At 48.7% G+C, this 57,671-nt stretch carries 49 protein-coding genes and 1 tRNA gene (1 of these 50 running past the window's edge); 35 read left to right on the plus strand and 15 right to left on the minus strand.

Annotation, left to right across the window (positions count from 1 at the left end; translation table 11 throughout):
- Positions 1 to 405: 405 nt before the first annotated feature.
- Complete coding sequence (locus tag Mcas_RS11060; protein ID WP_040335612.1) at positions 406 to 1,116, minus strand: IS1 family transposase; 711 nt, start codon at positions 1,114 to 1,116, stop codon at positions 406 to 408.
- Positions 1,117 to 1,319: 203 nt separating this feature from the next.
- Between Mcas_RS11060 and Mcas_RS11065 the strand changes: the two genes are divergently transcribed.
- Both Mcas_RS11065 and Mcas_RS11070 read left to right on the plus strand, forming a co-directional pair.
- Positions 1,320 to 1,538, plus strand: a complete 219-nt coding sequence (locus Mcas_RS11065) for a helix-turn-helix domain-containing protein (RefSeq protein ID WP_040335613.1) — start codon at positions 1,320 to 1,322, stop codon at positions 1,536 to 1,538.
- Positions 1,535 to 2,275, plus strand: coding sequence for a tyrosine-type recombinase/integrase (locus tag Mcas_RS11070; protein WP_040335614.1), 741 nt, complete (start codon positions 1,535 to 1,537; stop codon positions 2,273 to 2,275). Before Mcas_RS11065 ends, Mcas_RS11070 begins: the two co-directional genes overlap by 4 nt.
- Before the next feature lie 38 nt (positions 2,276 to 2,313).
- Here the strand turns inward: Mcas_RS11070 and Mcas_RS11075 are convergent.
- A tRNA-Thr gene (locus Mcas_RS11075) sits at positions 2,314 to 2,385 on the minus strand.
- Between the two features lie 359 nt (positions 2,386 to 2,744).
- Here Mcas_RS11075 and yajC point away from each other — a divergent pair.
- The 5 genes from yajC (at position 2,745) to Mcas_RS16840 (ending at position 6,715) form a co-directional block, all read left to right on the plus strand.
- Complete coding sequence (yajC, locus tag Mcas_RS11080) at positions 2,745 to 3,095, plus strand: preprotein translocase subunit YajC (RefSeq protein ID WP_040335615.1); 351 nt, start codon at positions 2,745 to 2,747, stop codon at positions 3,093 to 3,095.
- A gap of 120 nt (positions 3,096 to 3,215) precedes the next feature.
- Positions 3,216 to 4,838 (plus strand): protein translocase subunit SecD, encoded by a 1,623-nt coding sequence (secD, locus tag Mcas_RS11085; protein ID WP_040335616.1) that lies wholly within the window; start codon positions 3,216 to 3,218, stop codon positions 4,836 to 4,838.
- Positions 4,835 to 5,746 (plus strand): protein translocase subunit SecF, encoded by a 912-nt coding sequence (gene secF, locus Mcas_RS11090; RefSeq protein ID WP_156033326.1) that lies wholly within the window; start codon positions 4,835 to 4,837, stop codon positions 5,744 to 5,746. The genes secD and secF overlap by 4 nt, the downstream gene beginning before the upstream one ends.
- Positions 5,747 to 5,957: 211 nt before the next feature.
- Positions 5,958 to 6,242, plus strand: a complete 285-nt coding sequence (locus tag Mcas_RS11095) for a hypothetical protein (RefSeq protein WP_040335617.1) — start codon at positions 5,958 to 5,960, stop codon at positions 6,240 to 6,242.
- A gap of 59 nt (positions 6,243 to 6,301) precedes the next feature.
- A complete protein-coding gene (locus tag Mcas_RS16840; RefSeq protein ID WP_052567228.1) occupies positions 6,302 to 6,715 on the plus strand; it encodes a bacteriohemerythrin in 414 nt (137 codons plus the stop codon).
- 256 nt (positions 6,716 to 6,971) lie between these two features.
- Here Mcas_RS16840 and Mcas_RS11105 read toward each other — a convergent pair whose 3' ends face one another.
- Together Mcas_RS11105 and Mcas_RS11110 are read right to left on the minus strand one after the other, a co-directional pair.
- Positions 6,972 to 7,286, minus strand: a complete 315-nt coding sequence (locus tag Mcas_RS11105) for a hypothetical protein (RefSeq protein WP_040335618.1) — start codon at positions 7,284 to 7,286, stop codon at positions 6,972 to 6,974.
- A gap of 53 nt (positions 7,287 to 7,339) precedes the next feature.
- Positions 7,340 to 7,660 carry a hypothetical protein gene (locus Mcas_RS11110; protein ID WP_156033327.1) on the minus strand — a complete coding sequence of 107 codons (321 nt, stop codon included), beginning with the start codon at positions 7,658 to 7,660 and terminating at the stop codon, positions 7,340 to 7,342.
- 300 nt (positions 7,661 to 7,960) lie between these two features.
- Between Mcas_RS11110 and Mcas_RS11115 the strand changes: the two genes are divergently transcribed.
- From Mcas_RS11115 to Mcas_RS11125, 3 genes are read left to right on the plus strand one after another with little or no spacing between them, the layout of a single operon-like run.
- Positions 7,961 to 8,254 carry a hypothetical protein gene (locus Mcas_RS11115; protein ID WP_040335620.1) on the plus strand — a complete coding sequence of 98 codons (294 nt, stop codon included), beginning with the start codon at positions 7,961 to 7,963 and terminating at the stop codon, positions 8,252 to 8,254.
- Between the two features lie 4 nt (positions 8,255 to 8,258).
- On the plus strand, positions 8,259 to 8,801 hold the full coding sequence (locus Mcas_RS11120; RefSeq protein ID WP_040335621.1) for an HDIG domain-containing metalloprotein: 543 nt from the start codon (positions 8,259 to 8,261) through the stop codon (positions 8,799 to 8,801).
- Entirely contained in the window at positions 8,798 to 9,961 is a 1,164-nt protein-coding gene (locus Mcas_RS11125) for an MFS transporter (RefSeq protein ID WP_040335622.1), read from the plus strand. The genes Mcas_RS11120 and Mcas_RS11125 overlap by 4 nt, the downstream gene beginning before the upstream one ends.
- 134 nt (positions 9,962 to 10,095) lie before the next feature.
- On the opposite strand, the gene Mcas_RS11130 is transcribed toward Mcas_RS11125, so the two are convergent.
- Positions 10,096 to 10,359 (minus strand): hypothetical protein, encoded by a 264-nt coding sequence (locus Mcas_RS11130; RefSeq protein ID WP_040335648.1) that lies wholly within the window; start codon positions 10,357 to 10,359, stop codon positions 10,096 to 10,098.
- A 435-nt stretch (positions 10,360 to 10,794) separates the two neighbouring features.
- Between Mcas_RS11130 and Mcas_RS11135 the strand changes: the two genes are divergently transcribed.
- The 3 genes from Mcas_RS11135 to Mcas_RS11145 all read left to right on the plus strand — a co-directional run bounded on the left by Mcas_RS11135 (position 10,795) and on the right by Mcas_RS11145 (position 14,653).
- Positions 10,795 to 11,598: a c-type cytochrome gene (locus Mcas_RS11135; protein ID WP_052567233.1), complete on the plus strand. Its 804-nt coding sequence runs from the start codon at positions 10,795 to 10,797 to the stop codon at positions 11,596 to 11,598.
- 23 nt (positions 11,599 to 11,621) lie between these two features.
- The gene (gene nosZ / locus Mcas_RS11140; RefSeq protein ID WP_040335623.1) at positions 11,622 to 13,451 is read left to right on the plus strand and encodes a TAT-dependent nitrous-oxide reductase; all 1,830 of its coding nucleotides are present in this window, start codon (positions 11,622 to 11,624) and stop codon (positions 13,449 to 13,451) included.
- Positions 13,452 to 13,543: 92 nt separating this feature from the next.
- Positions 13,544 to 14,653, plus strand: coding sequence for an FMN-binding protein (locus Mcas_RS11145; RefSeq protein ID WP_156033328.1), 1,110 nt, complete (start codon positions 13,544 to 13,546; stop codon positions 14,651 to 14,653).
- A gap of 331 nt (positions 14,654 to 14,984) precedes the next feature.
- Here the strand turns inward: Mcas_RS11145 and Mcas_RS16850 are convergent, their stop codons facing one another.
- Together Mcas_RS16850 and Mcas_RS11155 are read right to left on the minus strand one after the other, a co-directional pair.
- The gene (locus tag Mcas_RS16850) at positions 14,985 to 18,368 is read right to left on the minus strand and encodes a M6 family metalloprotease domain-containing protein (protein ID WP_052567237.1); all 3,384 of its coding nucleotides are present in this window, start codon (positions 18,366 to 18,368) and stop codon (positions 14,985 to 14,987) included.
- 340 nt (positions 18,369 to 18,708) lie between these two features.
- A complete protein-coding gene (locus tag Mcas_RS11155; RefSeq protein ID WP_040335624.1) occupies positions 18,709 to 22,014 on the minus strand; it encodes a M6 family metalloprotease domain-containing protein in 3,306 nt (1,101 codons plus the stop codon).
- Between the two features lie 635 nt (positions 22,015 to 22,649).
- On the opposite strand from Mcas_RS11155, the gene nosD reads away from it, so the two are divergent.
- The 15 genes from nosD (at position 22,650) to Mcas_RS11230 (ending at position 39,042) form a co-directional block, all read left to right on the plus strand.
- Positions 22,650 to 24,929 (plus strand): nitrous oxide reductase family maturation protein NosD, encoded by a 2,280-nt coding sequence (gene nosD / locus Mcas_RS11160; protein ID WP_040335625.1) that lies wholly within the window; start codon positions 22,650 to 22,652, stop codon positions 24,927 to 24,929.
- 1 nt (position 24,930) lies between these two features.
- Positions 24,931 to 25,827, plus strand: a complete 897-nt coding sequence (locus Mcas_RS11165; RefSeq protein ID WP_040335626.1) for an ABC transporter ATP-binding protein — start codon at positions 24,931 to 24,933, stop codon at positions 25,825 to 25,827.
- Positions 25,814 to 26,644 (plus strand): ABC transporter permease, encoded by an 831-nt coding sequence (locus Mcas_RS11170; protein WP_052567239.1) that lies wholly within the window; start codon positions 25,814 to 25,816, stop codon positions 26,642 to 26,644. The genes Mcas_RS11165 and Mcas_RS11170 overlap by 14 nt, the downstream gene beginning before the upstream one ends.
- 329 nt (positions 26,645 to 26,973) lie before the next feature.
- Positions 26,974 to 28,650 carry a methyl-accepting chemotaxis protein gene (locus Mcas_RS16855; RefSeq protein WP_052567241.1) on the plus strand — a complete coding sequence of 559 codons (1,677 nt, stop codon included), beginning with the start codon at positions 26,974 to 26,976 and terminating at the stop codon, positions 28,648 to 28,650.
- A gap of 399 nt (positions 28,651 to 29,049) precedes the next feature.
- On the plus strand, positions 29,050 to 30,018 hold the full coding sequence (locus Mcas_RS19060; RefSeq protein ID WP_337833069.1) for a DUF1573 domain-containing protein: 969 nt from the start codon (positions 29,050 to 29,052) through the stop codon (positions 30,016 to 30,018).
- A gap of 126 nt (positions 30,019 to 30,144) precedes the next feature.
- On the plus strand, positions 30,145 to 31,146 hold the full coding sequence (locus Mcas_RS11185; RefSeq protein WP_040335628.1) for a transglutaminase-like domain-containing protein: 1,002 nt from the start codon (positions 30,145 to 30,147) through the stop codon (positions 31,144 to 31,146).
- Positions 31,147 to 31,162: 16 nt separating this feature from the next.
- Complete coding sequence (locus Mcas_RS11190) at positions 31,163 to 31,666, plus strand: TlpA family protein disulfide reductase (RefSeq protein ID WP_156033330.1); 504 nt, start codon at positions 31,163 to 31,165, stop codon at positions 31,664 to 31,666.
- A gap of 108 nt (positions 31,667 to 31,774) precedes the next feature.
- Entirely contained in the window at positions 31,775 to 32,506 is a 732-nt protein-coding gene (locus tag Mcas_RS16860; RefSeq protein ID WP_052567243.1) for a carboxypeptidase regulatory-like domain-containing protein, read from the plus strand.
- 60 nt (positions 32,507 to 32,566) lie between these two features.
- Positions 32,567 to 34,318 carry a cytochrome ubiquinol oxidase subunit I gene (locus tag Mcas_RS11200; RefSeq protein WP_052567244.1) on the plus strand — a complete coding sequence of 584 codons (1,752 nt, stop codon included), beginning with the start codon at positions 32,567 to 32,569 and terminating at the stop codon, positions 34,316 to 34,318.
- Positions 34,315 to 34,842: a c-type cytochrome gene (locus tag Mcas_RS11205; RefSeq protein ID WP_040335630.1), complete on the plus strand. Its 528-nt coding sequence runs from the start codon at positions 34,315 to 34,317 to the stop codon at positions 34,840 to 34,842. The genes Mcas_RS11200 and Mcas_RS11205 overlap by 4 nt, the downstream gene beginning before the upstream one ends.
- A 5-nt stretch (positions 34,843 to 34,847) precedes the next feature.
- Positions 34,848 to 35,645, plus strand: coding sequence for a c-type cytochrome (locus Mcas_RS11210; protein WP_052567247.1), 798 nt, complete (start codon positions 34,848 to 34,850; stop codon positions 35,643 to 35,645).
- Between the two features lie 18 nt (positions 35,646 to 35,663).
- On the plus strand, positions 35,664 to 37,160 hold the full coding sequence (locus tag Mcas_RS11215) for a c-type cytochrome (protein WP_040335631.1): 1,497 nt from the start codon (positions 35,664 to 35,666) through the stop codon (positions 37,158 to 37,160).
- 289 nt (positions 37,161 to 37,449) lie between these two features.
- A complete protein-coding gene (locus Mcas_RS11220; RefSeq protein WP_040335632.1) occupies positions 37,450 to 37,743 on the plus strand; it encodes a nucleotidyltransferase family protein in 294 nt (97 codons plus the stop codon).
- Positions 37,740 to 38,099, plus strand: a complete 360-nt coding sequence (locus Mcas_RS11225; RefSeq protein WP_040335633.1) for a HepT-like ribonuclease domain-containing protein — start codon at positions 37,740 to 37,742, stop codon at positions 38,097 to 38,099. Before Mcas_RS11220 ends, Mcas_RS11225 begins: the two co-directional genes overlap by 4 nt.
- A 25-nt stretch (positions 38,100 to 38,124) precedes the next feature.
- Positions 38,125 to 39,042 (plus strand): metallophosphoesterase, encoded by a 918-nt coding sequence (locus tag Mcas_RS11230; protein WP_040335634.1) that lies wholly within the window; start codon positions 38,125 to 38,127, stop codon positions 39,040 to 39,042.
- On the opposite strand, the gene Mcas_RS11235 is transcribed toward Mcas_RS11230, so the two are convergent.
- From Mcas_RS11235 to Mcas_RS11250, 4 genes are all read right to left on the minus strand, one after another.
- Positions 39,037 to 39,936 carry a lysophospholipid acyltransferase family protein gene (locus Mcas_RS11235; protein WP_081853804.1) on the minus strand — a complete coding sequence of 300 codons (900 nt, stop codon included), beginning with the start codon at positions 39,934 to 39,936 and terminating at the stop codon, positions 39,037 to 39,039. The two genes, Mcas_RS11230 and Mcas_RS11235, sit on opposite strands and share 6 nt — an antisense overlap.
- A 177-nt stretch (positions 39,937 to 40,113) precedes the next feature.
- Positions 40,114 to 40,455 carry a hypothetical protein gene (locus Mcas_RS11240; RefSeq protein ID WP_040335635.1) on the minus strand — a complete coding sequence of 114 codons (342 nt, stop codon included), beginning with the start codon at positions 40,453 to 40,455 and terminating at the stop codon, positions 40,114 to 40,116.
- A gap of 52 nt (positions 40,456 to 40,507) precedes the next feature.
- On the minus strand, positions 40,508 to 43,633 hold the full coding sequence (locus tag Mcas_RS11245; RefSeq protein ID WP_040335636.1) for a diguanylate cyclase: 3,126 nt from the start codon (positions 43,631 to 43,633) through the stop codon (positions 40,508 to 40,510).
- A 279-nt stretch (positions 43,634 to 43,912) separates the two neighbouring features.
- Positions 43,913 to 45,139, minus strand: coding sequence for an HDOD domain-containing protein (locus tag Mcas_RS11250; RefSeq protein WP_040335637.1), 1,227 nt, complete (start codon positions 45,137 to 45,139; stop codon positions 43,913 to 43,915).
- Between the two features lie 198 nt (positions 45,140 to 45,337).
- On the opposite strand from Mcas_RS11250, the gene Mcas_RS11255 reads away from it, so the two are divergent.
- Positions 45,338 to 46,396, plus strand: coding sequence for a disk-shape morphogenesis protein volactin (locus tag Mcas_RS11255; protein WP_052567251.1), 1,059 nt, complete (start codon positions 45,338 to 45,340; stop codon positions 46,394 to 46,396).
- A 23-nt stretch (positions 46,397 to 46,419) separates the two neighbouring features.
- Positions 46,420 to 48,630 carry a transglycosylase domain-containing protein gene (locus Mcas_RS11260; RefSeq protein WP_052567253.1) on the plus strand — a complete coding sequence of 737 codons (2,211 nt, stop codon included), beginning with the start codon at positions 46,420 to 46,422 and terminating at the stop codon, positions 48,628 to 48,630.
- A gap of 31 nt (positions 48,631 to 48,661) precedes the next feature.
- Here Mcas_RS11260 and Mcas_RS11265 read toward each other — a convergent pair whose 3' ends face one another.
- The 4 genes from Mcas_RS11265 to Mcas_RS11280 all read right to left on the minus strand — a co-directional run bounded on the left by Mcas_RS11265 (position 48,662) and on the right by Mcas_RS11280 (position 53,249).
- Positions 48,662 to 50,089, minus strand: coding sequence for a B12-binding domain-containing radical SAM protein (locus Mcas_RS11265; protein ID WP_040335638.1), 1,428 nt, complete (start codon positions 50,087 to 50,089; stop codon positions 48,662 to 48,664).
- A 65-nt stretch (positions 50,090 to 50,154) separates the two neighbouring features.
- Positions 50,155 to 51,024 (minus strand): Bpu10I family restriction endonuclease, encoded by an 870-nt coding sequence (locus Mcas_RS11270; RefSeq protein ID WP_040335639.1) that lies wholly within the window; start codon positions 51,022 to 51,024, stop codon positions 50,155 to 50,157.
- Positions 51,000 to 52,256, minus strand: a complete 1,257-nt coding sequence (locus Mcas_RS11275; protein WP_200873686.1) for a DNA cytosine methyltransferase — start codon at positions 52,254 to 52,256, stop codon at positions 51,000 to 51,002. The genes Mcas_RS11270 and Mcas_RS11275 overlap by 25 nt, the downstream gene beginning before the upstream one ends.
- Positions 52,257 to 52,304: 48 nt before the next feature.
- A complete protein-coding gene (locus Mcas_RS11280) occupies positions 52,305 to 53,249 on the minus strand; it encodes a glycosyltransferase family 2 protein (RefSeq protein ID WP_040335640.1) in 945 nt (314 codons plus the stop codon).
- A gap of 153 nt (positions 53,250 to 53,402) precedes the next feature.
- On the opposite strand from Mcas_RS11280, the gene Mcas_RS16865 reads away from it, so the two are divergent.
- From Mcas_RS16865 to Mcas_RS11305, 5 genes are all read left to right on the plus strand, one after another.
- Positions 53,403 to 55,082: a carboxypeptidase regulatory-like domain-containing protein gene (locus tag Mcas_RS16865; RefSeq protein ID WP_052567255.1), complete on the plus strand. Its 1,680-nt coding sequence runs from the start codon at positions 53,403 to 53,405 to the stop codon at positions 55,080 to 55,082.
- Between the two features lie 73 nt (positions 55,083 to 55,155).
- The gene (locus Mcas_RS11290) at positions 55,156 to 55,578 is read left to right on the plus strand and encodes a nucleotidyltransferase substrate binding protein (protein WP_040335641.1); all 423 of its coding nucleotides are present in this window, start codon (positions 55,156 to 55,158) and stop codon (positions 55,576 to 55,578) included.
- A complete protein-coding gene (locus tag Mcas_RS11295) occupies positions 55,562 to 55,888 on the plus strand; it encodes a nucleotidyltransferase domain-containing protein (RefSeq protein WP_040335642.1) in 327 nt (108 codons plus the stop codon). The genes Mcas_RS11290 and Mcas_RS11295 overlap by 17 nt, the downstream gene beginning before the upstream one ends.
- A gap of 157 nt (positions 55,889 to 56,045) precedes the next feature.
- Positions 56,046 to 56,438 (plus strand): FixH family protein, encoded by a 393-nt coding sequence (locus tag Mcas_RS11300; protein ID WP_156033331.1) that lies wholly within the window; start codon positions 56,046 to 56,048, stop codon positions 56,436 to 56,438.
- 7 nt (positions 56,439 to 56,445) lie between these two features.
- Positions 56,446 to 57,671, plus strand: partial view of a TolC family protein gene (locus Mcas_RS11305; RefSeq protein ID WP_040335644.1) — the 5' portion only. Its footprint extends 40 nt past the window's final position; 1,226 of the gene's 1,266 nt are visible here — the first part of the coding sequence; its start codon is at positions 56,446 to 56,448; its stop codon lies beyond the right edge, outside the window.

Here is a 57,671-nt window from a genome sequence, read left to right on the forward strand (position 1 = left end):
TGGTAGATTGAAGACCGAATTTGGTGGAAATAATGTTTTGGTAAGGGGAAGCATGAAAGTAAAGATGCACTTGATGATCGGAATTGTTGTCTTATTTGCCGATCAAATGTTAAAACTGATAACCTAAACGATAAAAGATACCTAAAAAAAGGTTGTTTTAGCATTATGAGGGAGAAATGCGTCTAAAATCAGAATAAATTGGCAATTATGTCCGATAAAATAGAAGATTTGGAGATTTTTATGTGAGTGAATAAAATTTAGACCTCATTAAAGATGAGAGAGTAGATATTTGTAGGGATTTTTGATTTCTTTTTGCAAGAGGCTCTATTAGCTGTTTATGTAGTATGAATTAAATACATACATAATACATATTTTGGGTAGTCCTGTAAAGATAGTGATACAGGTTCATGCTCTAACCAGAGAAGCATTATAGTGATGTATAAAATACCATACCGCTCCAATATGGTTTTCTACTTTTTTAGAAAAAGAAAGAGCTTTTCTGACTAATCTGGATATTCTTTGTCTCATTGTGCAATTAAATCTTTCGATATAACTTGTTTTTCCACTTTCTTTCCCTACAGGGCGATGTCTTTTTGATGGGATAATCCCTGCGTATGCCGTCCAAAAATATGTATAACATATGGCGCATTGCCTATAAACCGGAGGCAGAGAATCCCATAATCCTTTAGCTCCTTTCATATCACGGCTCCCTACAAAAGCACCAACCACTTCGCGAGAATCATCATCTAATGCTAACCAAATCCATTGCTTATTCTCCTTGTTTCCAACAAATGACCACATTTCATCACATTGAATTGTTAAACGTCCCTTTTCTTTTTTTTTAACATCGATATATTGAGGCACTGTATCATATTTTTGGTTCACATAATCTTGAAGCCAATGTTCAGAGACACCAGTAACACGTACAATTGCAGCTAATGCCATCCTCTCCAATAACAATTTATCAATTAAATCCCTCGTTTCTTGTGGTATTATTATGTTTTGTGGATTTTCTACGAATTGTCTGCCGCACTTTTTACACATAAATTTTTGTTTTCCATTGTGAATGCTGCCATTTTTAACAACTTCCTCTGAGCCACATTGTATACAAATCATAAGTACAGCCTCCTTAAAATAAGTTCTCAATGTATTATAGCAAATATGACACTAAAAATAAAAATCATACCATCACTACTTCTGCAGGACTACCCAAAACCGAACCGTTTGATTGGGGCTTGCTTATGAACTTGCTGCCGGACGGTATGAATTCACGGTGGGATGAGAATACAGATGAATATCTGTTTTTTTGGGAATAAGGCATGATCAAAAAGACCCCGCCACCGCCTGACGCTGTCGTGCTCTCTCCAGGAGAGGCGTGCTACGTCCTCGGCCTGTCGTGGAATACCCTGCGTCCACTGCTTAACGCCGGTGAAATCCAACACAAGCGCATCGGGGCCAGGTATATCATCCCGCGACAGGCCATTATAGAAAACTTTAAAACACTAATGAAGGAATTACTTAAAGGATTGAAGTTGTGAATAAATGTTACACTAAAAATATGGGACGAAAACGAACAAAAATGGAAACAAAAAAACTGCCATCACACTTGCATATTAAAAGTGGTTATTATTATTATGTCATTTACATAAACGGAAAAATAAAATGGTATCCACTCAAAACTCAAAATGAAGCAGAAGCATTAAAAAGATGGGCAGAAGTTGAATCAAGATTGAAACAAGAAACAGAATTGGATATAACATCAATCGGTAAAAATACTCAAAACAAAATTACTTTTAAATCTCTTTGTGAAAGATTCTTCAATGATGCAACAACAGGATTAGCCTCTAAAACAATCCAAAACTATAAACGTATGGCTGAAGAGCTTTGTAAAATATTTGGCAACACTCAGGTTCAGAAAATATCACGTCAAGATATAATTCGCTATCACGATAGTATGAGGGATAAACCCTATGAAGCTAACCGCAGAATTGGTTTTATCCGAATGTTGTTTCAAAAAGCACTTGATTGGGGTTATGTTCAAACTAATGTAGCGGATGGTATTAAAAAATTCAAAGAACATAGACATCATCTTGAATTAACAACGAAAATATTATTCGAGAATTTATACATTGTAGCAGATGATATGTTAAAACGTGCAATAATGTTAGCATTTCATCTCGTACAGCACGCTAATGAAATATATACGCACACTACTGGTACTGATACACTCGAAGCATCAAGAGCACTAAGCATATACCAACCCAACAATTTCTGACGATTTTAGAACAATTTTAGAACGGCCTGAAAAAACCAAGCCGAGGAAGGGATTTGAACCCTCGACCTGCTGATTACGAATCAGCTGCACTACCACTGTGCTACCTCGGCACTTAATATCTATAATTTATTTATGATAGCATGTTTATCCGTAAAAAACAAGTACCCCCTGCCAGAGGGGTGCATAAATTTTTGGTGGCGAGGCAAAATTTCTAATTCGTATCAAAGCGGCATATAGTCTATAAGAAGCAACTGTAGGGATCGTGGGGTCGAAGGGGAGGTTTAAGGAGGGGTGAGGCACCCCCGCCATAAAAGGGGGCCATAGCCCTCCTTAGTTTTTCCTTTGGGGTAAGGTGCCACCATTTTTTTTATGCACCCTGCCAGAGGGAAAAAAAGAAAAAAACCAGCACTTGCTAAAATGGAAGAAAATGTTTACTATATATGGGAAAAAACATTGGAGGTTTAGAGTTATGTTTGTATCACTGACATGGGCACTGGCATGGGCAATGGGGCAACCACCTGGTGGCGGGGGTGGGCAGGGAGGCTCAGGGGATGCATTTATGAGCCTGCTTCCTATCTTCATCATCTTTATTATCTTCTATCTGCTTCTGATCAGGCCCCAGCAAAAAAAGGCCAAAGAGCATAGCGATATGTTACAAACAATAAAGAAAGGCGATAAAGTGATAACATCCAGCGGGATATACGGTCTGGTGGAGGCGGTTAGCGACAGGACGGTTACATTAAAGATAGCCGAAAACGTTAAAGTAAAATTTGGCAAGAGCCACATAGCCGCCATCAGAACAACCGCCGAGGAGGAGTGACACGGCAAAGACCAATCAGGGGGGACCACGCTGTCATACATGGTTGCATCACCCCCGTTATGCAGGGGGATATCGCTTCCTGCCATAGAGGTTGAATTACAGTAAAAAAATGGAGGTTAAATGAAAAAAAGTGTTAAGTGGCGTTTTGCTCTTATAGGACTGGCAATGGTTTTTTCCATAGTGTCTTTGTTACCCAACACGCCGGTCTTTAAGCATATGCCGGAGGGGTACAGAAGTAACATGCCCGACAGAGGTATTGTCCTGGGGCTTGACCTGCAGGGTGGTATATACCTTGTTTTTGAAGTTGAGGGCTATAAGGCAGTTGAGCAGACGGTTGCAAGTAGTGCCGTCAACATCAGAAAGCTGCTGGAGAAGAAGGAACTCAAGACCGACGTAAAGTCAGAGGGTCTTAACATTGTTGTCACCCCGGCATCGGCTGAGGTGAGGAAGGTCATCGAGGGCACCTACACGACCATGACCGCAAAGGAGTCAGGCGGGGCTGTAAGCTATACACTGTCCGACAGAGAGGTCAAGGCCATCAAAGACAATGCCACCGAGCAGGCCCTTGAAACCATACGCAACAGAATCGATCAGTTTGGCGTCACAGAACCAGTGATCCAGCGCCAGGGTGAAAACGAGTTGATCGTTCAATTACCCGGCGTCAAAGAGCCAAAGCGTGCAATAGAGCTTATCGGCAAGACCGCACAACTGGAGTTTCGGCTTGTTGACGATTCGGCTCCCATTGCCGCTGAGATACCGCTATCCATAAAGCCGGCAGAAGAGGAAGAGCTGATCAAAAAGTATGCCGGCAAGCTCCCCGAAGATACCGAATTGCGCTTTGAACGGCGTATAAACAAGGAAACCACCGAAGTTACCAAGCATCCCATGCTGCTTAAGAAGGAGGTCGTCATGACGGGCAACTCGCTTTCGGAGGCGAGGGTTGCCATTGACTCGCGCTTTAATACGTCTTACGTCTCCATAACGTTTAATGCCGAGGGGGCCAAGCTCTTTGAGGAGGTAACGGGCAAGTACGTAAAGAAGAGGCTTGCTATTATCCTTGATGGCAATATATATTCGGCCCCTGTGATCCAAGAAAAGATAGCCGGTGGTAACGCGCAGATAACGGGGTCGTTTTCTATGGAGGAGGCAAAGGACCTGGCCATTGTGCTACGTGCGGGGTCGTTGCCGGCGCCGGTGAAGATGCACCAAAATATCACGGTTGGTCCGTCGCTTGGGCGTGACTCTATAGAGGCGGGTAAATTAGCGTCCATTGTTGCATTTGTCCTTGTAGCGGCCTTTATGCTCATCTACTACAGGCTGTCGGGTCTGATAGCGGATGTGGCTTTGGTGTTGAACATATTTTTCCTTTTTGGCGTGATGGCTGCAATGAATGCAACCCTGACGATGCCGGGCATAGCGGGTATCGTGTTGGCCATTGGTATGGCCGTAGATACCAACGTGCTGTTGTTTGAACGCATGAGGGATGAGTTAAAGATTGGCAAGACGCCACGCTCTGCGGTGGATTCCGGCTATGACAAGGCGTTTTTGACTATCGTCGATTCACACGTTACCACGCTCATCACAGCGGCGGTGCTCTTTCAGTTTGGCACCGGCCCTATAAAGGGCTTTGCGGTGACTCTCAGTATCGGTATCATAATCAACCTGTTTACGTCGCTTATTGGCACCAAGGCAGTGTTTGATTTCATACACACAAAGAAGGAGGTCAGGAGTCTCAGCATATGATAGAGTTAATAAAGAAGTCAAACATCGATTTTATGGGCAAGCGTTACATAGCCTTTGTCGTATCCGGGGCGTTGTCCCTGTTGGGGATACTGGCCATTGTGGCGATAGTGCGTGGCAGTGCCAATCTGGGTATAGATTTTGCCGGTGGCACGGCAGTACAGCTAAAGTTTGAAAAAACAGTGCCCTTGCATCAGGTCAGGGAGGCCGTCAGTGCAGGCGGCATAAAAAATGCCGAACTCCAGGACCTGCCTACAGAACGCAAGGTGCTGATACTGGTAAAGAAGCAGGATGAAACCGCTGTTGGTCTCTCCGACAAGGTCATAGCAGCCGTTGAAAAGGGCATTGCCGGCAACAAGATAACAGTAGACTCGGTCTCCGAGATAGGCCCCAAGGTGGGCAAGAGGCTTCGGGTTGATGCCATGTGGGCAATTGTAGCTTCGGTGGTAGGGATACTGATTTATGTGGGGTGGCGTTTCCAGTTCAGTTTTAGTGTGGGGGCGACGGTGGCCACGGTGCATGATGTTCTGGCGGTACTTGGAATCTTTTACGTCTTCGGACTGGAGATGAACCTGATCCTGTTGACGGCGCTGTTGACGATAGCCGGTTATTCCCTTACGGATACGGTAGTTGTCTTTGACCGGATACGAGAGAACTTGCGGGTCATGTTTAAGGACCCCTCGGATAAGGTCATCAACAAGAGCATCAACGAGGTGCTCTCACGAACTATTGTGACATCCATAACCGTGTTGCTTGCCTCGATCTCCCTGTATCTCTTTGGGGGGGAGGTCATCCATGATTTTTCGCTTGCCATGATTCTTGGTGTCTGCATCGCGACGTACTCGTCGATATTTGTGGCAAGTCCGGTAGTTCTGGTGTGGTCGGGCAGCAAACCGTTGTTTAAGAAATAGGATTGGTCGTGTAGATTAAAACCATACGGGTAGTAAGCCTATTGCTGCCCGTGTGGATATCTGCCAGACAAAAACAGGTTTGCAAATTAAAGTAAGTGTCTATGCCGGTTGCGCTATTATTCTTCTTGCAAACTCCATTTAGTTTGGTATATACTAAAATTTTACAGGAGGGCATGGTCCCCCTGATGAAGCACTAAGGAGGAAAAAAACAATGAGTGCATATTTGGAAATAACTCTTAAAATCGCAGAGGCAGACAGGCCCAAGGCAGCCGGTGTATACACAAAGTACAAACAACCGTTTCTGGATAAAATCCCCGGGGCACGGTCTAAGGAGCTGCTTATCCGCAGCGAAGATGTACAGGTGCTCCACGGTTTTGATTCCGTGGAGTTGGCCCAGGGCTATCTCAGCAGCGCCCTGTTCACCGGTGATGTTGTCGAGGCGCTGAAGCCATATCTGCAGGGAGCACCAGATGTCAGGATATATCAGGTGGCCTAGGCAATTCAACCGTTATCTTATAGTATGATAAAAGCTAAGGCTCCAAGAAGGAGGATTACGTGCAACAAACAAGCACCCCTGTGAAATGGACTACACAGTTGCAAACCGGTGTTATCTGGCAGGACATGCAACACATTGAACTTCTGGATAAATTGTGCGCCTTACACTACGCAATCTCTGAAAGCAGAGAGATTAGTGAGGTTGAAGATACGTTTAACTTCCTGGATCACTATACCAAGAGTCATTTTGCGATAGAAGAAAGGTACATGGCCCAATTTCAGTATGCCGCCTATCAATTGCACAAGCAGCAACACGAAAAATTCATAAGCGACCTCAACACCTTAAAAAAGGACTTCTCCGTCAGAAACAAACTCACGTCTTTCGCACTGTGCTTTGACCTTAACACATGGTTTGTAGATCACATAAACGTGGCAGACAAACAGCTTGGGGCATTCTTAAAGAACAAAGCCTGACGCAATATTTACGACCCTAAAAAAAGGGGGCAACTACTACCCAACCAACTCAAGCTCCACCGCCCCCCTTTAAAACCCCCGCAAGGGGAGGGGCGGGACACCCCGGCCACAAAGAAGCCCCCTTGACGCTCCATACAAGTGCTGCGTACCTTGTGTTTTATATGAAAGTCTAAAAATATACAACATAATCAAGGATTTTCATTGTTTGCTTTTGTTGTGCCCGTAAGGGCATGGGGGTTAATCAAATTGAAATATGCTATAATCGTGATAAGATAACTCCCTCAAGGATTTCGAGTTGCTCATTCAGCCTTTTTATATCGGATGGCCATTTTGATTCAACAAGATACTCTTGCCTGCGTAAATCAAGACGGTCAAAACCCTTAATATGCTCTTGTGGGTTCTGAATTTTGGCATAATGGTTGGCTATCTGTTTTTTAATCGATGATACACTTTTTTGCAGTTCTTCGATGGGACGCTCTTGGTAGTTCTGAAAAAAGCCATAATGTTTGCCACCTTCTTTTGCCATTTCATAGGCATTTACCTTATTTCCCTCAGATAACTCTTTGCCCAAAGCATCTCCCTATAGAGACAAGCAGCGTGTTGCCCCTGCGAACAGTTCGGTATTTACAGCAAGTTCACATCCGCATCGAAATCTTTTAGCCCCAATTCATCAAGAGGAATACCGAAGGCATCGGCCTGATTTTGCACTAAAGACAGGATGTCGTAATAAGTCATGTGCATTCCTTTATCAAAATCTCCTCCGTTTGCAGCCTTCTTCTTTGCCGTAAGTGCTTTCTCTATTAACAAAGTTACCAGGTCACGTACAAATCTGTATTCACTGTTCTTTACCGCTGCCGGACGCTCCTGGTCCTTCATTGATGATTCCTTAACATAATTGGAGCCGTCACTCACTTGACTGTTAACATGTTTCAATAGTGCTTCCATATAATATATTACCATATTTTTGTATCTTCTTTATATTTCATGGTAAGAGAAAGTAAGGAGAGCGACTCCACCCCCCTTCAGCCCCCCCACAAGGGGAGGGGTTAGCCACCCCGGGCACGAAGAAGTTCCCTTGACCCTATTATTTCACACTCAATTATCATGCCTGAAAAAACCTCTGTCACTTCAGTATACCTTCTTTCTTTTAACTTCTTCCGGTGATACACCCCTCTTGACAATCGTGTAACATACGTTATACTATTAATATACGTTACAAAATAAAAAACAAAAGGAGAACAACTTATGCCACCAGTCCCGAAACACCTCAAGACCAGCCTTGACAGAACAGGAAAGGATTACAAGGAAGTACACGAATGGATAGACGCCGCAGACATGGAAACAAAGGCGCAGAGGCACGATATCACCAAGATATACGAATACGGCAGGATGATGGAGGAGAAGTATGGCAAGGAGGGACTCCAGGAGTATATCCAGCACATCCACGACGATGTACAGATGAAGTTCACCCACATAATGCACGACTTTGAAAAAGCAATAGCGGATGCCTTCACCTACTTTGGCATCAAGAAGCAATAGAGCCATGATAAAAGACGCTGACATAGAGCTACTTAAAAGGGCCGGCTTAAGCGCAGAGGACCTGACACACTGTATCAAGGTGGCCGAGAAGGCAATCGAGATAGCACGCAGGACGGGTGCAACGGTGGATATTGAGACCGTCACCCGTGGGGCGCTGCTGCACGACCTGGGCAAGGCCAGGACGCACGAGATTGAGCACGGTAAGATCGGGGCGCAGATGGGGAAGGAGCTGGGTCTACCCACTGCCATAACAGACATCATGGAAAAGCACATCAGGGGAGGCCTGACACCCGATGAGGCAAAAGAGCTGGGATTGCCCGATAAGGACTACTCACTCAAGACCCTTGAAGAGAAAATAGTGATCTACGCCGACAGACTCGTAGATATCATCACGGAAGACGTCGTCGATATCAAGGACGAATCCGAGGCGGAAACACGCTTTGCGGATATACTCAGGCAACACGTCAAGTATGGCAAGAACGCAATCACCACTGAACGCTACATCGGCTACCACAATGAGATACAGTCCCTGATGCGCGGCAAGTGAGCGCATCCTACTTTGCGAGTTTGTGCGTAACGGGTTTTTTTGCTATTTTCAGTTCAACGATAGCAAAAAGCCCTGTGTTGCCACTGTATTCCCTGTCGATAGGGATCAGCGCAGCGGGCATCGGAGTGGTGAGCGCCGTGTCGTCCTTTACGGGGATCATCGCCAGTGTGCCGTCGGGGATGATGGCCGAGCGGATCGGCAAGAAGCGTATGCTCACCGTTGCCACGCTGATATTTGCCACGGCCCCGTTTTTGTACTTGTTTGTCAGCAATGTCTGGCAACTGGTGATGGTGCGGTTCTATCACGGCCTGGCGACGGCGATTTTTATGCCGGTTGCCTTGTCTATGGTCTCCGACGTCTTTGACAGGGAACGGGGGGAGAAGATCGGCTGGTTTTCGACCTCAACCCTGTTAGGGCGTTTCATTGCCCCCATGGCCGGGGGAGGCATCATCGGGTTGATGGCCTTCAATCCGGGAATGAGTTACAAGACGGTCTATCTCTTGTGTGCCTTTGTGGGGATACTGTCGCTGATTACGCTGCTATCCATCCCTGGGCAGGCCAGGGATGCTCACAAAACGGTGTCATGGAAGGACATACTTGGCCGACTGAGACAGTTGCTTACCGTAAAGGGGGTCATTGTAACGAGTGTTGTTGAGGGCGCCGTGTTGTTTTCCTATGGAGCATTTGAGACATTTCTGCCCCTGTATGCCACCAGCGTTGGATTGACTCCGTATGAGATCGGCGCAATACTGTCGATCCAGGTAATATCCATTGCCCTGACCAAGCCCTTTATGGGGAGATTCTCCGACAGGCATGGGAGGGTTCCACAGATATTTGTCGGGGCCATTGTCGGCGCAGTCTGTGTCTATGGATTTTCGCTCTCTGACAGGTTCATACCGCTGCTTGTGTTGAGTGTGTCCTTTGGCCTAAGCATTTCGGTGGTGACATCGGCCACATCCGCACTGATAGCAGACCTGAGCAAGAGGGAAAGTCTGGCATCGGCAATGGGCATCCTGGCCTCCGTCATGGACATCGGACACACCACCGGCCCCCTTGTATCCGGGGTCATTGCCACCTATCTCTCCTACAACAGCGTTTTTGTCTTTGCGGCTATCGTATTGCTCTGTTGCGCCATTGTGTTTAAGCTTGCAATGATATAAAGAAAGATACCCGGCTTTCGCTAACCCCGATGTAGCAATGGTGGATTCTGCAACCGGGAAGGTTAATTTGCGGCAGACAGTACTCAGGTATGGTACGTAAGGCCCCATAAACCCTACGTACTACCTGATTTAAATTACTGCCAGCCAGCCCGTTTATCGCATTCAGCCATTTCCTTTGGGTGAGACTTTTCCCACTGGGTAATGGATCGGGTTTCGTCTTCTGACATCTTACCGTTCATGCACTCACAGTATATCTTGACGGTAGCAGTTGTTTGACCTTCCCGCTTGTTGTCTTTTATGCACTGATTTACCCATGCTGTGTCATCACTGCCTGCAAAAACCTGCCCGCTTACCAAAAAAGACACCATAAGCACCAGGGCGATTACTACTTTTCTCATAAAACACCTCCTTTCAATAAATTTGGTACCAAACATAAGCATTATACCACATCCGGCGTAAGAACTGTCAAAAACTTTTTTCACCCGCCCAGTACTACTCGTTCCGGGCAATCGCATTTGACCGTAAGAGAAAAGAAAGGGGCGGCTCCGCCCCCCTTCAGAACCCCCTGCAAGGGGGCCAGCCCCCTTGACCCCATCCTGCCCTTGACTTTTAAACATTAAGGTAAACTCTTAACAATTCGTAAAATTCTCTAATGCGATTGCCCTGCATAGAAATAGTAACTATTTACTATACACTCTCAAATAGTGTACACTATTTCGTTAGGTCGATACCTGTTATCAAGGCTATCCGGTATCACTTAGCGTGACGACAAGAGAGTATACCCAATATTGGGTTAATCTGATATACAGTAAAAAAACATGAAGGAGGAAGCAATGGGCAATGGAAACAAGGTTATTGTTGACAAAGTGGTAGTCAGGTTTTTGTGTCAGGTCATTTTGCTGTTATGCTTGGTGGCTTTAACACAAGGCGCAGGGTCGGCTTATGGTGCGGACGCTGCAGCAGAGGGCAAAAAGGTCTATGAAAGCCGATGCGTAATATGCCACGGATCAAACGGAGACGGTAAGGGTCTGGTAGGTATAGTGCACAGGGTGGAGAAAAAGGGCATGTCGTGGAGTATCTATCCGAGGGACTTTACGGCAGGGGTATTCAAGTTCAGGACAACTCCCACGGGTTGTATGCCCCTGGAGAGCGACCTGTTAAACGTAGTTAGCGTTGGCATACCGAGGGCTTACATGCCATCAAGCGCCGACCTCTCCGAAAAAGAGAGAAAGGCAGTGGTACAGTATATCAAGGGGTTTTCACCGAGGTGGAAGGACGAACAACCCTGTCCGCCAATAGCCGTGAAGAAACCGGCGTGGGTAGGCAATCCTGACTCGGTTGCAAAGGGTGAGCAGATATGGGAGAAGATGAAGTGCTGGGAGTGTCATGGCAAAGAGGGCAAGGGCGATGGCACCAAGGCTGACAGCTTGAAGGACGATTGGGGCGATAAGGTGGTCCCCTTTGACTTCACAAGCGGGGCAACAAAGATGGGATTTGCCCCCGAAAACGTGTATATGGCATACACGACCGGTTTAGATGGTACAGGGATGCCCTCCTTTCAGGATTCGTTGTCAGAGGATGACAGATGGCATCTAGTTTCTTATACATTGAAATTAATGGGACGACTCAGTAAATAGACTGATGCACGAAAGGAGATTTTATGTCGGTTGATAGAAGGGATTTTCTTAAATATATAGGAATGGCCTCGGTTGCAGCCGGGGCTGGCGTTGTAATGCTCAACGACAAGGGACAGGAAGGTCCATCAGTAGCACATGCCGAAACCAAGGGCAACGGCCATCAGAGCGCAGAGCTCAAGCCCGGTGAGCTTGATGCCTACTACGGATTCTGGAGCGGCGGACATTCCGGCGAGGTCAGGATACTTGGCGTGCCCTCGATGAGGGAGCTCAAGAGAATACCCGTCTTTAACATGGACGTGGCTACCGGATGGGGCATAACAAACGAAAGCAAGGCCCTGCTAAGGGGCAAGTTCTGCGGCGATACCCATCACGTCCACGGCTCCTACAAGGACGGCGTATATGACGGCAAGTACCTGTTCGTTAACGATAAGCTCAACAACAGGGTGGCCCGCATACGGGTCGATTACATGGAGGTAGACAAGATACTCGACGTGCCCAATATCCAGGGTATGCACGGACTGTTTACCCAGAGGTCGCCAAAGACCGAGTGGCTTGTCTGTAACAGCGAATTCCAGGTGCCGGTACCCAATCAGCCGGATATGGCTACGGACAAATACTACGGTGCACATACTATCATAGACGCCGAAAAGATGGAAGTCGTCTGTCAGGTGATGGTGGATGAGAACATGGACCTGGCCGCCACCGATTACGGCGGTAAGTACTCTATGACAACATCGTATAACATAGAAAAAGGCGTTACGATCTCGGAGATGCTGGCATCGGACTTTGACTACATGTTGGTGTTTAACTGGGACAGGATAAGAAAGGCGCTCAAGGATGGCAAGTTCAAGGTCATCGAGGGCGTTAAGGTAATTGACGGCAGGGAGGGCAAGTCCGATATCGTCATCAGGATACCGGTGGCCAAGAACCCGCATGGTATAAACGTCTCCCCCGATGGCAAGTACGCCGTTTGCTCCGGCAAGGTCTCACCCAACTGCACGGTTGTGGCCATCGACAAGCTCGCAGAGGCCTTTGACGGCAAGATCAAGCCCAAGGACTGCATCGTGGCACAGCCCTATATCGGCCTTGGACCGCTCCACACCACCTTTGACGGCAGGGGTAACGCCATCACCTCCGTCTTCATAGACAGTACCAACGTCAAGTGGAACGTACAAAAGGCAATAGACGCCGAAAAGAAGGGAGCGGAAGAAAAGAAGAAAAACGAACACATCGTGGACATCCTTGATATCAGCTATCAGGTCGGACACATAATGGCCACAATGGCCGAGACCAAGGAGGCCGACGGCAAGTGGCTCATCTCCCTGAATAAGTTCTCAAAAGACCGCTTCATAAACGTTGGACCGCTCAAAAACGAGTGCGAACAGCTCGTTGACATATCCGGCGACAAGCTCAAGCTTATACACGACTCGGCACAGTACCTCGAGCCCCACGACTGTATAATCGTCAGAAGGGACATCATCGAAAAGAACGTCAAGGACAGGCACAACATGTTTGAGCACCCGTTGGCCGTTACCAAGAGCGGGGTGGAGAGAAAGGGCAAAAAGGTGACCATTAAGCTGACCGCCAATGCCCCCATGTATGGACTGCAGGAGGTCAAGGTTAAAAAGGGTGATGCGGTTACCGTCATTGTGACGAATAATGATGAGATATCCGACCTGGCACACGGCTTTGCACTGTCAAACTACAACATCAACTTTGTAATAGCACCGTTTCAGACCAAGTCGGTGACGTTCACCGCAGACAAGCCCGGCGTATATTGGGCATACTGCACAAACTTCTGCCACGCCCTGCACCTTGAAATGAGGATGCGAATTATCGTTGAAAAGGCATAAGGAATAAGGATAATGGCTCCGGGGGTGTGTCAAACGCCCCCGGCGTCAATAATGATAATGTGTCAACTGTTTATGACGGATTGGAAAGATCAATGAAGAGAACAAAGTTGTTGCTATTTGCCTTAGTATTTATGTCGTCTGCGTTATGTGCTGAATTATATGCCTCACAGGCAAAGTTCTTTGAGCACAGATATGACTACAAGTTGGAAGACGTCCTGAAGGCCGATAAGTTTGTACAAAAAAACCGCTACTGGGAGGGTTATGCAGGGGGCAGGCTCATAGGCTATGCCTTCTTATCGAAGGACTGGACGGAGAAACACGTCGGTTATTCGGGTAAACACATGGAAACCCTCATCGGGATGGACACCGGTGGTAACATCACCGGCGTAAAGCTGCTCTTCCATTCAGAACCCATTGTACTCATAGGGCTTAAGGAGGATAACTATCAGGACTTCCTGAAACAATACGTTGGAAAAAATGCCATAACGGGTCTTACCTTTGGCAATGAGATAAAAATGGACGCCATTACGGGTGCCACGGTGACGGCGGCAGTACAGAACATCATAATAGCCGAAAGCGCCAAGAAGGTGGCCGCCGGACAGGCCGGTTTAACCAAGCATGCACAAGAGGGCGGGCGTAGATTCAGCACTAAGTTTGAATCCCTCTCCTGGAAGGATCTCGTTGAGACAGGCGCCGTAAAAAACATCCTGATCATGTCTGAGGAGCTTGCCCTGGAGGGTGATGCCCCATACCTGGACCTACACATCGGTCTGGTACCGCCGCCCTCAATTGGCAAAAACGTATTAGGTGAACGCTTCTACAACGAAATAATGGAGACTCTTAAACCCGGTGAGTCGGCGGTCTTTATCGTTGCCCGCGGTGTGGGATCATTTAAGGGGTCTGGGTTTGCCCGCGGTGGAGTCTTTGAACGATTCAGCATCGAACAGGAGAGTCACATATATAACTTCACCGACAAGGACTACAGGATACTGACAGGGATTGCGGCAAGTGGCGCTCCTGCCATTAAAGAGGGTGGCGTGTTTGTCATCAGGGGCAAGGACTTTGACCAATCAACCCCGTTTAAATTTAAACTAATGTTACCCTACAGGGTAGGTACCAAGAAGAAATTTAAGGCCGTTGAAATTGAGTACAAGGTACCGGACAGGTTTTTCAGAGTAGACGGTGAAAAGTCTTATAACTGAGCTATAGATAGGTGGCAGGGTACAATTTTATCGCAGCGGGGGTTGGCAACCCTGAAAATCGTACCTGCCTCCCTTCTGTATCCTCTTAAAAAAGCATGGTAAAATGGGGTCAAGGGGACTTCTTTCTGGCCGGGGTGCCTCACCCCTCCCCTTGCAGGGGGGTCTGAGGGGGGGCGGAGCCGCCCCTTTCTTTCTTGCGTAAAAGTATGGTTACCGTGAAATATAAAGAGGATACTCCCTTCTTTCTTTTTTTAGGTGGTGAACTATTTACGAAAGAAGGAGGGCGGCTCCGCTATTACAGCGACGTCACCGCACCTCCCAGACCTCCCCTCTACTGAGTCCACCAATCAAGCTCAAGTGCTTTCGTGACAAAGCCGCCACCGGTTATATTGGCGCCGTCCATGAGCCAGATATAGACGTCGCCGTTATTGGTGTCTTGCAAGAGAACGTCGGACCTGGCATCGCCGTTGAAGTCTCCCGTTGTCAGGATTTGCCAGTTACCCGATAGGCCACGTGTTACGTAATTACCACCTATCGTCAGACCATCCATCAGCCACATGACAACGTCGCCTGATGCCGTCTCTTGCCACAGCACATCGACATCACCATCGCCGTCAAAGTCGCCAATTGCCTTTATTTGCCAATTACCCGGAATGTCCTTAGCGACAAAACCACTACCGGTTATATTGCTGCCATCCATGAGCCAAACGTAGACGTCACCATTAGCGGCCTGCCAGATCATGTCGCTCTTGCCGTCTCTGTTGATGTCTCCCACTGCCTTGAGCGTCCAATCCGAGGGGATACCCTTTACGACATAGTCGCCACTTTTTATACTAACACCATCCATAAGCCACACCGCCACGTTGCCGTTATTGGTGCCCTGCCACAGGACGTCTGTCTTGCCGTCGCCATTTAAGTCTCCCACTGCCTTGAGCGTCCAATCCAAGGGGATACCCTTTACGACATAGTCGCCGCTTTTTATACTGGCACCATCCATGAGCCACACCGCCACGTCACCGTTATTGGCGCTCTGCCAGAGGACATCGCTCCTGCCGTCGCCATTAAAGTCGCCGATGGCCTTGATTTGCCAATCCAGGGGTACATTCCTGATGACATAGTTGCCCTGGGATATACTCAATCCGTTCATCAACCAGATAACGACGTCGCCCGTCTTTGTGTTGTACCACAGGATGTCGCCTTTACCATCGCCGTCAAAGTCCTTTCTGACATGCGAAAAGACCGTGTTATTGCCGGCACTCTTATCAAACCTGGCGGTGACATTCCTTGCTGCGGACATAGTCACCGTACACGTTGAACTTGTCCCCGTGCAGTCATTGTTCCAGCCGGAAAAGGTTGAGCCGGAGTCTGCCGTTGCTGTAAGGGTCACCTGGGTGGACGCCGATTGCGTATAGTCGGCCATGCACGTGCCGCCGCAGTTTATCTTGCCGTCTGAGCTTGTCACAGTGCCGGTCCCTGTGCCCAACTTCGATATGGCCAGATCGACTGAGTCACTAACCTGCCCCTCCTGCGTCACCGTAAACGTCTTCCCTGCTATGGTCATCGTGCCAGTGCGTTGGCTCGTGGACGTGTTTACCGCCACGGTATACGCTACGGTGCCATTTCCATTGCCGGAACTGCCGGAGGTGATTGTTATCCAACTATCATTGCTTGTCGCCGTCCATGAGCAAGCGGTGTTTGCCATCACGCCTACGCTGCTGCTGCCACCGGAAGAGGTGAAGGTCTTGTTCGTTAGGGTAAGCGTATAGTTCGTACATGTCGGAGCGCCCTCCTGTGTTACCGTAAAGGTCTGTCCGGCTATGGTCATTGTGCCGGAGCGTTGGCTCGTGGAACTGTTTATCGCCACGGTATATGCTACGGTGCCATTGCCATTGCCGGAGCTGCCGGATATGATTGTTATCCCACTGACGTTGCTTACCGCCGTCCATGAACAACCGGTGTTTGCCGTTACACTTACGTTGCCATTGCCACCGGAAGAGGTGCCGGAAGAGGTGAAGGTCTTGCTCGTTGGGGTGAGCGTATAACTTGTACATATCAGTGTATCAAACGTCGCCGTCACATTCTTTGCCTCAGACATCGTCACCTTGCAGACGGAACTCATCCCGTATTCGGTGCTGCAGTTGCTGCTCCAGCCGACAAAGATTGAGCCGGAGTCTGCCACTGCGGTCAGGGTTACCTGGGTGTTGGGGTCAATATTAGCAGTACACTTTGTGCCACAACTAATACCACCGAAATTGCTTGTAACTGTACCACCGCCTGTACCGTTTTTGGTTACGTTGAGGGCGTATTGCACTGCATATGAAGTACTGGCTGTCATGATAATACCTTTTGCCGAAATAGAGGTTATCGAAACACCGGAACTGCTCCCGTTATAGAGCTTGCTGTTTGCCGGGCTTGACGTATCGGTGAACGTTTTTGCGTTGCCGGCGTACCACAGGTCGGTTGGGGAACCATAACCCTCCTCAGTGCCATCGGCCTCAACGAGGTCAACCTTGCGGTGAGTGTCTGTTTCGTTGTTCTCAACGTTATCATCTATGTGAAATATAGCCAAACCTCCAGAGTCTTTTCCTAAGCAGTCCTCTAAGCCTATGTCGTAACCTTGTGGTTGTCTGTTTTCAACCAGGAAGTATTCGTTTGCAAGACTGGAGGCGGCCTTATACACCGTGTTAGAGGCGGTGGCTGACGAGTCCCCAATGGCGGTAAAAGCAAGGTTTCCCGGTGCAATATAGGCGTCTATCCAACCAAAGGTTGATCTGACCCATGCGCTGGGCAATACCGGTGCTGTACCAATATAAGCATCCGTAGAGGCCTTCGTCCACATCCCGGTAGACATTACACAAAAACAACCAATGCCGTCTGAAGAGTAATCTCGATCATAGAGGTCTGGCAGTACAAAGATCAAGTGTCCCATCTCATGTACCATGATACCCAGAGGGGCTCTGTGCTTGTCGCTTACAGTGTTCTGGTGTACCTCGCCAAGCATCACATATCCCCCTGCTTCGTTATGGTAATCGCCAACGTAAACACCATCTACATATGGTGTTGTTGTCCCCCCCAGACCCCCTTTATGTGCACGTACGCTTGGTATATAGTTGGCGCTGTAGACAGCTTCATACCCTGCTACTATGACGACTACGGCAAGTTCGTATCCATCAACGTAGCCGTCATGATTGGTATCATATGGGGCAAAGTCTACATACGGGTCCGCTGCCAGGATGGCGTCGCGTGCAATGTCAAGGTATTGAAGCCCTCCGGTTACACCCGTATTGGGGTGGTTATAGTTCAACGTTAACCATCCCACCACACCATTGTTGGCAGTTCCAAAGGATTCATTGGTCGGTGATAACGTTACCTTACCGTTAGACGCCTTGTAATAATAGTCTTTCACCCTGTTTGTCAGGTCATATGCAAACTCACTCTCGGTGTAAGTACCCTTTATATCATTAAACTGCACCAGGATAAAGAGTACTTTACCGTTAAACGTCCCATGTGGAGCAGCAGCCATTGCCTCCTGCGTGTTTTTATTACGCATCATTTCTCTATCATGTAATGGTGAGATGTGTTTGATCAGCCCTTCCGGTTCTTCGTGTGCGCGTATTGAGCTTAACACGGGTTTGTTGTCGGCGTCATACCCTGTGACATAGCGCCAATAATTATCGCTGCCCCTGGCAATTGTATACCCACTGACCGTCTCCATCCAAAGTGCCCGCTCATCCCCACGAAGGACTCCCATAACTATACTGCCATCGGGTTGTTCTAACTCGCTGACACTTAGGATTAGCCGGAGCTGCAAAAGAAAGAGCCGTAATACCAAGCGCAAAGCATAAGACTAACAGCATCAGCCATTTTTTCCCATTACGTAATGACATATCCGGCATATTTTTTGGCTTTGTAAACATTGTACACCTCGAAACTTTAAACAATATCTGCCGCGTTCGTTGTGGCAGTATGTGGCAGGTCAATGACGCCGCCTTGTTTAACAAGGAGGGCGGCTTCGCTATCACAGCGACGTCACCGCGCCTCCTCAGACCTCCCCTCTACTGAGTCCACCAATCAAGCTCAAGTGCTTTCGTGACAAAGCCGCCACCGGTTATATTGGCGCCGTCCATGAGCCAGATATAGACATCGCCGTTATTGGTGTCTTGCAAGAGAACGTCGGACTTGGCATCGCCGTTGAAATCTCCCGTTGTCAGGATTTGCCAGTTGCCCGGCAGGCCACGTGTTACGTAGTTATCAACTATCGTCAGACCATCCATTAGCCACATGGCAACGTCGTTTGATGCCGTCTCCTGCCACAGTACATCGACATCACCATCGCCATCAAAGTCGCCAATTGCCTTTATTTGCCAATTGTCAGCAATACCATTAGCAGCAAAACCACCACCGGTTATACTGCTGCCATCAATGAGCCAGACGTAGACGTCGCCATTAGCGGCCTGCCAGATCATGTCGCTCTTGCCGTCACTGTTGATGTCGGTCACCGCCTTGAGTGTCCAATCCGAGGGCATACCCTTTGCGATATAGTCGCCGCTTTTTATACTTGTACCATCCATAAGCCACACCGCCACGTCGCCGTTATTGGTGCCCTGCCACAGGACGTCTGTCTTGCCGTCGCCATTAAAGTCTCCCACTGCCTTGAGCGTCCAATCCGAGGGGATACCCTTTACGATATAGTCGCCGCTTTTTATACTGGCACTATCCATAAGCCACACCGCCACGTCACCGTTATTGGCGCTCTGCCAGAGGACATCGCTCCTGCCGTCGCCATTAAAGTCGCCGATGGCCTTGATTTGCCAATCCAGGGGTACATTCCTGATGACATAGTTGCCCTGGGATATACTCAATCCGTTCATCAACCAGATAACGACGTCGCCCGTCGTTGTGTTGTACCACAGGATGTCGCCTTTACCATCGCCATCAAAGTCCTTCCTGACATGCGAAAAGACCGTGTTATTACTATTTTTACCATTTTTATCAAACTTGGCGGTAACATTCCTGGCTGCAGACATCGTTACAGTACACGTTGAACTTGTCCCCGTGCAGTCTTTATTCCAGCCGGAGAAGGTTGAGCCGGAGTCCGCCTTTGCCGTCAGGGTCACCTGCGTGGATGCCGATGACGTATAGCCGGCCGTGCACGTGCCGCCGCAGTTTATCTTGCCGTCTGAGCTTGTCACAGTGCCGGTCCCTGTGCCCAACTTCGATATGGCCAGATCGACTGAGTCACTAACCTGCCCCTCCTGCGTTACCGTAAACGTCTTCCCTGCTATGGTCATCGTGCCAGTGCGTTGGCTCGTGGACGTGTTTGCCACTACGGCATACGTTACGGTGCCATTGCCGTTGTCGGAGCTGCCGGAGGTGATAGTTATCCAACTGACGTTGCTTACCGCCGTCCATGAGCAATCCGTGTTTACCGCCACGTCTACGCTGCCGCTGCCACCGGAAGAAGTGAAGGTCATACTCGTTGGGGTAAGCGTATAACTTGTACATGTGGGTGTATCAAACGTCGCCGTCACATTCTTTGCCTCAGACATCGTCACCCTGCAGATGGAACTCATCCCGTATTCGGTGCAGTTGCTGCTCCAGCCGACAAAGATTGAGCCGGAGTCTGCCGTTGCGGTCAGTGTTACCTGGGTGTTGGCGTCAAAATTAACCGTACACGTCGCACCACAACTAATACCACCAATGTTACTTGTCACTGTACCACTGCCTGTACCGTTTTTGGTTACGTTGAGGGCGTATTGTATTGTGGTACCTGATGTACTGGCTGTCATGATAATGTCTTTACCCGAAATAGAAGTTATCTCAAAACCGGAACTGCTTCCGTTATAGAGTTTGCTGTTTGGGCTTGACGTATCGTTAAACGTTGTTGCGTTGCCGGCGTACCACAGGTCGGTTGGGGAACCATAGCCCTCCTCAGTGCCATCTGCCTCAACTAGATCAACCATGCGATGGGTATCGGTGTCGTTGTTTTCAACTTTATCGTCTATGTGAAATATTGCCAAACCTCCAACGCCGCTTTCTAGCCATCTCTCTAAGCCTCTGTCGTAACCCTGCATCTGTCTGTTTTCAACCAGAAAGTATTCGTTCGCAAGACTGGAGGCGGCCTTATAAACCGTATTAGAGGCGGTGGCTGAGGAGGCACCAATGGCGGTAAAGGCAAGGTTTCCTGGTGCAATGTAGGCGTCTATCCAACCAAGGGTTGACCTGACCCATGCGCTGGGTAATACCGGTGTTGTACCACTGTAAGTATCCGTAGAGGCCCTCCCCCAACTCCCTGAAGCCATTAGACAAAAATAACCAATGCCGTTTGAAGAGTAATCTGTATCGTAGAGGTCCGGCAGTCCAAAGATCAAGTGTCCCAGCTCATGTACTATGATACCCAGAGTGGCTTTGTGCTTGTCACTTGCAGTTTGCTGGTGTACCTCTCCAAACTGCGCATATCCCCCTGCCCCGGCATGATAATCGCCAACGTAGACACCATCTACCGTTGGTGGCGATGTCAAAACCCATTGATGTCCCCACACATTTGGCGTATATTTGCTGCCGTAGGAGGCTTCATACCCTGCTACTATGACAACTACGGCAAGTTCACTTGAATCAACGTAGCCGTCATGATTGGTGTCATATGAGGCAAAATCAACATATGGGTCTGCTGTTACTATGGCGTCGCTTGTAATTTCCATATTCCTGGAGTCTGTACTTTGACCCGTGTCCGGGTGGTCATAGTTCAACGTTACCCAACCCACAACACCATTGTTGGCAGATCCAAAGGATTCATTGGCCGGCAATAACGTTACCTTACCGTTAGATGCCTTGTAATAATAGTCTTTAAGGTCGTTTGCCAGGACACTTGCAAAATCACTCTCAGTGTAAGTACCCTTGATGTCATTAAACTGTACCAGAATAAAGAGTACTTTACCGTTCAACGTCCCATGTGGAGCAGCAGCCATTTTCTCCTGCGCGTTTTCATTACGCATCATCTTTCTGCCGCGTAATGGTGAGACGTGCTTGATCAGACCTACCGGTTCTTCGTGTGCGTGTATTGAGCTTAACACAGGCTTGTTGTCGGCGTCATACCCTGTGACGTAGTACCAATAACCATCGCTACCCCTGCTAATCGTATACCCTCTGACCGTTTCCACCCTGTTTGACCACTCATCCCCACGAAGGATGACCATAACTATACTGCCATCGGGTTGTTCTAACTCGCTGACACCAGGATTAGCCGGCGCTGCAACAGAAAGAGCCGGAATACCAAGTGCAAAGCATAAGACAAACAACACCAGCCATTTTTTCCCATTACGTAATGACATATCCGGCATATTTTTTGGCTTTGTAAACATTGTACACCTCGAAACTTTAAACAATATCTGCCGCGTTCGTTGTGGCAGTATGTGGCAGGTCAATGACGCCGCCTTGGTAGTGTCAAAATAGAATACCTTAATACGCTAACATTGCGCCTGATTATTTATCAAACAAAAAAGGTATCCTCCAGGGCAATCGCATTTGAAATTTTGACGCGCTGTCAATACTCAACCTTAAGAGATTGTCTGAACTATGATTAAACGGATGAAAGGATTTACAAGATAAGATTTATCGCCATTGATACATCATTATGCTTTTTTTACCCAATCCTGACAATCCCTTAATCTGTTAAATCGTGGTTCAGACAGTTTTCGTCAAATGCGATTGCCCTGCCCTTGTAATAAATTTGTGTTTACTATGTGCCATCTTATAGTGTATACTATAGCGTTAAGTCATTGGATACCGTAAGGTTATAAAGTGGCGCTTGAATGTAGAAGAGAACACCTTAGGTCTGGTTAATCCGATACATAATGAAATATGATAAAAACTTATGAAGGAGTAAGCAATGGGTAATGAATACAAGCTGCCGGAGCGGTTTTTTTTAGAGTAGATGCTGAAAAGTCTTATAACTGAGTTCTTTGGTGATCTACTTGGAGAAGGGGCAGTGTGGTTAATGATCTGGAAGCATAAACCCTACTACATTGCCGGCTTTGTGCTATTTCTGGTGGCGATGGTCGTTATCGTCTCTGCCAGGGACGCCCTGGCCAGGAGGACAAGGCTGTTGGGCATTGTGCGCTACGGTTTTCTGTTGACGGCCTTTGTATACGTTGGCCTGGTACTCAAGGCACAGCCCACGACAACCAACCTCGTCATCCCCATTAACAGCGTTGCGGTGGAGCATCAGTTCCCCATTGAGCTATTTATGATGGAGCCGTTTATACTTCTGACGTTTCTGTTTATCGGACTGAGCGTGCTGCTGTGGGGCAGGGGGGTGTTTTGTGGCTGGATGTGCCCCTATGGGGCGATGGTTGAGCTACTGAGCGGGATTGTCAGGGCGATACGTGAAAAACTGCCGTCGCTGCTGCCCCAAAAACTACATGGAAGGTTGTTGTATGTACGTTACGTCGTGTTCTTTGCCATCATCGGGGTATCGTTTTACAGCTTCATGTTGTCAGAGTACATGACCGAGATTGAGCCGTTTAAAACGCTCGTGCTAAGGCTTAACAGGCAGTGGTATTTTGTGGCATACTTTGTCTTTCTGACGGTTGGGTCGGTGGTGTTTTACCGGTCGTTCTGTCAGTATCTCTGTCCGCTGGGGGCGGGTATATCGCTGCCGTTGTTTTTGAGGTGGCTGCCGTTGATAAAGCTCAAGAGGTATGAGTTTTGTTCAACGTGCAAGATATGTTACAAAGACTGCATGGCTGGCGCTATAACGACCGATGGCGTCATTGACCCGCGCAGTTGTCTCTACTGCCTGGACTGCCAGGTAAACTACTGGGATAACAGGCGCTGTCCTGCCTTGATAGCACAAAGAATGAAGAAAGAAAAGGAAAAGAAGGGGGGCGGCTCTGCCCCCCCCTCAGACCCCCTCCGCAAGGGGACCAGTCCCCTTGACCCCGTTATGGGGTTGTTGATCATTTTGGCGGTTACCTTTGTCTCTCCAGCGTATTCTATGGCTGCGGGGAGGACGTTGATTGTTGGCGAAAAGGGTGGTGGCGCAAAATATACTTCAATAGCGTCTGCCATCAAGGATGCTCGTGACGGCGACACTATAGAAGTTCTGGGGGGAAAATATGAAGAACATCTCAAGATCGACAAGGCCCTGTACCTCAAGGGGATAGACAATCCAACGATTTTTGCAAAGAACGGGCACCTGGTTATTATCACCAGTCCTCGTGTAACGCTTGAGGGGTTTACTCTGACCTACGATGGCACGGAACTTGGCACCGACGACACGGCTATTGCTATAGCCCGGTATGCCGATGACGTTGTGATCAAAAACAACACGCTGTTAAACATCATGTTTGGGATACGAAACCTTGAGGGGATCAATATAAGGATCGAAAACAATACGATAAGCGGCATTGAGAAGTTTGACGAAACCAATCGTGGCAACTGCATGAGCTTTACGGGCAGTTTCAAGGCCGTCATTACGGGCAACACACTTACCAATTGTCGCGACGCAATGTACCTGGAGGTCTGCCACAACGCCACAGTCACGGAAAACAAGATATCCAGGTGTCGTTATGCAATTCATACGATGTGGGTGGATGCGGGGGATTTCAGCAGGAATTCGGTATTTGACAACCTCGTCGGCATGGCGATCATGTACACGAAAAACTCAAAGATCAACGGCAACACATGCGTTGGCAACAAAACACACGGGGTGTTGTTAAATCAGACAGTACGCAGCGAAATAAATAACAACACCGTTGTCAGCAACACAAAGGGGATGTTCCTGTACAACTCCATAGAAAATATGATAACCTCAAACCTGATCATGAACAACAACATGGGGCTGCACAACTGGGGCGGCTCAGAGGAAAACGCCATCCACCAGAACTCCTTTATCAGAAACGAGGTACAGGTAAAGTACGTTTCGGCCAGGAACCAACAGTGGGATGACAACTACTGGAGCGACTACCTGGGCTGGGACCTCTCCGGTACCGGAAAGGGAGACGTTCCATACGAGTCCAACACGGTGATAGACCACATATTCTGGAGGTATCCGATGGCAAAGCTCTTGTTTGCAAGCCCTTCGTTGCACTTTTTGAAGATGCTTGAGAAACAGTTTCCAATAATTAACGTACCAAAGGTGATCGACAACATGCCCGCAATGCAGCCCTTTCACGCCAATTGGAAGGAGCTTTTGGAGGGCTATGCCAAGTACGTACCGGCAAAGTATTATGGTGATGTCGAAAAACTTGTAAACATGCCAGGAGGGGCGTTCTGATATGCTGAACTTTCAACAGGTGTCCAAGAACTACGCCGAGGTCAGGGCGGTTGATGCCGTAACGTTTGAACTGCGAACCGGTGAGGTGTTTGGCCTGGTCGGTCCAAACGGCTCCGGCAAGTCAACGCTCTTGAAGCTGATGCTCGGTATTATAAAGCCTTCTGCGGGGCAACTCCTGGTCAACGGTCAGGCGCTCTCTGAAAAGGACTGGCAGTCCTTCAGAAAGACGATAGGGTTTATGCCCGAACGGATATCCTTCTATGACAACCTCACGGGCGCTGAGACGCTAAAACTGTTTGCCCGCGTCAAGGGTGGCAGCGTCGATAGCATCACCGACATCCTTGACAAGCTCCTCTCCAAAGATGCCCTCAACCGCCGGGTCGGAGGCTACTCAAAGGGGATGAGACAACGGTTGAACCTTGCCCAGGCACTGGTCAACACCCCGTCTCTGTTGGTGCTGGATGAGCCGACATCAGGGCTTGACCCCATCGGTACACGAGAACTCTACGAAATCATAGACAGCGTCAGAAAGGTCAGACCCCTGACCGTGGTGCTGTCATCTCACATACTGGCCGAAATCGAGGACAAGGTCACGCGCGTGGGCGTGATGAAAAGCGGTGAACTAAAGGCGTGCGGCACCCTCGATGAACTCTACGAAGGCTTCAATCTGCCGCTGAAACTATACATCGCCCTCAAGGACAGGAACTCGCACCTGGAGGAGATACTTAACAGGGATGGTGCCGTCAACATCTCCTACAGGGATAATCACCTGATGGCCGACCTGCCCAGGGAACACAAGTTCAGGGTGCTGTCGTCCATACTGGAGCAGAAGAGTCTGTTTGTCGATTTCTCCGTGAGGGAGCCAAATCTCGAGGAGGTGTTCTTTGGTATTCACTGATGCCATGCGTGCCATTGCCCACAAGGAGGTCTCCGACAAGCTCAAGAGCAAGTGGGTGGGGGTCATAACCGTAGGATTTGCTCTCTTTACGCTGATTATAGCGTACTTCGGCACGGCCACCACTGGGGTCGCCAGCTTCAGAAACATGGAGGCCACAATCGCCAGTCTAACCTCGCTGGTTATCTACTTCATCCCCCTGCTGGCGCTGACCCTGGGTGGCGGGGTGATCGCCGATGAGCGCGACCGCCATACCCTGGAATTCTACCTGGCCTCTCCCATTTCGGTAACGGAGTTTCTGACGGGCAAATTCGTTGGACTGGCCATTGCCCTTACGCTTCCTGCCGTGCTGGGGTTTGGCCTATGCGGTGTCGTCCTGGTCGCCAAGATGGGGATCGGGTCGCTGGGCAGCTATCTGGTCTTTATCCTGAATTCCGTGATCCTGGGGCTGGTGTTTCTGAGCATATCGTTTCTGGTGTCGGTTGTCTTTTACGAAAGGAGCAAGGTCATAGCCTTTACGATATTCCTGTGGCTGTTCTTTACGATACTCTATGACATGGGCCTGATCGGTGTGTTGATAGTAACAAAAGGTGTGCTGAGTCCAAAGATATTTTCGGTGCTGTTGATGCTAAACCCCGTTGACGTATACAGGATACTAAACTTTGTTACCATCGGTAAGTACATGATATTTTTGGGTATGTCCTCGGTGGATCTGCCGTCTTTTATCAAGGCCCCCGTGTTATGGGTCATTTGCCTGATGTGGATATGTATACCCCTGTTGTTGAGTTACAGATTTTTCAAGAAACGGTACCTGGAATAATAATATGATTATAATGAGCATTAGAGTTAAGAATGAAGGGGTCAAGGGGGCTGGTCCCCTTGCAGGGGGTTCTAAAGGGGGGCGGAGCCGCCCCTTTCTTTTTACCTTACGGTACACGGAATCGGAATAAAAGAAACTGTCTAAAAGCAAGGATGTTGTGCTATAATAGAGTCTTAATAAAGACATCAAACGTAAGGAGCCGATAAAAAATTGTGCTGGAGGCGTATTAAAACAAACAGGTAAGGTATACCCTAAAAGATATAAAAAAAAGCGGTTGAAAGGTTGTTTTGACAATATAGAAATACAAACTCGATTTTCAGGAGGTAATAATGCTGAAGAATATGACTGTTTTTAAACGAATGTTATCGTTAGGAGTAGCAATAGTAGTTTTGACTATTGTTATGTTTTTTTCAGGTTATCTGAGTGTTATCAACCTGTCATCGACAATTACTGCTATTAATAAAGATGGTGGATTTGCCGGCACACGCCATCTTGCCACTGCACAGAACGCCCTGTGGCAGCTTAGATACGGTTTTGCACAATATTTGGCCATACCGGAGCCGGCTTCACGGAAAAAGATAATAGATGAAAGTCCAAAATGGCTTGCTGTGGTGGACGAAAACTTAAAGCTCTATGCCGAGACAAAACTCAGTGATGAAGCAAGGGCAACTTTAAAGGAGCTGACTGACGTTTTTGCGCAATACAGAGAAGCACGCCCAAAATGGTTTGAACTAATGGAAGCCGGTAAAATAGAAGAAGCTGCTGCGTTTCGTGCAAAGACAACCACTCCCTTCGGTGCAGGAAGTGTCAAGGCCCTGAGTAACCTGATAGAGATACAGGCAAGGGACGTTGACTCTACAATAAAAAATGTTGGTGTTAGTGGAAATAACGCTTCGATTAGAATGTTAATTGTCGGCATCATAACCATTATCTTAACGGTTATTTTGATATTGTGGGTAACAAAAACTCTGCTTGGACAATTAGGCGGAGAACCTCAATATATAGCAGATATTGCCCAAAGTGTGGCAGACGGAGATTTAGCAATAAAGTTTGAGACCGTGAACAAATCCGAAACTGGAATCTTGCTGGCGATCAAACACATGGTTGAGAGGTTGGGACATGTTGTTACGGATGTTTCTTTGGCTTCAGATCGTGTATCATCGGCGAGCCATGAGTTAAGCTCAAGCACTGGTTTGATGTCAAGTGGCGTATCTGAACAGTCATCCAAGGCAACTCAGATAGCAACATCGGCAACAGAGATGTCACAAACCATAATGGATATAGCAAAAAACGTATCAGAGATTTCAACCTCATCAAACGATACACTAAAACTAGCCCGAAACGGAGCGGTGATAGTTAAAAAGTCAATAGATGAAGTAAAATCAATAGCGGATACCGTAAATGCCTCCGCTCAATTGATATCTTCACTTGGGGATCGTTCAAAACAGATAGGAGACATCATCAGTGTAATTAAAGACATAGCGGATCAGACAAACCTCCTTGCCTTAAACGCGGCCATAGAAGCCGCACGTGCCGGAGAGCAGGGCCGGGGGTTTGCCGTGGTAGCCGATGAGGTGAGAAAGCTGGCCGAGAGAACCGGAAGCGCGACAACGGAGATTGGCAAAATGATAACGGCCATTCAAGTGGAAACCGAAAAGGCTGTAACATCAATGAATGGCGCAACCAACATGGTTGAAGTGGGCGTAGACCTCTCTACTCAAGCAGGTGAGTCATTGAATGAAATAGTCAACAGTATTAGCACATTGCAACTAATGGTTCAGCAAATAACATCAGCCACAGAGGAGATGTCAACCGTGTCGGAGACAATAACATCTGATATAGAAACGGTGGCAACTGTATCAAAGGAGACTATGACAACCGCACAGCAGATAGCTAATTCCTCAAATGAGTTGTCAAAATTATCCTCTGAGTTACAAGATGTAATATCCCAGTTCAAGCTTGAGAACAAGGGCGCAAGACACAATAAGTCCTTAAGATTAACCTAATGGATTTATTAATCAATATAAATACATGAACAGAATATATTTATAAAGTTATGATTGAGTATATAATGGGGTCAAGGGGACTGGTCCCCTTGCAGGGGGTTCTAAAGGGGGGCGGAGCTGCCCCTTTTTTTCCCTTCTTTTCCCTTCTCTTGCAAAAAAAAACGATGGAGGATTTGAATAGTGAATAAGTTTGTTAGTTGGTTTGTTGTAGTTGTATGCGTGTTTTTGTCTACAGGCAGGGCACAAGCATACGACGCAATGGAGGTCAAGGACGCCTCTACGATCAAGGGTGTGGTGAAGTACTCTGCAACCTCCCCCAAGGATGACGCCATAAGCATCACCAGAGATGAAGAGACGTGCGGTAAGAGCCAGGAGTCGGGTGAGTATATGATAACGGACATGCGTGTGAAAAATGCGGTGGTGTGGCTGGAGAATGTCAAAAGCGGTAAGCCCCTGCCAAAGACACCCGTAGCAATTACATTCAAAAAGTGCAAGGTAGACCCCCTTGTAAACGTAGGCTTTGTAGGCGGAGAGTACGTCTTTAAAAACGACGACCCCCTGCTGCACACCATTCAACTGAAACTCGGCCTTAAGTACCAAAAGAAACTATCCGGCAGGCCGCTCACCGATGGTTCAACGATATTAAACCTGGCGCTGGCAGATAAGGGCACGGAGATCAGGAAGTCTATAAAAGCTGCCCACCGTTACACCAAAGAAACAGGTTTTATAACCGTCAAGAGCAATGCACATGACTGGATACGCGGTTACGTGTTTGTCTTTGACCATCCCTACGCCGCCGTAACCAATGACAAGGGTGAATTTGAGTTCGACGGTCTGCCTGCGGGGGAGTATATCCTCAATGTCTGGCATGAGGGGCTTGGGACAATTGGAATGCCGGTCAGAACGATAGCCGGTCAGACCAGCACCGTGGAGACAGACCTGGCGACAAAGGATAAGCAAGCAGCACAGGTTACGACTCAGGCGGCACCCCAGATAGCGCCAAAGACAGAATCTCCGGCACACAAAGCAGACTCGCCAAAAATAGAGTTCAAGGAGACCCGCCATGACTTTGGCTCCACAGAACAAAAGAAAGCCGTTAGCCATAAGTTTGAGTTTGTCAATACGGGTACGGGAAAGCTCATCGTCAACAAAGTCGTACCCGGCTGAAGGCGTTGCACAAGTGCCTCTGCCAGTTCGGCGGAGATAGGACCCGGAGAGAGTGGCTTCATAACTGTAACGTATAGTGCTGATGATCCCCTTGGCAAGACTATCAGGGGCGTTGAGGTCTGGACGAACGACCCCGACAAGGCAATGACTACCCTGATTGTACATGGAGAAGTCGTTGCGGTAACAGACAAAGAAAAGTGATAAGGATTAGGATTGAGCATTATGGGGTCAAGGGGACTGGTCCCCTTGTGGGTGGGTCTGAGGGAGGGCAAAGCCCTCCCTTCTTTCCTTCTTTTTTTTGTACATATTAATTATGGATAGGTACTTATGATAAGCAGACGCAACTTCCTGATTGGCTGCCTTGCCGGTGCTGCTGCGTTCTGTCTGGGCAGAGGGGATGGCCATGCCGGTGGCGTAAACGATGCGCAGGTCAAGTCCCTTACGCTGAAGATCAGGTATACGACGGAGTTCATGCGCTGCCCCAAGGATGAGAACGTTGGCATATGGTTGCCAATCCCCCCTGACGATAAGGAACAGGAGATAACCGGCCTGGCGCTACAGTCAAGGCTGCCGTTTAAAAAGTACGACAAGCAACCGAACAAGGTCTTCTATTGCCAGAGTCGCAACATACCCAAGGGCGAGCGGATAACCATCAACTACACGATAAGACGCACCAATGTCGGTACCACTGAGGGCAAGGACGATGACCCCAGGCAGTACCTGACCCCCTCGGAGTGGGAGAAGTGGGACGACAATATCACGCAGTACGTTGACGCCACGGTTGGCAAGACCAATGATCCGGTTGTCATAGCAAGAAAGCTCTGCGACGGCATCATCCAGCGGACGGCGTACATGCCCAAGGTGTGTACCCGCGGGTTCAGCACGCTGGCCTTTGAGGAGAAGTCCGGGCGCAACGACGACTTTAATGCCATGCTGCGGTCAATGCTGATGTACAAGGGCATTGCTGTTAAGTGGCAGCAGGGTATGATGTTGCCCTATCCCTCAGAGATGAAGAAGACTGGACAGATCGAAGCCGACTGTATAAATGCCCATAGCTGGCTCATGATTCACATCGGCAGTGGCAAGTGGATGCCCGCAGACGTATCGGAGGCCAAACAACGCCCCGACCTCAAGGATTTCTACCTCGGCAATCTGACGCCAAACAGAATACGGATGTCCACCGGACGGGGGCTGACCCTCGATCCGCCTCAGCAGGAAATACTCAACACCTTTTCATACACACATGCAGAGGCAAACGGTATCCCGCTGATCTATGGGCATAACTACAAGAACTTCATACAGTATGAGCTACTGAAGCTGGAGAAATAAGTTGAAGGATAATTTGATGATTGCATTGAAGACACTATTTCTGTTATCATTAGCGTTACTTGCGTTACCTGCGTCCGGCTCCGCCCTGACGACGATCAAGGAGGGTGCTTTGGTACCAACGTTTGTTATGGTTGATGACAACGATAAAAAGACGGATATAGCCACGTTGATAGATAAGCCAACGATTATCTATTTTACGCACAATGCGTGCCATTACTGCACGCAGATAATAGCCCTCCTTAAAAGGGCAGAGGAAAAGTTTGGAAGCAAGAACTTGCGCATAATAGGCATAAATACCATGGCCAAAGACGGCAAACTGGTAAAGGCCTACAAGAAGGAGCTTGGTTTTGTCTTTCCGATGTTTGCGGGTAACCGTCCGGACGTCCTGGCTGCGTACAGGATCAACTATGTGCCGGTGTTGGTCTTTGTCGATGCCAATAAAATTGTCAGGGACATTGTAGGACATTACATACATGAGAAAGAACTTCATGACCACATCAGGTCACTTACAAACAAGTGAGGTTTGTGGTAGAATAACAACGGTTAGAGTAACGATGGGATATGTCTGTGATTGCTTGATTTTCGAGGGAGCACAGATTAAAATAATCTAAACCTTATGGAGGTACCAATGAGAAAAATAGTTTTAGGTGTAGTGCTGATGGCTCTGCTGATTCCAGCAGGGTTGTTTGCAGAGGTCAAGGCTTATACGGTGGAAGATGTTAAGGGTGGAGGCAGCATTAAGGGCAAGATAAAGGCATCGTCAGCCGTACCGGATGAGACGTTAACAATCAATAAGGATGAAGGCGCTTGTGGAAGCAAAGTACCGGCAATGAAGTATCTGGTTTCCTCTGACATGGGCGTAAAGAACGTGTTGGTCAGCATTGAGAATATCGAAAAGGGAAAGGCTGTTCCAAAGACAGATTTGGTAATCAACAACCTTAAGTGCGTGTTTGATCCCCTCGTAGGTGTTGCATATGTGGGGCAGAAGTACATCATTAAGAACGAAGACCCCATATTCCACAACACGTCATTAGGCATATTGCTGGGAGAAGGCAAGAAGAGAACAGTGTATAACCTGGCCCTGCCAAACAAGGACCAGACCATCGAAAAACCCGTAAAAGTCGCCGGTATGCAGATCGTGCAGTGTGACGCCCACGCCTGGATGAGGGGCTACGTCTATGCCTCCAAACACCCCTACGTAGCCATCACCGACGACAAGGGAACGTTTGAGATAAAGGACATCCCCGCCGGGAATTACAAGGTAAAGGTCTGGCATGAGGGTTTTGGCGAGGTAACAAAAGACGTTGAGGTAAAAGCTGGTGCCGCTGCTACGCTGGACCACACATTTTCCAAGAAGTAGAGACTACCAGCTATAGCTAAGAAGAATGAGACTTATGTCGTAATATAACGGAGATGATATATGGCTGAAGTTAGTGTAACGAAGGGTTTAATAAAAGGGGTGGTAAAGATAACCTTGCTGCTCACGGTGGGATTTATATGCATATTCCTCTTTGGGAAGATGCTTTCAGCACCCACTGAGGATGGTTACAGGTTCTTTCCACTAATGGGCAGCAGGGTGTGGGTGTGGATTATAGCACAATTGCATCTAAACTTTGCCGCCTTTGTCTTGGGTGTCCCCATTTTTGCGGTTTCTATGGAGTTTCTAAGCTGGAAGCGCTCAGATGACAGACTCGACCGGATAGCGTATGACTTTACGAAGATATTTACGCTTGCCTATACCTTAACGGCAATAGCCGGCACAGTGCTCATGATAAGTTTACCCCTGTTGTATCCGAAATTTATGGATCACATGCTGAAGATACTCGGACCGACGTGGTGGGCCTACATCCTCCTGATGTATGTTGAGGTATTGGTCTGCTACTACTACTATTACTCCTGGCACCAGATGAAGGATAAAAAGGGCACACATGTAGCTATCGGGGGACTGTTAAACATTATGGGTGCAACAATGCTCCTGATAACAAGCTCGTGGGTGGGATACATGACCACACCGGCAGGCGTCAGCGACACAGGTGAATTGGTCAACAGATGGGCCGCCATAAAGACGTATATGTGGATACCCCTTTCGTTACACAGACTTGTTGCCAACGTTGTCTTTGGAGCCGGTATCGCCGCTGCTTATGCGGCCTACCGGTTTATAACATCCGAAACGGACGAGGACAGGGCATACTACGACTGGATGGGATATACCTCGGCAATGATATCCATCGGGGCCTCGATTATCCTCCCCGGAATCGGTTATCTGCTCGGAGTTGAGATATACCAGTTCAACGAACAGATGGGTATACAGCTCATGGGCGGATTCTTCGCCTGGATGTGGGTCATGCAGGCAATCCTCATCGGGGCAATCCTGATGTTTGTCAACTACTACCTGTGGATTTCACTCAATAAAATGCCTGGCGGAGAACGATACTTCAAGTACGTAAAGTACCTCTTTATCGTGATGCTCCTGGGATACACCATATGGCTGACCCCGCACAGTGTTGCCCTCAGTCTCGAAGAAGCAAGGCGTATCGGTGCCTATCACCCAATACTCGGTAACCTGGGCGTTATGGCTGCCAAAAATACGGCCGTTGTCATCTCCTATCTGGCAACCTTCCTGAGCTATGCCATATTCAAGATGAGCAACAAGGAACCCGTTGTACCCTGGGCAAAGGCCGGCAATGCGGCAAGGATCGCCATAGTGTTTGTGTCAACCGTGTCGATGTTGGGGATTGGCGTATATAGCTATATGGTATCCTCAGCCATAAGGGTAAAGGTGCTGTCCCCCATACAGTTCGGGATATTCTTTTTGACCATTATAGTCTTGTTTATCCTGGATAACATGATGTACAAAAACGCCAAGACTATAGGAGAACCCCGCTGGGGACAGATGCCCGAAAGATCGCAGTACGCCCTGATCGGCATAACCGTCACGTTTACGTGGTTAATGGCCATGATGGGTTACATGAGGTCAGGAGGCAGACAGTTCTGGCACGTCTATGGCGTAATGAAGGACACAAGCCCGGATGCCTATCTGCCAACGCACGGATATGCAGCGGTTGTGTGCTCAGTGGTAACAATTATATTTTTCCTGCTGATCGGCATGTTGTTCGCAAGCATTATGAAGCTGGAAAAGGCGGCGGCGGCTAAGGGGAGGGCTAAGGCATGAAAGGTGGAGCAGCTAAACTCTTGGCAGTAGTGATAGGATTAAACATATTCTTCGCCTATATAGGTCTCTACTTCCTGCCACAGTCGGAGTCACGGCCACCAAAGACCGTGAAGATTGAAAAAGGCATCGCACAAGAAGAGCTTATAAGTATCGGCGAGGAGATCATATTTAGTAAAGGTCAGTGCATGGTTTGCCATCCGATGCAGGCCGAAAGCGGTATGCGTGCCCCCGCCATAGCAACCATTGGGGCTGATATGGTTAAAAACGCAAAAGAAAAAAATATGACACCGGAGGTCTACGCCTTTGAGGGACTCGTCAACCCCGATGAAACTATTGCAAAGGGATTTGAAAAGATGATGCCGGCCATTCACAAACCACCCACGTCACTCAACGAGGGTGAGTTAATAGCCGTAGCGGCATTTCTACAGAGCAAGGGGTCAAAGGTGACCATCTCCTACAATCCCGAGTCCATAGCGACCCTGCAAGAGCAGATCGCCAAAGAAGCCAAGAAAGGAGGTAGTTAATAATTATGCTTAAGATATATCCCGTTATAGCTGCCGTTGGGCTTTTGATCTCTATTGTGGCGGTCATGAGAAAGTCGCCGTTTTTTAACTTTATAGGAATCCTGACCTGCATCTACGGTGCGTTAAAGGGTGCGGCGCTCTTTATACCTCCGTTTCCTGGACAGGTCATCACCATGTACATGGCGATGTCGGTTTTTTCCTTGCTGATCTACTTCTCCATACAGGAGGAGGCCTTCCAGGCATTTCTGGAACCCATCAAAGCGATACTCGGCGACGAGGACAAGAAAATCCTCAGAATCCTGATAGTGTTTCTTGCACTGCCTTTGTTTGTCGGGTTTCTAACCTACACAAAGGTCAAACCTGTGTACGAACCACCGGTTTCGGCCAGGATCGTGCATCCTGAACCAGCCTCGCAGATAGACTTCAAAGGCAAGACCATAAACATCATCGGTCTTGAAAACCCCCTCAGAAAGGACACCGCAAACACGGTAAAAAATATCGAGGACGGCAAGAAGATTTACTATCAGAACTGTTTCTTCTGTCACGGCGATGACCTCGATGGCAAGGGGCATTTGGCACAGGGCTACAACCCGTTACCGTTGCCTTTCAGGGGCGGTGACACTATTGCGCAGTTGCCCGAGTCCTTCGTGTTCTGGAGAGTGGCCAAGGGTTGGCGTGCGCTTCCGGCCGGATCGGGTCCGTGGAACTCCTCGATGCCTGTGTTTGAGGACTTCCTGACCGAAGACGATATCTGGAAGGTCATAATGTTCATCTACGAAGCCACCGGTAATAAGCCGAGGTAAGGGGAGGCCAAATTAAATATGAAAACAATTGCAGCAATAATATTGGTAATTGTATCGTTGATGTTTCCTGTCAGCGGCTACAGCGAAGACGCACTCAAGACAGAGGCAAAGAAACCCGTGGACGCCTCTGCCGGAAAGAGTATCTATGACGCATGGTGCGCCCAGTGTCACGGCTATAAGGGCGACGCCGATGCCTACACCAAGGACGTAACATTACCATTGCCGAGGGATTTTGCCTTTGGCGTGTACAAGTTTCGTTCCTCGGCCCCGGGTGAACCACCAACCGATGCCGACCTCACACGCATTATCAGGAAGGGCAACCCGGGGACGTCAATGCCCCCGTGGGAGCGCTTTACCGACGACGAGGTCAAGGCCATCGTTGCGCATGTAAAGACGTTTGCCCCTGATGTGTTCTCCAGTGAGGCAAAGTCCATAAAGCTCGACAATCCTCCAAAATCGACGCCTGAGTCTATCGCAAAGGGCAAGGAGCTCTTTAACAAGGCCAAGTGCGTGGAGTGTCACGGCAAAGAGGGCCGCGGCAATGGCGAAAAGGGTTGGCAGGCCGATTTTAAGACCGACTGGGGTTATCGGGTCGCACCCGCAAATTATACACACGCCTGGGAGCTTAGAAACGGCTCCGACCTGGTTGATATCTACAGGACGATCTCGGCCGGTCTGGCGGGGACGCCTATGACATCGTACCTGGACTCACTCAAGGACGATGAGCGGTGGTCGCTTGCACACTTCATCAAGTCTCTGCAGGTGACGAGGAAACTCGGCCTGGCACTAAAGGTCAAGCTGGTGAAGTCCCTGCCAGCCGGCGCTGATGATCCCGTCTGGAAAGAGGTTGAGTATATGGACCTGCCAATGGGCGGACAGTTGATGTTTGAACCGCGCCATTTCACCCCGACAATCACCAATACAAGGGTCAGGGGTGTATACACATCCACCGAAATAGCGATAATGCTCGAGTGGACCGACAAGCAGCCCTCCAAGGGGGCAGACAACGTCCCATCCGATACCGCCCACATACAGTTCCCGACCAAGATGGAGGAGGGTGCCGAAAGGCCATACTTCTACCTGGGAAGCAGGAAGGCCACGGTCAATCTCTGGCAGTGGAAGGCCTCCGAGGACAACAAGGTCGCTTCTCTGACCGGCAAGGGCTATGATATGGCACCGGAGCCCAAGGAAAAGCAGAATGTGACTGCCGTGGGAACGTACACGGATGGTCTGTACCGGGTCATTTTCAAGCGTGCGCTCAACACCGGTGTTGCAGATGACTCCGCATTTGCTGTTGGGAAGTTCATCCCGTTTGCGGTGCAGTTGTTTGACGGCAACAACGGCGAGGATGCCAACAAGGCCGCTATATCGGCGTGGTACTTCCTGATGACGGAACCGCCAACACCGCTAAAGGTCTACGTAATGCCGCCCATTGTAACGGTACTCGTATTCGCAGTCGGCCTGATTATGCACAACAACATGAAGACTCAACGCAAGAACAAGAAGAAGAAATAAGAAAAAAGGGAGGCGGCTCCGCCCCTCCCTCAGACCCACCCCGCAAGGGGACCAGTCCCCCTTTTATGCCGGGGGTCGCTGACCCCTTGACCCCTTCCTCTGAATCGTTTAGCGCTAGATTGTAGGCGTGCTCGCTAAATTTCAACTAAAAAAATTGACAGAATTTGTGTCGTTGTGACATACTTTGTGTATGTAGGTTTACTATAGAAAAAGCATAAGCAGTAGATATTAAGAGTGTAATGGATAATATGATGGATAATTTTAAAATCTAATAAGGACAAGAGATATAATGACTACGTTAGACGAAATCAAGAGGGTTATAAATAAGCACAGGGATGAATTAAGGGTCGAGCATAAGATTAAGGAGATAGCGGTCTTTGGTTCATACGCCAGACACGAGCAGAAGAAAAAAAGCGACGTAGACTTATTAGCGGAGTTTGAGGAGTCTATCAGCCTGCTTGACCTTGTTGGAGCAGAACAATACCTGACGAAACTTCTTAGAACAAGGGTTGATCTAATTCCTGTAAATTCAGTGCGTCCCGAGCTTAAAGACACTATCTTTAGAGAGGCAATTCCTCTATGAACCGTGATATAACCCTCTACATTAAGGACATCATTGAAAACATGGACAAGGCGGAAGAATTTGTTGGCAATTTATCGTATGAGGATTTTTTACTTGACTCAAAAACACATTATTCCGTTGTCAGGTGTGTTGAGATTATTGGTGAGGCATCAAAGAATGTCCCTGGTAGCATAAGGTCTAAACATTCAAATATACCGTGGAAAAAAATGGCCGGTATGAGAGATAAGATGAGTCACTTTTATTTCGGGATAGAATTAGAGGTAGTTTGGAATGTGGTCAAAGAATACATTCCAAGGGCTAGGCCTTTGTTGAAAAAGGTATATGAGGAAATGAAGCTTCAGGACACTGAAAAGTAATCTTTATGGAGCGCTACCTGTTTTTATGACACGCAGGAAATTTCTCATTAACGGCCTGAGGGCTGGTGTAGTGTTGTTGGGGACGAAGGGGGTCTACAATACCTCGCGATACAATATAGAGCTTCGACGGATAACGTTAGTAGTTGCGGACTTGCCGCCTTCTTTTGATGGGTTTAAGATAGCCTTGCTGAGTGACTTTCATAGTTCTGCGATAGTTAGCGAGGGGCTTATATCGAGGTCAGCCGACATGTGTATGGCCGAGGCCCCTGATGTCATAGCCCTCACGGGGGACTTCATCACGGGGACAAACGAGGTTGGGGGTAGCGGCAATGCCGGCATGGAAAAAGGCGCCAGGGAATACGTCCAACGATGCGTCAATGCCCTGTCAACGCTCAAGGCACCGGTAGGAATTTACGGTGTCCTGGGCAATCACGACTTCTGGAGCGGACAGGAGGCCGTTGACTCCATATGCAGGTTGTTTACCGACAGGATTGGGGTGGTCTGGCTCAGGAACAAAAGCGTAAGGATTAAACGCCCCACTCAACCCGTTAACAGCAGAGAACAAACCGATCCATCTATCTATATCCTTGGTGTCGATGACCACTGGGAAAGTAGCTGCTCCCTGACCAATGCCTGTAAGGGCATAGACATCCAAGCGGTGAAGATACTGTTAAGCCACAACCCCGATATCAATATCGATATAGAATCATCAAAAAAGAAGATAGACGTTGTGTTATCGGGCCATACGCACGGCGGACAGATAGTCTTTCCCTTTATCGGCGCTCCGTTTCTGCCATCGACGTCGGGGCAGAAGTACATAAGTGGTGTCGTCAGAGACGGTGCCCGTCAGACTTACATCACAACCGGGGTGGGTAACAACATGGTACCAATGCGCTACAATTGTCCGCCCGAGGTTGCCCTTATAACACTGAGGTCATCATAATCTGTCAAGGAAGTGCATAAGCCCCGGATAACGTCTGACGTAGGTCTCAAGTCTTTGGACGAACAATGCGGTCAGCTCGACTGCGGAGAGTTCCTGTTGTGATTTTGGGTTCAGGGGTGGTTCAATGGTTATCCTGTATCTGTTGTTTTCAGCGGGCGTGATAAAGACCGGCATGAAGGCAGCGGAGGTCTTTTGGGCCAGGGTTGCCGGACCAAGGGGGAAGGCAGTGGGCCGTCCCAGGAACGTAAACGACTCGTATTTCCCCAGACGTTGTTGTGTGCCGGTGCCATCGCCGGTTGTCATGATGCAGCCGTTGTGGGCAAGCCACACAAAGACGGGCCGCAGAAACGAGTCTGCCCGCAGTATCTCTGCCGGTATCTTTGCCTCATAGCGCAATCTCAACCTGTAGGCAACGTTTCTACCGATCCAGCTCAGGCCGTCATCGGAGGGCAGTCCCAGTTGTTTTATCCTGAACCCGCACCGGGCAAGCACCACCAACGGCATATGAACCGGCCCAAAGTGCCCATGCACCAGGACAACCCCTTTGCCACGCCCAAGGGCGTCCTCCAGGTGCTCAACCCCCTCAAGTTCAACATAGCGGCGTATCTGACTGCTGTCAAACTTCGGCACGATGAAGATAAACAGACGGTCAACGTAGTGATTTCTGAAGTACTCCCTCACTACCAGGTGTTTGTTGCAAGCGTCCAGGCCCGCATCCGAAAGATTTGCAAGCAGCCGTTGCCTCTTGCCCCGTGAAAGGACGTAGTGCATATCCCCCATAGCCCTGAAGAGCATCAACCCTGCCCCCACAGGTAATATCTGTACCACCCACCGCACCGGATACCACACTATCAACCGCAGAAGGTCGCGCACTACCCCCTCACTTACTACCATTTACATGTAAGCAGAAGAGTATAAGTATCTATAACAACAGAAGAAAAAAAGGAGGGCGACTCCGCCCCCTCCTCAGACCTCCCCCGCAAGGGGACCAGTCCCCTTGACCCCATAAAAAATGCCATGTCTTGTGTATTTAATCCAATCGAAACCTGCTATACGTCAAAGAAAAAAGGGCTATCCCTTTGTTGACTTGTCTGAGTGGGACAGTCCAAAGATAAACACTACCCCTGCCAGGACAACTATCATTATCAGCCACAGGGGCCAGAACCAGGCATAGGAGTTCGAACTCCTGTTGTACATCATCCTGTGTCGCCAAGTGACTTTTTCCCAGCCGCCAATGCCCATTTCGCTTCTTATGTTATAGTCCTGTTTCGTTTCGTAAATGAGGTAGTACAAAAAGGACGCTGCCAGGGCCGTTGGAAATCCAATGCGTTCCTCCGTTGCCATAAACACCAGCGATACCAATGAATAGGCCGCTATGTAGAAGAAGTTACTATGTATAAACTGATCTTCCATGCTGTATTAACCATAGCACATTTGCAGGGTCGAGTGCAATGGCAATGTTTTATTATACGACAAAAGCGTCTTCTTGCTTCAGATTTGGAGAGGGTTTACCGATCAGGTAGCCTTGTGCATAATCGACGCCATAATCTCTGAGCAGATTCATTGTCTCCATGTCCTCGACAAACTCGGCAACGGTCATAATGCCCATCCCGCCAGCCATGTCCCTGATGGCCTTTACGATATGGCGGTTTTCGTCGCTATTTAGCAGATTCTTGACGAATGAGCCATCTATCTTGATATAATCCACCTCCATGTCCTTGAGGTACTTAAAGGACGTAAAGCCCACGCCAAAGTCATCAAGCGATATCCGACACCCCAGTTCCTTCAACGCCCTGATAGACCTGATGGCCTTGGCAAGGTCGCTGATGGCGGCCGTTTCGGTTATCTCAAAGATCAATCGTGTTGGGTCAATGCTGAGGTCATCAATCTGGGTCTTTATAAACTGCAATAGTTGTTCATCGCCCAGGTCCTTGCCCGACAGATTCATGCCAAAGGACAGGTGAGGCCTTGCCCGGGCAACCTGCGACTGGACGGTGAGAGTCTTTTGTATAATCATCCTGTCAATGGAGCTGATAAATCCATACTTTTCCGCCGTATATAGGAATGACGGTGGATACAGCACTTTTCTCTCATCCACCTGCATCCTTGCAAGGGCCTCATAGTGCGATATCGTGTTTGTTCTGAGGTCGAGTATGGGCTGAAACCAGGGGACAAAGCGGTTGTTTTCAAGCGCCCACTTGATCTGTTCCCGCTCCTTGAGACGTACCTGGATATCTTCGAGGTATCGGTCTTCATTGCTGTAGAGGTGACATCGGTTTTGGCCAAGCTCCTTTGCACGGTATATGGCGGCATCGCCACGTGTAATCAGCTCCCTGGTGGATGTCCCATGCTCAGGGTAGATGACGATCCCGATGCTGGCCGAGGTGCGTATCATGAACTCGGAAAAACGCATTGCCTCTACCTGTTTACGTATACCCTCTGCCTGCTCAACCGCCGCCTCAGCACCAATATAGGGGATAAAGACGCCAAACTCATCACCTCCGATGCGACCAACCATGACCTTGTTGACGGCCTGACTGTCAAGGCCATAATCAACACCTTCGTCGCCGCTGACCGTGCGCCTGAGCATATCGGCAATGCTCTCCAGGAACTCGTCCCCAACGATGTAACCATAGGTGTCGTTGATGAGTTTAAAGGCATCCAGGTTGACCAATAGCAGGGCGCCCACTGCCCCGCTGCCACTCTGTCCGACAATCCACTGATCCAGCAGGGCCATAAACCTGTTGCGGTTGAGCAGACGCGTTGTCCTGTCATAGTAGGAGATGTACTCGATGGTCTGTTTTGATTTCATCTTGTCCGTGATGTCTTCCTGGATTGCCAGATAGTTGGTGATTTCACCGGCATCATTTTTGATCACGGAAACGAGGCCGTTGATCCAGAAGAACTCCCCGTTTTTCTTCTTGTTTTTAAAGATACCGCGCCACGTCTTTCCGGCGGAGATTGTGTTCCAAAGTCCTTCGTACTGCTCATGCGTAGTCTGCCCCGACGACAGCAGGTGTGGCGTGGTGCCTATGACCTCGGCCTTTGTGTAGCCGGTTATCTGTTCAAAGGTCTTGTTGACATACCGTATTCTGGCGTCCTTATCGGTGATGTATATAATGTTGATGCTCTCATCGACGACTGCATAGAGGGTCTTTATCTCTGCCTCTGCGCTCTTAAGACGTGTTATGTCAAAATAAGAGACAACGACATCGCCCTCTTCCCTGTCCAAGGGGACTGCGTGCATGAGAAACCACATACTTTCGTTGCACCTGTACTCAAATTCAAATCGTTGCATTTCACCGGATAGCACTGCCGCAACCCCTTTGCTGACCGGCACACTATACTGCTTGCACTGTTGCAGGGTGGCGGAGCACTTTTCGACATAATTGGCCCCCTCGGTGAGGCTCAACAGACAGGAGCTGTCTTGCTGCACTGCGTATTGCTGCCATGACCGATTGACGTTGACAATAACGCCGTTACGGTCTAAGACGGCGACGTTTATGGCAAGGCCATCGAGTACGGCCTGTGACAGGTACTTTTGTGGCCTGTGTTCGTATTGTTCCGGGGCGGGTGGCCGTAGAGTGTTCGCTTCCGTCTCAGTGGCGGCGTAGACCTTTACCCTGTTTCTGCCCTCATGCTTTGCCTCATACAGTGCCTTATCCGCTGAAGTAATCAGGTCCGCCATTGCGGTATCCGTTTCGGGCACTACGGAGGCGGCCCCAATGCTCACCGTGACAATGTCTGCAGCCTTGGAGTTTACGTGTGGTATGGCCAATTGCTGCACCCTTGCTCGCATGGCCTCACCGACACTGACGGCGCCATAGATGCCCGTGTCAGGCAGAAGCACTACAAACTCCTCCCCCCCGTACCGCGCAACGATGTCGGCAGGACGTTTGAGGGCCTCCTGGAGGACCTTGGCAACGACTGTGATGCACTCATCCCCGGCCATGTGACCGTAGGTGTCATTGTAACGCTTAAAGAAGTCTATGTCTATCATCAGTGCAGACAGCGGGGAAGTGTTTCTTAAGGAGCGTCTCCACTCAGCTTCCAGAATATGTTCAAACGTCCGGCGATTGGCAATGTTTGTCAGGAAATCAATGGAACTCAACTTGTTTAGCAGCTTGTTTTTCTCCGTCAACTGCTTGTTTAACACCACCAGTTCCTCTTCGCGGGCCTTACGGTTGTCAAACTCGTACTTCAGCTTCAGGACCGTCCTGACCCGCGTCACAAGCTCTATCTTATTGACGGGTTTGGTGACATAATCGACGGCTCCCGCATTAAAGGCTGCCTGTAAACTCGTTGCCTCCGTAATGCCCGATACCATAATGATTGGAATGTCCCTGAGATGTTCATTGGATGTTATCCGGGCACACGCATCTATGCCGTTGATTCCGGGCATCATTATATCCATAAGGATTAGCTCCACACCAGGGGGAGCATCGTAGCTATCGGCGTCATCGACTCCAAGGACCTCAAAGGCCTGCTGTGCAGATTCAGCAAATAAGATATCCGTATATCCGGCAGATTTTAAAAATACCTTCAACAGCTTTAACATATCTGTGGAGTCATCAACGATCAGTATACTCATAAACATCTCCATATAAAATAAAAGAATTCGGTCTTGTTTTTAATACGTTTAATCATGCCTGCCGACAAGACCTTATTTTACCATACTATCCACGTAAATGCCACGGTGAATTTATTCCCGATAGACAAAGAATGTAAGCCTATTTTTTTTATGCGAAAGTGGAGTTATCTTTTTTCTTTGGATTATCTCTATCGTGTTACATAGGGGGCAGGGACGGCGCCTGCCAAAAAAGAAGGGGTATCAGGAAATCTGCGATATCGTGCCGTGCTCCTGCGCAGCCTAATATGCCATCTTGTCCAACAGGTTGCCGGCGCTTTCCTTGAACTCGTTTATTTCATCGACGTTAGTCATCAGGGTATCAGAGGCAGTTTTGTGTGTTGTGATCCAGTCTTCGTCCTGCTGTAGCGGGATCGTACCTGAGACGCCATGATAGTTGCAGAGGTGCTCGGACAACTGGAGAATTGCCCACAGGTAACTGATTTCGTTGACCTCTGTCACCCCCTTGGGGATGTACAGGGTGTCGCTGTGATGTTGCCTGATGGTTTCGGTCATTGACGCCTGCATCCCCCAGCTCTTTGAGATCAGACCGCCAACGGTAGCGTGATTGGTATTGTAGCTTGCATCCTCGACGTCAATTGCATCAGCGGCATTACTCAGGGCCTTGTACAAGGACTGCTCGTAGTCAGCGTACTTCTTCAACAGAAGCGGGATGGCGCAGTCATGAAACAGACCTAGAAAATAGGCGCTGTCCGTAAGTTCTGACGCCTTCTGTCTTGCCAGATATCCGCATATTGTCGCCGATGCCAGGGAGTGTTTCCAGAATATCTCCGTGACAACACCCACTTCCTTGATGACGTTGTGCAGGGCAGAAGCCATTACCATGCCGGAGAAGTTCTTCATCCCCAGTACGTGCAGTGCCCGCTCTATTGTCAGCACCTTACCGCTGCCGTACACCGGGGAATTGGCAAACCGGATCACCGTGGCAGCCAACGCCACGTCATCCTTGATCAGGCCCACAATCTCCGTCATGTTCGGGGTTGGCCTCTTTGTCTCCTTGGAGAGCCTCAGTATGATGTCCGGACAGGATGGTATGTCGATATCCTTCATGATGTCTGATGTGCCTTTTGCGGCTTCCGGCTTCTGCACAGGCTTCTTTATCCTAACCTTGTCGATGTGCGGCTTTAACTTGCACTCTATTGTCTGGGCATTCAACGGCTTGACCAGGAAGTCCGTTACCCCCGCCTTGATGGCAGATACCAGGCTGTCCTTGTCCGTCCTCTTGGTAACCATGATAAAGGGCAGGGATTTTTTGAGCTTCCTGACGTTTAACAGAAGCTCATACCCGTTCATCCCCGGGATGTCCCACTCACTTACTATGAGGTCATAATCGGTACTCTTGATCCGCTCCAATGCCTCAATGCCATCGGGCGAGATATCAAGCATTATCTGAGGATATTGGGTCTGTATATATTGTATTAAATCCTTATGCGTACCAACAACCAGCACATCTAACCTCCTTTAGTTAAGAATTCCTACATACTGATACTATTGGATATTATACCATATAGCCGTCTCTTGTGTAAACAACTCTATTTCTTTTTCTTTTTTTTAGCTACCAAAAAAAACTGCCAGGGGATTATAATATAAAGCACGGATGACCGTGTTGGATCGTCTGATGATTTCATAGAGGGAGGGACATTTTTTATGTCAGAGGCTCAGGGAACTGGCAAGGTTGAGGAGACCAGGCCAATTAAGTCTAAGGAATTGGAGGTGCTGACAGGGCCTGTGGGGCTGGACATTGGCACTACCAACATTGTCATAGCCCGCATGAAGGGTACGACGTACTACTCGGTCAAACAACTGAATGCTTTTTTTGAGGTGCCCAAGTCAAACATCACAGGCAAGGTGTTGGCACAAAACGACATAATGTTCTTTTCACGCAACGGACAGTTGTTTATCGTGGGCAACTCTGCCGAGCAGTTTGCCAGCACATTTAACGCCGATACCAGAAGACCCATAGAGGGCGGACTGTTAAGCCCAAAGGAGGATGATGGCCTCAACGTCATCCAGGCGATAATCAAGACCCTGCTGCTGCCGGCCAAGAAACAGGGAGAGGCCCTGTGCTTCAGTATCCCCGGTGCCCCCATACACACCACCACAAACGTCCTCTACCACGAGGCCGTCATAAAGCGGACCCTGGAGGGCATGGGGTATAGTCCGCTGTCCATCCACGAGGGCTTTGCCGTTGTCCTTTCGGAGCTTGCCGATGACAGCTACACGGGCATTGGCATAAGCATGGGCGGGGGGATGTGTAACATATGCCTGTCCTACCTCTCCGTGCCTGTGCTGACATACAGCATCCAAAAGGGCGGCGATTACATAGACACCATGGCCGGAAATTCACTCGGTGAGCCTGCCACAAAGATTAAGCTGATCAAGGAAAAGGGACTAAACCTCCTCAAAGAGCCAAAAAACAAGCTCGAAATCTCCCTGCACATCTTCTACGAAGACCTTGTCGTCAACCTCCTGCAGAGCATCCAGCAGGTGATGGCCACATCGGACAGGGTACCGCGCTTTGCAAAGCCCCTGCCCATAGTCCTCAGTGGCGGCACCTGTCTGCCAACAGGATGCAAGGAGCTTTTTGAAAAGGTGCTCAAGAACATACGACTGCCAATACAGATATCGGGCGTGCGCATTGCCTCAGACCCTCTTAACACAACGGCCAGGGGCGCATTGATCATGGCCATGTCCGAGGAATCCTGAGGCGCTTTGTCTATAGATGACGGATGACCGTACCGGTACTGATCTTCTCTACCGATAGTATAAGAGGGAAAATTGTACTAAGAACGCTTCAGCACAACGGCATAGAGGCAACGCTCTTTGGCAACAATTTTGAACTACTTGAGGGACTCGGTGCAATAAAGGGACACTCGGTCGTCATCTTTGACACAAAAAATTATCACTCCAGGGAGTTTGAGATGCTTGATTCTCTCAGGGTCTCTCACCCTCGTTGTTCTGTAATCATATTGTCTGAGGCGGCACTGTTGCCCACGTTCATACAAAAGGGCTTCAGGGCAGACTTCTGTCTCGGTGACCCCCTTGACCCCGAACAGATTTGCCTAAAGGTCAGGGAGATATTTTTTCTCAGGAGCAAGGCATATCTGAGGCTTCGCACATACTTCAGCGTGCTCTACAACATGATCCTGGGGGAGAGGGATAACCCGTACATACGCTTTATGAAAAAGCTGCTGTTGTCCTTTGCCATGTCGTTGTCTGTGGGCTTTGGGCTGATTGGTGGGTTTGTTGTCTGGAGCCTGTCTGACCTGCCCAAGATTCAACTGCTGGAGGAATATGCACCGCTGGAGTCATCCATGCTATACTCCTCAGACGGAGAGAGTTTGGCGGAACTGTACTTTGAGCGGCGACGGTTTATACCCTACTACAAGATACCGACACACGTCAAGAATGCCTTTATAGCGGTAGAAGATGCCCGCTTTTACAGCCATCATGGGTTGGACTTCTATCGCCTGATAGGGGCAGCCATTGAAAATGTACGTGCAAAGTCCTACGTCCAGGGCGCCAGCACCATCACACAACAGTTGGCAAAGATGCTCTTCCTAAAACCCGAACGCTCTCTGACACGCAAGATCAAGGAGGCTGCGCTGTCAATCCAGATAGAGAATCGCTACACGAAAGACGAAATCCTGGGATTGTATCTCAACCAGGCGTACTTTGGCACCAGGGCATACGGTTTGGAGGCGGCGTCGGAGACCTACTTTGGTAAGAAGGCCGAGGAACTTACCGTTGGAGAGGCAGCCCTTTTGGCGGCGATCCCCAAGGCGCCATCGACATACTCCCCGTTTAAGGATACGCACAAGGCCCTCAGTCGGAAAAAGCTCGTTCTGAAGATGATGCTCAACCAGGGCTTTATCTCCGCCGCCAAATACAATGAGGCCGTAGTCGAACCCCTGCCATCCTACACTCCACGGGCACAGTATAAGGCACCATACTTTGTTGAATACGCCCGCGCCAACCTCGAAAAGATTTATGGCGATAACCTGTATACATCCGGCTTCAAGATATACACGACACTCAACTACAAGATGCAAGAGGCAGCAGAACATGCCGTAGCCAATGGTCTGTCAAGTGGCTTTGACGACAAGACCCAGGCAGCCCTGCTTGCCATAGACATAAAGACCGGCGCCATCAGGGCAATGGTTGGTGGTACCGGTTTTGGTGATAGTCAGTTCAACCGTGCCACGCAGGCAATGCGTCAACCGGGTTCGGCGTTTAAACCGTTTATTTACCTGACGGCATTTAAGGATGGTCTCACACCGCAGAGTGCTATTGTAGATGCTCCGGTTACCTATTATTCCAACAATGGCCGCACTGCCTGGACGCCACAGAACTATACACGGAGGTATTACGGGTCGGTGTCGCTAAAGAGTGCGTTGTCTATGTCTCTGAACGCTGCCACGGTTAATCTGGCAAGCAAGTTGAAAATGTCCAGGGTCATTGAGACGGCCAGGTCGGTTGGCATCAAGAGTGATATTTATCCGCATCTGCCGGCGGCCATTGGGGTATCCGAGGTAACACTTATGGAGTTGGTCTACGCATACGGCACGATGGCCGAGGGGGTCAAGCTGGAGCCGCGGTTTTATGAACGGGTGATAGACCGTTACGATCTGGCCTCTGATGCGTCATTGCCTCAGGGACAGAGGGTCATTGGCCAGCAGGCAGTTGCATCCATACGGGAGGTTCTGAGGGCGGTTGTGGAAAACGGCACTGCACGAGCGGCAATGGCCTTAAGCAGACCGGTTTACGGCAAGACCGGTACGACGGATGATTATGCGGACGCTTGGTTCATAGGCTTTGATGACAGACTGGCCGTGGGTGTTTGGGTTGGCAGGGACGACCGCACTTCCCTCGGGGAAGGAAAGACCGGCGGTGCCGCTGCCTTGCCAATCTGGATAGAATTCATGAAGAACGTCCAATGAGGTAGAGAAGAAAGGGGCGGCTCCGCTCTTTCTACTTTCTGAACCACTTTCCAACCTGCTTTAACAGGGCGACGCCACCGGAGAAGTAGTTGGTAAACTCATAGAACGTCCTGATGTGCGATAACAGGTTGACAACCCTGTTGATGTCGGTGTAGTAGAGGAAATTGGCCTTTGCTATCATGTTTTCAATCTCCGCTGACGATACGGCGGAGTTTTTTATAACACAATCCTCACCGATAGCAACAAACTTTTCCCAGTCTATCTCCTCCAGCGGAATTGAGGCAAAGAAGTAGTCAAACTCCTTTGTCCCCGGAAACGGCACCAACATGTTGTAAAAGGCCAACGTCGCATTGACCTCCCTGGAGAATCTGAGCGTATCCTCCATCTGCTGCTTTGTCTCACCGGGGGAACCGATAATATAAAACGCCTGCGTCTTGATGCCCAGACTGGTTGCAATCCTGACGGTCTCTTTGGCCTTTGCAGGTGCGATGGCCTTTCCCATGCGCCTGAGGATACCCTCGTCGCTGGACTCCAACCCAAACCCCACACAGTAACATCCGGCCCTCTTCATAAGCACCAGGACCTCCCTGTTGACCGTGTTGACCTGTGAGAAGCAGAACCACTTGAGGTTCAACCGCTTATCGATCATCCCCCTGCATATATCCTCAAGACGGGCGTGGTTGATCGTGAAGGTGTCATCGGTGATGATAAGTTGCCGGGCGTTGTAGTCCTTTTTGAGCATCTGCATCTCTTCCAGTACGTATTGGGCCGAGTGCATCCGGTACTTCTTGCCGGAGACGATCCTGGCCGCACAGAAGGAACAGTTAAAGGGACACCCGCGACTGGTCAGGATGGTCATGCAGTTTCTGTAACGGGCGTTGTGCATGTTGGGCACAAACAACCGCTGAGATATCAGGTCCCTTGCCGGAAAGGGGATGGAATCCATGTCCTCGATGTAGGGTCTGACGTCGTTGCGGATGATTGCATCGCCATCCCTGTAGATGATCCCGCTTATTCCCTCCAGGGAGGCGTTATTCTGGTATGCGTTGACAACATCGAGCATGGAGCGTTCTCCTTCCCCAATAACAACGCAATCTATAAGCCCCGGGTATGTCCGCATCACAAACTCAGGGATGGCGCTAACATGCACCCCCCCCATAACAACCCTGGCCGTGCAATGGCTCCGACAGAGTTCTGCCAGCTTAATGGCCCTAATGAAATTGGGGGTTGCGCACGTTATCCCGATCACGTCGGGCTGCGATTTCGCGATGATGTCGGTTATAGCGTTGTAGATCAACCCCTGAGCCTCGGGCTCATACATTGCCACCTCATGGCCTCCATACTTGCGCAGATAGGAGGCGATGTATCCCAACCCCAGTGGGAAGTATCTCCCCGCCGCCTTACTCAGATTTCCGTACAAGTCTACGTAGGGCGGTGATAACAGTAATACCTTTGCCATACAGCTTAACCTCCTAAATATGCCTAAATAACGGTCATGATTAAATAAAATAGTTTTATCTTTTTTTAAAGAAGATAGCCTTTGGCTAATCTGTGATTAATACCACCCTCCCAATCTTCCGTGAGAAAATCACGAACAAAATGAAAAAGGTGTTCAACGGTATCCTCGTATATTGGCCTCTTTGTGTAACTATCGAGGTATCTGAATTCTCTATCAGTGTTTTTTTGCTTTCGCAGAACATAAATTTGATCAATCTTAAATTTACGCAAGTTTACCGCCTCTGTTAATTTAAGCCATTCTGCCACGACTATGTATAAAACATTTGGATTGCGGTGTTTCAATAATTCCGCTGCCGTTGATGCATCCTGAAGCATGGTTTTGTCAAGGTAGGTTTTACATTCAACTGTTACTGCTGGTATATCCCATGTCTCTGATTGCGTTGTTGATTGTTCAAAGCACTTGAAATCAGCATTGATTCTCACACCTATAGCAAAGTCATGATCTTTCTTTTCTATTAAAACATTTGGAGTTGTCAGCATTGATTTATAGCTGTGTGATTTGAAGAATAAATCCTTAAATGTGTGTGATTTGCCAATTAAGGCATGTTCAGAAAAATCAGCAACCATATCTTTAAAGAGGTAATACATAAATTCTTCAAGAACAGAGGAATGAAGATTAGAGCGCGAGTCAAACTGTTCTGCATATTTTTGTTGGTCTATGAAATTCTTGTAGCCGTTTAACAGTTTGGTTCGTTTTTCCAGAACCAATAAATCCGAGTCTGCCTTTAATAAAAACGGCCCCTTTAAATCAATATTGGCCTGTTTCCACTGATCGTACTGTAACCGTATCTCAGTAAGATATTGCCGCGATTTGGCATCACGATATTTGGTCTGATGATTTTCTTTTTGTTCTAAGTTGTTCCCGTGGACAAACATTGTTCCCTCCCAATAAGTTGTTGTAATATGTTATGGGCTAAGACCTTAACAAGAAAAGGGGGGACTGCATTGCCAATCTGGTTATATTGGCAAAGAAATTTTTCTTCGTATCTTTCCTCTCGTGCAAGTAAGCGATGGCTAACCACAGTGGGTTTGCCTAAGAAACGATACCAGTCAGGAAATGATTGAATGCGTGCACCTTCTCTAGCTGTAAAATTTCTATGCTGATAGGGATGAACAAAGTTGGCATAGAATGATGCAGGTATTGTATGGCACGGGCGCATAGGAAACATTCTCCTGTTATTCTGGTCATAAGCCTGTTGAACAATCTCTTGAGAATTGCGCCGTCTAGGTTTTAGATGATCGGGAACGTCATTGACAGAATTACCCCACTGCATTGTAGAAAAACGCTCAACCATCCTCTTGCCATGATTCATAGCCTTGTGATTAAATAGTGTGTGGCTACTATTGCGCAATAACTTCTGATAATCGGTTAATGGCGGCATTGTATATTGTTGCTCTTCAGAGCCTTCTGTAGCCTTGAGAGGGGGTAAATCAGAAATGGCATCCCATAATGTCGGGCACGGTTGAAGTGAATTTGAAAATCTTATTGAGAGCTGGTTGGCAGATGTCACCTGATGTGTTGGATCAGGGAAAGGTTTAGATATTTCGATTTTTGATGCAACTACAAATAAACGGTTACGTATCTGTGGAATACCAAAGTCGGTAGCCTGCAGGGTTGCTGCATACACATAAAAACCGATATCTCTCAATGATGACTCGATTATTGTAAGTACCTTTTTTCCTTCCGCCGTCTTTGCTACGGCAAGACTCGGAACATTTTCCATTACCATCAATGTAGGTTGAAAAAGGTGACCTACTCGTAAAAATTCATGAAACAATGAGTTTCTCGGGTCTTTGGGATCACCGGCGTTTTGATTACATATCGAGAAGCCCTGACATGGAGGACCACTCACTATAATATTGGGATGGTGCGTTTCAAATGCATCTAATAGTCCTTGATCGGTTAGTGTTTGAATATCTTTTTGAATTACTATTGCATCAGGATGATTGTAAGAAAAAGTATCACATGCCCACTTATCAATTTCAACAGCACCTATAACTTTAGCGCCAGCCATCTCAAAACCAAGACTAAAACCACCCGCACCGGCAAATATATCCAGCACCCGAAAAACTTGTTCAGAGACTTTGCTATGCTTCAATCTGAACACAGTTCCTCACAAGTTCCTTATCGCTAAATATCTTACCCACTATGTCACTCATTTGTTCTTTTTTGGAACCGAGGCTATGTCTATGGCTATGGCCTGCAGCAACATCTGAAACGACACGATGATTGGCAAGGCCACAAGCATGATCGTCCCGGAGGTCTTTACCGTTGCATTGACGAGCGAGTCCATCCACTCCATAAGCCCAAAGACTACACCAAAGACAAACATCGGTAACCCTATTATAATATAAATTGATGCCATATTGAAATCATAGAGGAAGTATTTAAAGAATATCCGCCTTATAAGGCCTCTCAGCAACCGTGGAGGAAACTCCAGGGATGTCCTGAGTATGCTGAGGGAGCTTTCCTCGTCGCCATATCTCGCCGGTATGTCTATATCCATTACGACGGCGTTTATGATATTGAGGTTGATAAGCATGTCCGATTCAAAGAAGTATCTCCGTGCAATTTGCTCAAGGTTTAGCTTTTCGACAGCCCTTCTGTGTATGGCCGTGTAGCCGTTGGTTGGGTCGATGATGTTCCAGTATCCGGAGGATATCTTCAGGAGGAAGGACAGGACGCTATTGCCAAAAAGCCGAACCTTGGGCATTGCCTTGAGGGCGGTAAAGTTCATAAACCGATTGCCCTTTGTGTAGTCTGCCTCGCCCTTCAGCAGCGGGGCAATAAGTTCATCAATATAGGCGGCATCCATCTGGCCATCGCCGTCCATTTTGACGATTATGTCGCATCCAAGCTCAATGGCCTTTTTCAATCCACTGATCACCGCCCCCCCCACGCCCATGTTGACGTCGTTGTATAAGACGACCAGCCTGTCCTTGTCAACACCCTCCGTGGCGGCGGCAACGTCACCGGAGTACTGAGGACACTTGTCGTCAACGACAATAATCGTACCGATACTTGCAGGGACAGATCGTATCACACCCCCTATTTTATCTGCAACCTTATATGCAGGAATAACAACTGCCGTCTTGAACACACTCTATTATAGCAGATTTAGATTTGGTTTACTACAAAACACGTGGAAAATTCTATTTTACACCCTGATTTTGCCGCATTGACAATCGCAACCGGGGTAGGTTAAACTGTTTTCTCCAGGCTACAAAAATCTACTAAGTGGAGGTAACAGAGCATGAGGCAATTTGCAAAGACAACGGGACTAATAACACTGATGATGTGCATGTTGGTTCTGATGGTCCAACCCCTGGCAGCCACAACGACTGCTAACGATGGGGATTGGTCGGCAACAAATGTCACGTTGACAAACACCCCCGAGGCCGCTATGATGGTTCGCACTGGGGACATCGACAATCTGGGCTTTGGATGGCCTACCGGCTATGATCCATTCTCAGGACACAGCACGCCATCGCACAGCTATCCATGGACGGTTGACCCAAAAGACCCCGATGGCACAGACAGAATAATGGTTATCACAAGCTATAACGGTCACCCCCCAAACGGGCAAGATGGTTACACAGGTTCAACCTCGCGCCCTGCAAACAACGTAAGACCTATTGTCTTGGAATATTCCCTGAGCGGACTGACCGTTAATTCTGCAATGCTGCAGATATTTGTCGATGACTTTCAGGCCCCTGTCTGGAGCGCCCAATATGAGGTGACCATAAACGATGTGAGGATAACCGAGTTGGAGGTTGTGATAAACTCCCTCGCACAGACAGGCCCTATTGGCAAGCTCATCACTGTAAGGGTCCCCGACGATAAGCTCGATCTGATAAGGAGCGGGAAGATTAGCATCAAGTTTGACGACAACACAACAGGCGCCGGGGATGGTTACGCCGTTGACTTTGTAAAGCTGCTGATAAATCCATCGGGTGTAACATCCACCGGTACGATAACAGGCACTGTCACCGACGCTGATACAGATGCGGCGTTAGTCGGTGCCGAGGTGAGCGCCGGCGGTATCGTAAAGACTACCACCGATAGCGATGGAATGTACAAACTAACAGGTGTTCCGGCAGGGCTTGTAGTAGTGAAGGCCTCTGCAACAGGCTACATACCTGATACAAAAACGGTTGATCTGGTAAAGGACACAACTGAGACTGCGGATTTTTCGTTGAGCAAGGGATACAGCGTGACCGTAACCAAGTCAGGGGATGGCACGGGCACTGTCCTGAGCACTCCAAGCGGGTTGGATTGTGGCGGTACGTGTAGTTATCAGTTTGACCCGGGTACCACCGTTACACTGACGGCAACCGCCGCAAGCGGTTCAACCTTTACCGGCTGGAGCGGCGACTGCACCGACACAAGTTCAACGTGTACGCTGACTGTTTCGGCCAACAAGGATGTAAAGGCTACCTTTACATCAAGCTGCCGGGGTGGCACCACAAAGGGGCCAAAGTACGACTTCAATGCTGATGGTGTTGCCGATATCCTCTGGTACAACAAAACAACAGGGATGGTCTATATCTATCTCATGAAGGAAGACGGGACAATACTTAGTCACGGAACACCCGCAACGGTTGCCGACCTAAAGTGGCAAATAGAGGGGATTGGTGACTTCAACGGCGACGGCAAGAGCGATATCCTGTGGAGAAACTCAGCCACCGGACATGTCGGCATCTGGCTCGTGGATGGCACCTCCGTTTCAAGCATGGGGTCTCCCGCAACCATATCTGACCTCAACTGGCATATCAAGCAGGTGGACGATTTCAATAAAGATGGTAAGAGTGATGTCCTATGGGAAAACATGGCATCAGGCTTGCTCGTCATCTGGTACATGGATGGCATAAACATCTCAAATTATAAGTCAATCGGGCTAGTTCCCGTAACCGATTGGGAGATAATCAAGTAACTGACAAGTTAAGAAGGGAGGACGTTACCCCTTTGATGCACGGGGGGGAGCGTCCCCTTCTCTCATACAGCAAATGTCGATCAACACGAAACACTTAAACCGCTGCATTGAAACGCTTGAGAGTTCGTTGCATTTTCTACGGCAAAGTGAGGTCGGTAGCATCGAATATGAGGTCTTCCGAAATGCAACAGTCAAGGGGTTTGAGTTGACGCTGGAGATTTCCGGGAAGCTGCTAAGAAAGGCGTTAAAACCCTTTTTCGCCACATCAGCGACGGTTGATACGCTGGTTTTCAAGGACATCTTCCGTTATGGTGCAAGGCATGGGCTACTCAGCACGGATGAGGTACAACGCTGGCTCGGATATCGTGACAACCGAAACGACACGGCAAATGATTACGGGGCCGGTTTTGCTGAGAAAACCCTGTCGTTATTGCCCGATTTAATAGCAGATGCAAGGCGCCTGATGCATAAGCTGGACAATGTCACAGAGCATTGACATACGGCCGGAGTACCTGGCGACTCTCAAGGCCTTGCTACGGCGGTATGTCCCCAGGGCGGAGGTATGGGCCTATGGAAGCCGTGTCAGTGGCGGTGGACACGATGCCAGCGACCTTGACATTGTCTTGCGCTACCCTGAGGAGCCTGCCAGGTTGCAGGAAAATCTGCCTACACTGAAAGAGGTATTATCCGAAAGTGAACTGCCAATCCTCATAGACGTGCTTGACTGGGCAAGGGTACCTGAGGGATTTCAGCAAGAGATATCGAAAGACTATGTGATCATTCAGTACCCGGAGACAGAACAATAGGGGTTACATTAGCGTTATTTTTCATGTCTTTTTCGTCAGCTTCATAAGTTCTTCAAATTCCTGATGTATACTTCTGACTTAATGCTATAATAATCAACGGAGATGCCGGCAGTGTTTCACTGTCTCTCAATATAAAGATTTAAGGAGGATTCAGGTTTTGAGAAAAATAGTTTTAGGTGTTGTGGTTTTGGTGTTGCTTGTAACGTCGGCAGGGTTTGCCAAGGACTTTGAGGTAGAGAAGAAGGCGGGCGATTACACGCTCAAGATCACGATGGACAACAACCCGCCCATCGTTGGTGATAACAACGTTGTCATTGAAGTCAAGGACTCTGCGGGTAAGGCCGTTGCCGATGCCAAGGTGTTGGTTGATTATGGTATGCCTGCGATGCCGGGGATGCCGGCAATGAACTACAAGACCGAGGCCAAACATGATGGTGGACAATATAAGGGCGTCCTTACGCTTTCTATGGCCGGCTCGTGGAACATTGTCGTGAAGGTCTCACACAATCACAAGAAGGTCAAGGCCAAGATCAATGTGGATGCCAAGTAGACATAGTTTGCTTGTATTGATTGTGTTTGCGGGGCTTTTCTCTGTCACGTTACAGGCGTATGCCGAGGATACCACCCTAGATGCGCTTATAGAGGAGGCCCTGCAAAACAACCATGAAGTGCTCATGGCTCAGTCGAAGGTTTACACGTCTAAGTTTCGGACACCGCAGGCCTCGACCCTGCCTGACCCCATGGTCATGTTTGGGTATCAGAACGAAGGCTGGAACCGATACAGCTATGGGCAGATGAGCGACGCTCAGTGGATGTTTTCGGTGTCGCAGATGTTCCCGTTTCCCGGCAAACTGTCCCTGAAGCAGGAGATGACCATAAAGGACACGGAGGTGCTCCAGGCTGCCGTGCACAGCGTGCGTTTAAAGACCGCCGCCAGGGTAAAGGAGCTTTACTACGACCTGTTTCTAACCTACAAGAACATAGAGCTTATCCAGGACAGAGTGGCGTTGTTTGCAAGGCTCGAGGATGCGGCGCTGTCGCGATACGCATCGGGAATGGGGCAGCAGGTGGATGTGCTGATGGCGCAGACGGAGAAGTACATGTTGATCGAAAAGCAGGAGATGGAACGACAAAAGATGCACGTCATCGAGGGTATGCTCAACTCCACACTCGGTCGGCAGGACGTCAACACACCTATTGACAGGCCGCATGACATCTCCCCCACCCCCTACGTCCGATCTATGTCGGATGCCCTGAAGTCGGCCTTTGAGACCTCCCCTGATGTCCTGTCAAAGGCGAAGGAGATTGAGGTGGCCAAGGTCAAGGTCGATATGGCACGGCGGGAGTACTATCCCGACATCAACGTCAGTGCCTCCGTGGCAAAACGTGGCGGGGACTTCGAGGACATGTGGAGTCTGACGGCGGCGGTCAATGTCCCCATATTTTACAAGACAAAGCAGAGGATGGCCGTCTCTGAGGCACGTTCGGTGTTGTCAGAGTCTCAGCACGACGTTGATGCCATAAAGACCATGATAGCATCGGCCATACGCGAAAACTACACCATGTTACAGACTGCCGATAAGCTGATCGAGCTATATAGAAACGCACTGATACCCCGCACCTACCAGGACTTTGAACTGGCCCTCAGCGCCTATGTCACGGGAAAAGTGGAGGCCACAACCGTGATTGCCCCTCTGAAGTCCCTCATAGACTATGAGACCCTGTACTTCAGACAGGTGGTCGAACGGCAAAAGGCAATAGCCAGGATTGAGGCCATTGCCCC

The sequence above is a fragment of the Candidatus Magnetobacterium casense genome (assembly GCF_000714715.1).
In the GTDB taxonomy this organism is placed as follows: Bacteria; Nitrospirota; Thermodesulfovibrionia; order Thermodesulfovibrionales; family Magnetobacteriaceae; genus Magnetobacterium; species Magnetobacterium casense.

Excerpts from the sequence above, each read along its gene's own strand:
- Mcas_RS11060 (WP_040335612.1), bottom strand. The coding sequence starts at position 1,116 with ATGATTTGTATACAATGTGGCTCAGAGGAAGTTGTTAAAAATGGCAGC.
- Mcas_RS11065 (WP_040335613.1), top strand. The coding sequence starts at position 1,320 with ATGATCAAAAAGACCCCGCCACCGCCTGACGCTGTCGTGCTCTCTCCA.
- yajC (WP_040335615.1), top strand. The coding sequence starts at position 2,745 with ATGTTTGTATCACTGACATGGGCACTGGCATGGGCAATGGGGCAACCA.
- secD (WP_040335616.1), top strand. The coding sequence starts at position 3,216 with ATGAAAAAAAGTGTTAAGTGGCGTTTTGCTCTTATAGGACTGGCAATG.
- secF (WP_156033326.1), top strand. The coding sequence starts at position 4,835 with ATGATAGAGTTAATAAAGAAGTCAAACATCGATTTTATGGGCAAGCGT.
- Mcas_RS11095 (WP_040335617.1), top strand. The coding sequence starts at position 5,958 with ATGAGTGCATATTTGGAAATAACTCTTAAAATCGCAGAGGCAGACAGG.
- Mcas_RS11110 (WP_156033327.1), bottom strand. The coding sequence starts at position 7,660 with ATGGAAGCACTATTGAAACATGTTAACAGTCAAGTGAGTGACGGCTCC.
- Mcas_RS11115 (WP_040335620.1), top strand. The coding sequence starts at position 7,961 with ATGCCACCAGTCCCGAAACACCTCAAGACCAGCCTTGACAGAACAGGA.
- Mcas_RS11120 (WP_040335621.1), top strand. The coding sequence starts at position 8,259 with ATGATAAAAGACGCTGACATAGAGCTACTTAAAAGGGCCGGCTTAAGC.
- Mcas_RS11130 (WP_040335648.1), bottom strand. The coding sequence starts at position 10,359 with ATGAGAAAAGTAGTAATCGCCCTGGTGCTTATGGTGTCTTTTTTGGTA.
- Mcas_RS11135 (WP_052567233.1), top strand. The coding sequence starts at position 10,795 with ATGGGCAATGGAAACAAGGTTATTGTTGACAAAGTGGTAGTCAGGTTT.
- nosZ (WP_040335623.1), top strand. The coding sequence starts at position 11,622 with ATGTCGGTTGATAGAAGGGATTTTCTTAAATATATAGGAATGGCCTCG.
- Mcas_RS11145 (WP_156033328.1), top strand. The coding sequence starts at position 13,544 with ATGAAGAGAACAAAGTTGTTGCTATTTGCCTTAGTATTTATGTCGTCT.
- Mcas_RS16850 (WP_052567237.1), bottom strand. The coding sequence starts at position 18,368 with ATGGAGACGGTCAGTGGGTATACAATTGCCAGGGGCAGCGATAATTAT.
- Mcas_RS11155 (WP_040335624.1), bottom strand. The coding sequence starts at position 22,014 with ATGTTTACAAAGCCAAAAAATATGCCGGATATGTCATTACGTAATGGG.
- nosD (WP_040335625.1), top strand. The coding sequence starts at position 22,650 with ATGATCTGGAAGCATAAACCCTACTACATTGCCGGCTTTGTGCTATTT.
- Mcas_RS11165 (WP_040335626.1), top strand. The coding sequence starts at position 24,931 with ATGCTGAACTTTCAACAGGTGTCCAAGAACTACGCCGAGGTCAGGGCG.
- Mcas_RS16855 (WP_052567241.1), top strand. The coding sequence starts at position 26,974 with ATGCTGAAGAATATGACTGTTTTTAAACGAATGTTATCGTTAGGAGTA.
- Mcas_RS11185 (WP_040335628.1), top strand. The coding sequence starts at position 30,145 with ATGATAAGCAGACGCAACTTCCTGATTGGCTGCCTTGCCGGTGCTGCT.
- Mcas_RS11190 (WP_156033330.1), top strand. The coding sequence starts at position 31,163 with ATGATTGCATTGAAGACACTATTTCTGTTATCATTAGCGTTACTTGCG.
- Mcas_RS16860 (WP_052567243.1), top strand. The coding sequence starts at position 31,775 with ATGAGAAAAATAGTTTTAGGTGTAGTGCTGATGGCTCTGCTGATTCCA.
- Mcas_RS11200 (WP_052567244.1), top strand. The coding sequence starts at position 32,567 with ATGGCTGAAGTTAGTGTAACGAAGGGTTTAATAAAAGGGGTGGTAAAG.
- Mcas_RS11205 (WP_040335630.1), top strand. The coding sequence starts at position 34,315 with ATGAAAGGTGGAGCAGCTAAACTCTTGGCAGTAGTGATAGGATTAAAC.
- Mcas_RS11210 (WP_052567247.1), top strand. The coding sequence starts at position 34,848 with ATGCTTAAGATATATCCCGTTATAGCTGCCGTTGGGCTTTTGATCTCT.
- Mcas_RS11215 (WP_040335631.1), top strand. The coding sequence starts at position 35,664 with ATGAAAACAATTGCAGCAATAATATTGGTAATTGTATCGTTGATGTTT.
- Mcas_RS11220 (WP_040335632.1), top strand. The coding sequence starts at position 37,450 with ATGACTACGTTAGACGAAATCAAGAGGGTTATAAATAAGCACAGGGAT.
- Mcas_RS11225 (WP_040335633.1), top strand. The coding sequence starts at position 37,740 with ATGAACCGTGATATAACCCTCTACATTAAGGACATCATTGAAAACATG.
- Mcas_RS11230 (WP_040335634.1), top strand. The coding sequence starts at position 38,125 with ATGACACGCAGGAAATTTCTCATTAACGGCCTGAGGGCTGGTGTAGTG.
- Mcas_RS11235 (WP_081853804.1), bottom strand. The coding sequence starts at position 39,936 with ATGGTAGTAAGTGAGGGGGTAGTGCGCGACCTTCTGCGGTTGATAGTG.
- Mcas_RS11240 (WP_040335635.1), bottom strand. The coding sequence starts at position 40,455 with ATGGAAGATCAGTTTATACATAGTAACTTCTTCTACATAGCGGCCTAT.
- Mcas_RS11245 (WP_040335636.1), bottom strand. The coding sequence starts at position 43,633 with ATGAGTATACTGATCGTTGATGACTCCACAGATATGTTAAAGCTGTTG.
- Mcas_RS11255 (WP_052567251.1), top strand. The coding sequence starts at position 45,338 with ATGTCAGAGGCTCAGGGAACTGGCAAGGTTGAGGAGACCAGGCCAATT.
- Mcas_RS11260 (WP_052567253.1), top strand. The coding sequence starts at position 46,420 with ATGACCGTACCGGTACTGATCTTCTCTACCGATAGTATAAGAGGGAAA.
- Mcas_RS11265 (WP_040335638.1), bottom strand. The coding sequence starts at position 50,089 with ATGGCAAAGGTATTACTGTTATCACCGCCCTACGTAGACTTGTACGGA.
- Mcas_RS11270 (WP_040335639.1), bottom strand. The coding sequence starts at position 51,024 with ATGTTTGTCCACGGGAACAACTTAGAACAAAAAGAAAATCATCAGACC.
- Mcas_RS16865 (WP_052567255.1), top strand. The coding sequence starts at position 53,403 with ATGAGGCAATTTGCAAAGACAACGGGACTAATAACACTGATGATGTGC.
- Mcas_RS11290 (WP_040335641.1), top strand. The coding sequence starts at position 55,156 with ATGTCGATCAACACGAAACACTTAAACCGCTGCATTGAAACGCTTGAG.
- Mcas_RS11295 (WP_040335642.1), top strand. The coding sequence starts at position 55,562 with ATGTCACAGAGCATTGACATACGGCCGGAGTACCTGGCGACTCTCAAG.